Origin of the sequence: Blautia sp. Marseille-P3201T, from assembly GCF_900120295.1 — a bacterium.
Classification (GTDB): Bacteria; Bacillota; Clostridia; order Lachnospirales; family Lachnospiraceae; genus Blautia.
Genome location: NZ_LT635468.1, coordinates 57,672 through 115,342, shown reverse-complemented (window position 1 = coordinate 115,342; position 57,671 = coordinate 57,672). Strand labels below are relative to the sequence as shown.

Here is a 57,671-nt window from a genome sequence, read left to right as displayed (position 1 = left end):
ATTGTGCAGAAGATTTAAATGTAGAGCTAAGCGCAAAAAATGTAGAATTTTCTTATTCTAATTATGTAGAACCTGAGGTTATGGTAATTGCAGATGCAGAGCAGATTAAGCGTGTTGTAAATAATATTGTAGGAAATTCCTTAAAATATACAGGAGAAGGAAATCAAAAACGGATTAATCTGCGTGTCAAGGATGTAGGAGATTTTATTCAGGTAGAAATTGAGGATAATGGTAAGGGAATAGCAGCAAAAGATCTGCCTAATATATTTGACAGATTTTACAGAACAGATGCTTCCAGAAATTCCTCCAAGGGAGGAAGCGGAATTGGTCTTTCAATTGTTAAAAAGATTATGGAAGACCATGGAGGTAAAGTCTGGGCAACAAGCAAAGAAAATATTGGAACAGTTATGTATTTTGTTCTAAGAAAATATCAGGAGGTACCGGTAAATGAGTAAGATTTTAATTGTAGAAGATGAAGAAGCAATTGCGGATTTAGAGAAAGATTATCTGGAGTTAAGCGGCTTTGAAGTGGAAATTGAAAATAGAGGGGATGTAGGATTAAAAAGAGCCTTAGAAGAGGATTATGATTTATTTATTTTAGATTTAATGCTTCCGGAAGTAGATGGCTTTGAAATATGCAGAGAAATCCGCAATCAGAAAAATACACCGATTATTATGGTTTCTGCTAAAAAAGATGATATTGATAAGATCAGAGGTCTGGGTTTAGGCGCAGACGATTATATGACAAAACCGTTTAGTCCCAGCGAGCTGGTAGCAAGGGTAAAAGCGCATCTTGCCAGATACGAACGATTAATTGGAACAGGAATTCAGGAAAATGACATCATTGAAATCCGTGGGTTGAAAATTGACAAGACAGCGAGACGTGTATGGGTAAATGGTGAGGAGAAGAATTTTACCACGAAAGAATTTGATCTTCTTACCTTTTTGGCACAAAATCCAAACAGAGTGTTTACGAAAGACGAGCTGTTTAAAGAAATTTGGGCAATGGAGTCCATTGGTGATATTGCAACGGTTACAGTGCATATTAAAAAAATTCGTGAGAAGATTGAATTTAATACAGCAAAACCTCAGTACATTGAAACAATTTGGGGGGTAGGATATCGGTTTAAAGTGTAAAGTTAGAAATGAGTATATTGAGGCTGTTTCATTAAGTACACATCGAGAATATTTATACATTTTACGAGCTTCTGCTTAATGTAACAGCCTCTTAAGATTTTAATTGTATTTTATTGTGTCAGAATATGAGTTTTTTTATTAATTGGATTTTTGATTTTTAATTGCTCTTTGTTGTTTGAAGATATCATATATGAAGTAGTTGCCCCGTTTAAAATGCTGATGGAAACATGAACAGGTACATCATTCTCGTCATATACAATTTTAAATATGTCAAATACAGGATCTCCCTCTTCACAATGAAGGTAAGCTGCTTCGTCTTTTTTTGCCTTTCGTACTTTGATTACTTTCTCGGAATTTACCATTTTTACATGATATATATTTTTTAAAATTTTATATACAGAAAAATTTCCGGTCAGATATTTCTGTATATCAGGATAACGGTCAGAAGGAAGATAGCAGGTATCTATAAAGATCATTGTATCATCATGTCCCATAACACGTTTAATTTCAATGATATCAGAAGTATCAGGAATGTTCAGGTATTCGCTGAATTCATCAGAAGTTTTTTTGAATTGAAGGGAAAGTAGTTCAGAAAATGCATTCTGGTTTCTTTCTTCTATTGCTTCATGAAAACCACCGATTTCATTTAACCTGATGCGTAAGGAAGGGTCCAGAACAAAAGTGCCTTTTCCTTGCTTTTTTACCAAAATATTTTTGTCACAAAGTTCTTTCACAGCTCGTCTGACGGTGATACGGCTGACATTATATGCGGCTTCCAGTTCTGCTTCTGTGGGAAGTTTATCACCGGCTTTATAAGTGCCATTTTTGATGTTTTCTATAATAGCATCCATAAGCTGTTGGTATAGTGGCTTGATTATATTTTGTTCTAACATATTTACTTTTAATCTCCAGTTATCTTATATTTTTATCATTTTCGGGGTTCTGTTATGATATTGCGCAATATAAGAGAAACCTGCTTCTTTCAGGCAGTCCAGTGCAATATCAAAATCTCTTTGCAAATCAGTTGCCCGATGGGCATCTGAACCTAAGGTGATAATTTCACCATGAAGCTTGGAATAGAGTTTTAATACCTCCAGTGACGGCATGCAGCCGATACCATAACGTACTCCGGATGTGTTAATTTCTATACCAATTCCATGAGAAATCGCTGTTTTTAATACCTTCTGTAAATAATCGTTTTCACAGGGGATATTTATGTGAATTCCCTGTCTGGCAGCGTATCGCTTAAATAAATCAAGATGTCCAAGACAGTCACATAAATGATTTTCGACTATTCCCAGAAGATTAGAAAAATAAGTATTACATAGCCGGTCAATATTTATTGTCTTATAATTATACATTGATAAATCTACGTTGTCAATTTTATGGCAGGAGCCAATAACATAGTCAAAAGGATATTTTTTTAAGAATTTTTTTGCTGTTTCCGGTTGAAGATGGGGTTGGCCAAATTCAATGCCAAACCCTACATGCACAGATGTAGGGTTTGATTGTTTTAGAAGGCAATATTTAGCATAATAGTTGTCCAGATATTCTTCGTGAAATTTTGGACTCTTATAAGAACCAGAAAAAAATTCAAAATGTTCAGTCAGCATTAATTCCGGAATGTTGTTTTCTTGGGCGGTACTTAGAATGTTGCTGTAACTTTCATGAGAGTCAGGGGAGACAGAGGAATGAATGTGATAATCTGGAATATTTTCTATCATTCTGTCATCGGGTGTGGATATCCAAATCCACCATGAATTCTGCATGTGGCAGCTGCTTTTGCAGCTGCAAAAGAAAGCGCTTCTTTCATATTTTTTGTATCCCCATAATTTGTAAGGAAACCAGCAATAAAGCTGTCTCCGGCTCCCATGGTGTCGATGACTTCTGTTTTTACAATTCCCTGTGTATAGAAATCCGCACCATCGTAAAATATAGAACCTTTTGACCCTCTTGTCACACCGCAAATTTTTGCTCCTTTGGATGCGGCAAGTTTTAAGAGATCCTGACATTCTTCTTCGCTTAAATCAGAACCAGAGAAGAATGCATAAGTCACATAAGGACAAACTCTTTCCAGATATTTCGTATCACGTTTATCAGAGAAGTCAAAGCTGACATCGCAAACCTGAGAAAGAGCAGCCAGTTCATATTCCATATTGGAATAACAGCTTGTGTGGCAGATATCAAAGTTTTTGATGATATCCAAGTCTTCTGATACCAGATGAATACTGAAAAGATGTTGGCAGCTATCTCTCTTTCCGGCAGCAAATACACGGTCTCCATCCTTTAAAAGAACTTTGGGCTGTGCAGAGTGTGCATAAACTTTTCTGGAACGGGAAACATCAATTCCTTCTTTTGAGAGACATTTTTGTATCCAGTCGGCATTCTCATCATTTCCGAAAATACCGATATAAGCTGTTTTTTCAGCACCATCTCTTTTACAGTTTACGACTACGTTAACAGCGTTTCCTCCTGGATAGTATACGTTGTCATCTACATAGCAATCTGTTACATTATCTCCTACAGCAATTAATTTCATGTTCATCCTCCTTTTCTATCAGCCTTTAATACTGCCGGCAGTCATTCCTCTGATAAAGCTTTTCTGCATAAAGATAAATAGAATAGCAATAGGGAGACAGGCAATAACCATACCGGCCATAACAACTCCCCAGTTCGTCATCAGACCATCGGAAAATACCATAAGTCCAACAGGGATAGTCTGCTTCTCAGAAGAATCTATAAACATAGTGGCAAAAATGAATTCATTCCAAGAATAATAAGCAGTCATAATGATTACTGTTGAAATAATAGGTTTTGACAATGGCAGATAAATTTTCTTGTAAATTTGAAAGAAAGTAGCTCCGTCAATAATAGCAGACTCTTCCAGTTCCTTTGGAATACTGATAAAGAAGGAACGTATGAGCATGACAGAGACAGGAAGTCTAAATGCGATATAGGGAAGAATTAACGCAAAATAGGTATCTTTCAATCCAAGATTTTTTAAAAGCATATAAAGTGGCAGTAAACAAACCTGTGGGGAGAGAAGAAGTCCACCCATAATCAACAGAAAACATAAATTTGCAAAGCGGCTTTTCATCTGGCAGATGCCGAAAGCTGCAAAGGTAGAAATCAATACAACACCAATAATAGTTCCCACACTGACAATCAGGGAGTTGACAAAATAATTAGAAATTCCCTTTTCCCAGGCAAGCTTATAGTTTTCAAATAACCATTCTTTTGGCAGTCCCCAGACATCTTTAAAAATACCATTGTAATCTTTAAAGGAGGACATGATAATCCAGAACATAGGGTAAATAATCAGAATAGCAAGGATAACCAGAATGATGAACCAGATATATTCTCCAATACCCCATCGTTGAAGTTTTGCTTTTTTCTTCATGTGTTATTCCTCCTTTCCGCCAATAGTAAAGAACTGAATGCTGGAAAGCACAGCAGTTATGACAAAGATTAAGATGGCAATGGTAGATGCATAGCCCATATCGTTTTTAACAACACCTGTTTGATACATATGTAAGGCGAGGGTCATTGTTGAAGTTCCTGGACCTCCTCCGGTTAAAATATAAGGCTCGTTAAATACAGTAAATGCACCCACAACGGTAATGACCATCGTAACAAAGAGCATTTGCTTTACCTGAGGAACGGTTATATTGAAAAACTGGCGGATTTTTCCGGCACCATCCATTTCAGCTGCTTCATACAAATCTCTTGGAATTTTCTGTATGGCAACAATGAACAGCATAGTGACATAGCCGGTACTTTGCCATTGAGAAACAGCGATTACAGCAAACATGGCAATTTTACTTTTTCCAAGCCATATTGTGGTTAAATTATCAAGCCCTATAAGTTCCAGAAAGCTGTTTAAAAGTCCCATTTGAGGGTTGTAGATAAATTCAAATAACAGACATACAACAGTCATGGAAAGCAAGGTTGGGATAAAAAAAGTGGTTCTGAAGAAAGGTGAAAATTTCTGAAACAATTTATCTTCCAGAACAGCAGCCAGAACCAGACCAAAGCCTACCTGAATGATAACAGAAATTACAGCGTATAATATATTATTTTTCAGACATGTAAGAATAATTTCGTCCGAAAAGAGTTTGCTAAAGTTAGCTAAGCCTACAAATTCTTTCGTTGTGGCAGACAGAGTAAAGGACTGTGTACTGTAAACCATGTTCATGATTAAAGGATAATATACAAAAATTCCTAAAATCAAAATGCACGGAAGAATATAAAGAAAGGCCTGTTTATTTTTCTTTCCTGCCATAACAATCCTCCTTGTTCAATATAGTTGTAAAAGGAACAGACGGTCGTAGAAGACCGTCTGCAAAAATTCCTATATATGGGACGACCTGGGTTAATTGGATTTTCCTTTTAGTTCAGCAGCAGCAGCCTGTACATCCTTCATAACTTCTTCAGGGGTCATATCATTAGTAGCAATTGCGGAAGCGCCTTGTCCGAATACGGTATAAATACTGGCATTACATGCATTATCAAACCATGGTGCCATCTGGCTGGCTGCATTAATAGTGTCTAATGCTTCAAGCTGTTCAGGAAGAGCATTTTCTTCTGTAAGAGCACCATTTACACTGGTTAAATCTCCGCCTACAGTGGAGAGCTGTACAGCTCCGCCTTCTGGACTTACCAGCCATTTCAGAAACTTAATACATTCTTCAGGATGTTCGGCTTTATTAGAAACCATAAATCCTTCCGGAGCACCTGTCAGAGCATTTGGATCGCCCTTTCCTTCTTCGAATGCAGGAAAATTAAAGAAACCATAATCAAAATTAATAGTATCTTTCATCAAAGAAATTTCAGCAAACTGGAGATACATAATTGGTGACTCTTCAGCAGCAAAATAAGTGTTACGTGCAGCTTCGTGATCAATAGCAGTACAGGTTTCACCCATGTATTCTGTGAGTTGTTTCCATTTATTTAATACTTCGATGTATGCAGGATCTGTAAATTCACCTGTAGCAGGATCATAGTCTTTTGCCAGAACCTCAGGGTCAACCATACGCTGGTTCATGGTTCCTAAATAATGGAGAATGGCCCAATTATCTTTTAATCCTTCTACGATTGGAGTTTCATATCCGGCATCTTTGAGTTTGTCAAGGACATCAATAAATTCATTCCAGGTTTTTGGGATTTCAATATTATTTTCTTCGAAAATCCGTTTGTTATAGAAGAAAACTTTTCCATCCTGAGACCAGGGAACAGCCATGATTTTTCCGTCAAAGGTAAAAGGTCCTTTACTAACATCAGCAATTGTGTCAGCCCATGCAGTGTCTTCTTCAAATACAGAGGTTAAATCCATAACATTTCCGGAATCAATCATTTCCTGGGCGAAGCTTCCTGACCAGGATGAAAAGATATCAGGTACCTCATCTGTAGAAACAATCATACGAATTTTTTCTTTATACTGGTCATTTAAGATACAATCCATGTTAATTTTTACATTTGGATTTTCTTCTTCATATTTTGCAATTAATTCTTTAAACATAGAGTTTTTCGGATCATTAGGCCAGCGATGGAAAAAATTGATTTCAATGGTATCTTCATCTTTCTTAGCTTCCTTAGACTCTTTGTCTGAACTTCCGCCACCACATGCTGCCATAGAAAGTACAGAGATTGTAGTGAGTGACAGGGCAATTATTTTCTTGAATTTCATTTTCTACCCCTCCTTTTCAAATTAATTAGTATTCCATTCTCCACATGTACCTGCGTACGCCTAAATCATGTCCTCGTTCATAAGCAATAGCATCAGCCATGGAACGTAACACAGCGCCTGCAAGGAGTGGAGCATAGTATTCACGAACAGATGGATCAATTCCACACCAGTCAAAGTCTTCGACATCAATTAAAGCGATGCGGTCAGAATATTTTTTACAGAAGTTGTAAGCTCTTTCATCCAGATAACGAGTAGAACCAGTTCCTTTAACAATAATGAATGGTACATCAAAATCTGTGATTTCGAAAGGTCCGTGGAAATATTCGCCGGAATGGATACAGCTTGCATTAATCCACTGCATTTCCATCATAAGACAGATTGCATAGGAATAGCATTCACCGTAGCAGGCGCCACTTCCCATAGTGTAGAGAAGTTTTTCTCTTTTATAGCTTTTTCCCCATTCTGTTGCAAAGTCAGCATACTGAGCTTTTACTTTTTCTGTTGCTTCCTGTAAGTGATCTAAAGCTTCCAGCCCTTTTACATATTTTTCATCAGGTTTTACTGTGTTTAAAATTTTAAAAATCAGAGAATAAAGGACTGCTTTATTTAAATCTGATGTATCGGCTTCTTTGCCCCAGTCGTAGAAAATAGGATACTCAGCAGCTTTCCATAATGGAGAATCCACCAAATGGGAAAGAGCGATAGTAACAGCTCCTTTTTCTCTTGCTACTTCAGCTGCTTTTACTGTTTCAGGTGTGTTGCCGGAATGTGAACAGGTAATAACAACAGAATTTTCATTTAAAGCCTTTGGCTCCATATGTACGAATTCATTAGAAGTGTAGATACTGGCTGGAATTTCAATTTCACGATCAAACATAAACTGAGCTGGCATCATAAAAGCCTGGGAACCACCGCATGCTACAAAGTAAAAATGGTTTACATTTTTGTTTGCTACGGCCTGAACTGCTGCATCGATTTGGGCGATAATTTCTTTTTTCATGATTTTAAATCCTCCTGTTTAATTCAAATTGTTAATATCGTTATATAACGTTATATATTGTAATCTATATATACAATAATACTTTAGAAATGTCAATAGAAAAATTAAAAAATGTCAGAAATGTAGATTTGACAGGGGGAAAATGTGCTACTATACTTTGTTTATGTATTGCAAAAATCAGAACGGATATGGAGATCAATATATGAATTACCTTGATATGGTGTTAGACCAATATAGTCGTACGGATTTTTATCCTTTTCATATGCCGGGACATAAGCGCCAGGTGCATACAGAATATTTAAGTAATCCTTACGCAGTAGATATTACGGAAATAACAGACTTTGATAATTTGCATCATGCTGAAGGAATTATAAAAGAAAATCAAGATATGGCGGCAGAGCTATATCATGCAGATAAAACGTGGTTTTTAATTAATGGCAGCACTGCCGGGATTTTAGCCGCAGTATCTGCCTGCACTTCCAGGGGAGGTAAACTTCTTATGGCGCGAAACTGCCATAAAGCAGTATATCATGCTGCTTATCTGCGAGGCTTGGAAACGTCATATATCTATCCTTCTTATGAGCCGGCTTGTGGATTAAACGGCAGGATTTCTCCAGATGATGTGGAGAAGGTATTGCAGGAGAATGCCGGTATAGAAGCAGTTATCATTACTTCTCCCAGTTATGATGGAGTAGTGTCAGATATAGAACAGATTGCGAAAATGGTTCATTCTTATGGAATTCCGTTGATTGTGGATGAGGCACATGGTGCTCACTTTGCTTTTGGTGAGTATTTTCCCACATCTGCTTTAGATCTGGGGGCAGATATCGTTATTCATAGTTTACATAAAACATTGCCGGCCATGACGCAGACGGCGCTTCTTCATAAAAAAGGGAATAGGGTATCTGGTGAAAGGCTGGAAGAATTCCTTGGTATATATGAAACCAGCAGCCCTTCTTATATTTTGATGGGAGGGATTTCTTATTGTCTGCGTTTTTTGAAAGAACAGGGAAAACAAAAATTTGAAATGTTTCAGGAAAATTTGAAGTGGGCAAGGGAAAAAATGAAAACGATGAAGGTCCTTCATCTTGTGGGGGAAGAACTGATTGAGGAAAATGATATTTTTGATTTGGATTATTCTAAAATGATTATTTCTACCGTAAATGCTGATATAAATGGTCCTCAGCTTCATGAAATTTTGAGGAAAAAATACCATCTTGAAATGGAAATGGAGGCAGAACAATATGTGCTGGCATTGACTAGTGTGATGGATAGCAGGGAAGGTTTTGACAGACTGGTAAAAGCATTGCTGGAAATAGATGAGAGCTTGCAAAATAAAAAAGAAAAAATGGAAAATTATATTTTCATTAATAGTGGTTGTACCGCAAAAAAACAACAGAAATGTACGATTTGGGAAGCAGTAGAGGGAGTCTGGGAAGCTGTTCCCTTAGAGGAAAGTCAGGGAAGAGTATCTGCAGAGTATGCATATTTGTACCCGCCCGGAATTCCACTTCTGGTACCGGGAGAAGAAATTTCCGAAGATTTTCTGATACAGGAGGAACGTTTGAAAAATCAAGGAATATACTTTCAGGGACTGAAGGATTATAGTCAGAAAAAAATACGCGTTTTAAAAAATTCTCAGGAATGGAGATAGAAAAAATGGGAAAGATTTTTTATATTATGGGAAAAAGTTCATCAGGAAAGGATACGATTTACAATCGCCTGCGCATAGATGAAGGGCTGAAACTTTCAAATTTAATTTTATATACGACCAGACCTATGCGAGAAGGAGAAATACAGGGGAGAGAGTATCACTTTGTTACAGATGAACGATTTTGCCAGTTAGAGAAAGAAGGCAAAGTAATAGAAGCAAGGACCTATCAGACTGTGTATGGGCCATGGACATATTTTACTGCAGATGACGGACAGATGAAAGATACAGAGAAAAGCTATTTGGGAATTGGGACACTGGAGTCCTATGTTCAACTGAAAAACTATTATGGGGAGAGTAGAATTTGCCCTGTTTATATAGAAGTTGAAGATGGGGAACGTTTAAAAAGAGCAATTGCCAGAGAAGAACAGCAGAAAACACCGAAATATGAAGAAATGTGCAGGAGATTTCTGGCAGATGCACAGGATTTTTCAGAAGAAAAACTACAGGAAGCAGGCATTACGAAAAGATTTTGCAATATGGAGTTGGAAAATTGTATAAAAGAAATTAAAAACTATATACAGAAGTTGCAGTAGGGAAAAACTATGTGATATAATACTTAAATAAATTGCAAACCAAGTCAATAAGTTGGCTTAAGAGTGCAGGGATTGAGGTGAATTGCAATGCAAGAAGTAGAAAAAGTACTGGGACACGAAGAAGTAGTGAAACATTTAAAAAACGCAGCAGCAATGGATAAGGTTTCCCATTCCTATATTTTTGCAGGGGAAAAGGGAAGCGGGAAAAAGCTTCTGGCAAAGTTGTTTGCTATGACATTGCAGTGTGAGAAGCATGGGGATGAACCATGTCTGCAATGTAGTTCCTGTAAAAAGGCAATGAACCGGAATCATCCGGATATTATTTATATTAGTCATGAGAAGCCGAATTCCATAGGAATTGAGGATATCAGAGAACAGTTGATTTCTGATGTTTCCATTAAACCATACACAGGACCATACAAAATTTATATTGTAGATGAAGCAGAAAAAATGACAGTACAGGCACAGAACGCTCTGCTAAAAACTATAGAAGAGCCGCCGGCTTATGCAGTTATTTTGTTATTGGTGAATAACGGAAGTACTTTACTTCCTACTATTGCATCAAGATGTGTGACATTGAATTTTAAGCCGGTCAGAGATGAAGTGATTAAGAAATATTTAATGGAGGAACTTCATGTACCGGATTATCAGGCTGAGGTCAGTGTCGCTTTTGCACAGGGAAATGTGGGAAAAGCAAAGCAGATCGCTACTGCAGAGGACTTTACAGAGATGATGGATGCAGCCTTTCGTATTCTGAAACGAGGTCAGGACATGGAAGTTTACGAAATGGTAGATGCCATTAAATTGTTGTCTGAGCAAAAACATACCATATATGAATATCTGGATTTGTATCTGGTATGGTTTAGAGATGTGCTGATGTTTAAGGCTACCAGACAGATTGACGGTCTGGTATTTCGTCAAGAATATAATGATATTAAAAGCCGTGCAGACAGAAGTTCTTATGAAGGGCTGGAAAAGATTATTCAGGCAATTGAAACAGCGAAGGCTCGTCTGCAGGCAAATGTAAATTTTGATTTAACCATGGAACTTTTGTTCCTTACAATCAGGGAGAACTAGTTATGACAAAGGTAATTGGAGTAAGATTTCGAAATGTGGGGAAAATTTATTATTTTTCACCGCAAGACTTAGAGATAAAAGCAGGAGAGCATGTTATTGTAGAAACTGCAAGAGGTGTAGAATACGGAAGTGTTGTGCTGCCGCCCAGAGAAGTTCCGGATGAAAAAGTGGTACAGCCTTTAAAAGAGGTTATCCGCATTGCCACTCCTCAGGATGATAAGAAGGAGGAGTCTAACAGAAAAAGAGAGAAGGAAGCATTCCAGATTTGCCTGAAGAAAATCAGAGAGCACAATCTGGAAATGAAGCTGATTGATGTAGAGTATACATTTGATAATAATAAAATTTTGTTTTACTTTACAGCAGACGGACGTATTGATTTCCGTGAATTGGTAAAGGATTTGGCAGCAATCTTTAAGACAAGAATAGAACTTCGTCAGATTGGAGTAAGAGATGAAACAAAGATTTTAGGAGGTATTGGCATTTGCGGCAGACCGCTATGCTGCCATACTTATCTGTCAGAGTTTGTTCCGGTTTCCATTAAAATGGCGAAGGAGCAGAATTTATCATTAAATCCTACGAAGATTTCAGGCGTTTGCGGAAGACTGATGTGCTGTCTGAAAAATGAGGAAGAGACTTACGAGGAGTTAAACCGTAAGCTTCCAAATCCGGGGGATAAGGTGACAACACCGGAAGGTTTGAAAGGTGAGGTGCAAAGTGTTAACGTACTTCGTCAGTACGTCAAGGTGATTGTAGATGTAGATGATGAGAAAGAAATCAGAGAGTATCAGGCATCAGAACTTAAATTTAAAGCGCGTCAGAAGCGGGAAAAAATCAAATTAACAGAAGAAGAAATGAAAGCATTAAAAGAACTGGAAAGAGATAAATAAAGAGGACATTCACAATTATGGAGAAGATACTTCAAGAAGGAGAACGGCTGGATGACCTCCAAAATGGATATAGTTTGATACAAAATCCTCAGCAGTTTTGCTTTGGAATTGATGCAGTGCTTCTCTCCTGGTTTGCCCAGGTAAAGCAAGGAGAGCGAGTATTGGATATGGGGACGGGTACAGGTATCGTCCCCATTTTACTGAAAGCAAGATATCCAAAGGGAGAGCATTTTACAGGGCTTGAGATACAGGAGGAGAGTGCGGACAGAGCAAGGCGGAGCATTGTGTATAACCATCTGGAGCAGGATATAACGATTACTACAGGGGATATTAAAGAGTCCGCTTCTATTTATGGAGGGGCTTTTTTTGACGTTGTTACCACAAATCCCCCATATATGATTGGGCATCATGGACTTACGGGCAGTAATAAGGCTAAAATAATTGCAAGACATGAAACATTGTGTAATTTAGAGGATATTATCTCTCAAGCAGCAAAAGTCTTAAAGCCCAAAGGGAGATTTTATATGGTGCATAGACCATTTCGTCTGGCAGAAATTATGTCTGTTATGGTAAAGTATCATCTTGAACCTAAAAGAATGAGACTGGTATATCCTTTTGTGGATAAAGAGCCGAATATGGTATTGATTGAAGGGTTACGAGGGGGAAAATCCCGTATGATTGTGGAAAAACCTCTGATTGTATATGAAAAACCGGGAATTTATACGGAGGAAATACAGAAGATTTATGGGCAGGAGGTGACGGAATGAGTGGAAAATTATATTTATGTGCCACACCGATTGGAAATCTGGAAGACATTACATATAGAGTGCTGCGAACCTTAAAAGAGGTGGATTTGATTGCAGCGGAGGATACCAGAAACAGTATTAAATTATTAAATCACTTTGAGATTAAGACGCCTATGACAAGTTATCACGAATACAATAAATTCGACAAGGGCAGATATTTAGTGGAGCAGCTTTTGGAGGGCAAAAATATTGCGCTGATTACTGATGCCGGAACACCTGGGATTTCTGACCCGGGGGAAGAATTGGTGGCAATGTGCTGCGAGGCAGGAATAGAGGTTACATCTCTTCCGGGAGCAGTAGCTTGTATTACTGCATTGACTCTGTCAGGACTTCCCACAAGGCGTTTTGCTTTTGAGGCTTTTCTGCCTTCTGATAAAAAAGAGAGATCCTGTATTTTACAGGAATTGAAAAATGAAACTAGGACAATTATTGTATATGAGGCGCCTCACAGACTGGTAAAAACTCTGGAGGAGCTTTACGATGCGCTGGGAGACAGGAAAATTTCTCTATGCCGTGAACTTACAAAAAAACATGAAACAGTTTTACGGGATACTTTATCCCGGGCAATTGTATGGTATAAAGAAAATCCTCCAAAAGGAGAATGTGTTATGGTTCTGGAAGGGCGTTCCAGAGAGGAGCTGATTTTAGAAGAGCGTCAGAAATGGGAGAATATGTCTTTAGAGGAACATCTGGCCATTTATGAAGGGGAAGGAATGAACCATAAGGATGCCATGAAACAGGTGGCAAAGGACAGGGGAATTCGTAAACGTGATGTATATCAGGCACTTTTAAATCAGGATTAATAAGAAACAAAGCACTGAGGAAAGAGATATGAAGAGAGAAGAACGAAAGAAAAAATTACGTCTGAAGCTGATTATAACTACCGATATTATTCTTCTGGCTATTTTAGGTGGAACACTTGTTGCAAAAGGTTTGAATAAACCGAAAACAGAAAAGCCACAGCCTGAAACAAAAACAGAAAAATTACAGTCTGAGACAAAAACAGAAAAGAAGACACCTGAAGTGCAGGAAACTACTATTACAATCAGTGCAGCAGGGGATTGTACTTTAGGAACAGATGAAGGATTTAATTACAGCAGAAGTTTTAAAGGGAAGTATGATGCGGTGCAGGATCCGTCATATTTTCTTCAGAATGTACAGCCTGTTTTTGCTCAGGATGATTTGACTATTGTGAACATGGAAGGAACCTTAACAGAAGAGACTACCAGAGAACCAAAGCAGTTTGCCTTTAAAGGAGATGCTGAATATGCAAAAATTCTTACCTCAGGAGCTGTAGAAGCAGCAAATCTGGCAAATAATCACAGTTTTGATTATGGTGAAAAAAGTCATGAGGATACAATAGCAGCTCTTGATGCAGAAGAAATTCAATCTTTCGGGTACGAGCGGACTGCCCTTATGGATATAAAAGGCGTGAAAGTAGGGCTGGCAGGAGTTTATGAGCTGGCAGAGCATATAGAGTGTAAACAGGATATGCTGGATAATATAGCTTCTTTAAAAGAACAGGGAGCACAGATTATTATAGTAAGCTTTCACTGGGGGCAGGAAAAAGAGAATGTTCCAAACGATGTTCAGGTTGAACTTGCCCATACGGCTATTGATAACGGAGCAGATTTAGTTTTAGGTCATCATCCGCATGTGTTACAGGGGATTGAGGAATATAAAGGCAAGGATATTGTATACAGTCTGGGAAATTTCTGCTTCGGGGGAAATTCAGCACCAAGTGATATGGATACTATGATTTTCCAGCAGACTTTTACGGTTAAAGATGGAAAATTGCAGGAAGACAATGTAACCAATATTCTTCCGTGTAAAATTTCTTCGGCCTATCAGGAAGGGTATAATAATTATCAGCCTGTTTTAGCAGAAGGTGAACAGAAAGAAAAGATTTTTCAGAGACTTTCTGAGTATAGTGAAAAGGCACAAGAGGCGGGAGACCGTCTTGCACAGGAAACTTCTTCTGAAGATAAAAAAGACAGTGAATAAGGTGCTTATTTTTTACATATCTTAAAGAAAAAGTGTGTTTGGAGGATGTATGCTGGACATTCTTTGGGGTATGATGCTTCTTGTTGGGATTTTGTATGGAGCTGCTACAGGAAATATGAGTAAAGTAACAGATGCGGCACTTTCTTCTGCCAAGGAAGCGGTATCTTTGTGTATAGCAATGGCGGGGATTGTGGCAATGTGGGTAGGAATTATGGAAATTGCCAGAGCTTCCGGACTGGTAGATCGAATGACAAGAGCTATGAAACCTGTTCTTCGTTTTTTATTTCCTCAAATTCCTATGGAGCATAAGGCAATGGAGTTTATTTCTTCAAATATGATTGCTAATTTTTTAGGACTTGGGTGGGCAGCCACACCTTTTGGGTTAAAAGCAATGGAGGAATTAAGCAGGTTGGAAGATGACAGAAGGCAGGGAAAAGCTTTGGGAATTGTCAGGAAGAAGGGTATTGCAAGTAATGAAATGTGTACTTTTTTGATTTTAAATATTTCTTCTTTGCAGCTAATACCGGTGAATATTATTGCTTACCGAAGTCAGTATGGAAGTGTCAATCCAACGGCGATTGTAGGACCGGGGATTGTGGCAACTGCAGTAAGTACCATAGTAGCGATTTTGTTTTGCAAGATAATGGATTGTGATAAATGGAAGCGGGGAGTATAGACTCTCTGCTCAGACTGTAGACAACTATTTTGGAGGTTAGTTGTCTACAGTCTGAAACCTATCGAATTCGATAGGTTTAAAGCAGAGTCAGGAGAAAATGCGTTTACCTTGACACCACAGCAATGGATAAAGGCGACAGATGCAATTGGTATTGTGTCAAAATCAGGGCGATACGGAGGCACTTATGCTCATACTGATATTGCTTTTGAATTTGCTTCGTGGATTTCACCAGAATTTAAACTTTATATTATTAAAGATTATCAGCGGTTAAAGAAAGCAGAAGCAGAACGGCTTGCGATTGGCTGGGACGTAAAAAGAGAGCTATCAAAAATTAATTATCGTATTCATACGGATGCAGTAAAAGAATTTTTGATTACGCCTACTTTATCTTCGCAGGAAATGGCTTATACATATGCATCTGAAGCAGATATTCTTAATATGGCATTGTTTGGAAAGACAGCGGCACAGTGGAGACAAGAAAAGGGCATTAGTGGAGGTGCATGCAATATCAGAGATTTTGCTTCAGCGGAGGAGTTGGTAGTTCTTATCAATCTGGAAGATACGAATGCTGATTTGATAAGACAGAAAGTACCGAAACTCGACAGGTTAAAAATTTTAAGAGAAAAGGCATATAGACAACTTGAAATTTTGAAAAATAATCAGGAAAGAATAGAGTATTTAAAGCAGAATTTAGTTGAAAATTTAGATAAAAAAGTAGTTGACAAGTAACTGCAAATATGTTACCTTATCAAAGGAATAGCTGCCGAAGACAGCAGGTGCCGCAAGGCATAAGGATAAAAACGCCTGCCGAGGAAACATTCATTCTTTATAGATAAGATTGATTTTGAACCTCTTTGTCTTGTGCAAAGAGGTTTTCTTAATTTTGAGCAGCGCAGCCTAAAAAAACAAGGAGGTGCACTAATTCATGGCAAAAGTAGAACTTAAAAAACCTGTCGTAGAAGAGATTTCCAACAGCATTAAAGATGCAGCAGCTGTAGTTTTAGTAAACTACAAAGGTATCAATGTTGAACAGGATACACAGATGCGTAAGGAATTAAGAGAAGCTGGAGTTGTTTACAAAGTTTACAAAAACACAATGATGAACTTTGCATTCAAAGGAACAGCTTGTGAAGATTTATGCCAGCATTTAGAAGGAACAAATGCTTTAGCTGTATGTGCAGAAGACGCAACAGCACCAGCAAGAATCCTTGCTAAATACGCAAAAACAGTTCCAACACTGGAATTAGTAGCAGGTGTTGTAGAAAACGCTTACTACGATAAGGCAGGAATCGAAGCACTTTCCCAGGTTCCTTCAAGAGAAGAACTTCTTGGAAAATTGCTTGGAAGTATCCAGTCACCTATTACAAACTTCGCTCGTGTGCTTAATCAGATTGCTGAACAGCAGGCTTAATAAGCAGTTTGTATGAAAAGCCTATAAGGCAGAGAAAAATAATTTATAAATGAAAAATTGGAGGTAAATAATAATGGCAAAATTAACAACAGCTGAATTTATTGAAGCTATCAAAGAATTATCCGTATTAGAATTAAACGAATTAGTAAAAGCTTGTGAAGAAGAATTTGGTGTATCTGCAGCAGCAGGTGTTGTAGTTGCAGCAGCAGGCGGTGCAGCAGAAGCAGCAGAAGAAAAAGATGAGTTCGATGTAGAATTAACAGAAGTTGGACCAAACAAAGTTAAAGTTATCAAAGTTGTTCGTGAAGCAACAGGTTTAGGATTAAAAGAAGCTAAAGAAGTTGTAGACGGAGCTCCTAAAGTATTAAAAGAAGGTGCATCTAAAGCAGAAGCTGAAGAAATCAAAACAAAACTTGAAGCAGAAGGTGCTAAAGTTACTCTTAAATAATTTGAATGAATTATTTAACCCCATTGTCTTAAGGACAATGGGGTTTTGTTTTATTATTGTGTAGGAAATTGCGTCCTATTTCCGGATACATAAATTCCTGTACCCTTCTGTAACAGTCTTCGTTTCCGGTATAATAAAAGATATCATTCAAGCGAAATACGGCTTTCGGCCCCGGAGACATAATAATAGTTCCATTTCGTTTTATTGCAATGACAGTGGCGAAAGTTTCCTGCCAAAAATTAACTTCTGCAATGGATTTGTTTAAATAAGGTGTTTCTTCTGAAATAATTAATTCGTGTGGAATAAATGGGTTCGTTGCCCTGTAACATTCTATTTGCTCAATCAGTTCTGTTAAATGTTTCTGCAATTCTTTATTTTCCTGTTTTTGACGTTCCACGCTATCCATAATTTTACTTTTTAGTGAATAGATGGACTGTGTTTGCTGATGCTGAGACAGGAAATTTTTGGCGTTTAATATAGATTTAATTATTACGCCGCTGTTTTTTTCTACTTCTACAATATCCCAGTCTGCCAACACACAGACTGCACGCCGGGCAGTTTCTGATGAAACATTATATCTGCTTCCGATAGAGGAGCGGGCATAAATTTTCTCGCCCTCTTTGTAAGTCCCTTCGACTATCTGATATGCAATGTCTGCTGCTATTTGCTCATATTTTGGTATATTTCCTGTTTTTTCTTTTTTTCCTTCCATGATTTTTCCTCTTTTTGTTTCTGTGGTTGATATATGTACATTTTAACCTATTCTTTTTATTTTTGCAAAACACATCTTGCAAAAGTGACAACTTAGAAGTATAATAAAGTTGTCAAATGTAGAAAGGTAGAGTTTTAGCAGAAGAAAGTGGGTGTTGGTTATGAAGAAAAAGGGATTGGGAAAATTAGATGCAATCACTCTTGCGTTTGGAGCTATGATTGGCTGGGGCTGGGTGGTAATGTCCGGTGAGTGGATTACAAAGGCCGGCACCTTTGGCGCTGTTTTAGCTTTTATTTTAGGCGGTATTATGGTTTTATTTGTAGGAAAGGTCTACGCAGAACTTACTTCAGCCATGCCTAGAAATGGAGGATGTCAGGAATTTTCTAAACGTGCATTTGGAAAGAAAACGTCCTTTATCTGCACATGGAGCATGATTTTAGGATATATTGCTGTAATTGCCTTTGAGGCAGTTGCTTTTCCAAGTGTTTTGCAGTATCTTTTCCCCGGCTATGTGAAAGGGTATATGTATACAGTAAACGGTTCTGATATTTATGCCACATGGGTACTGGCAGGAGTTATCAGCTCTTTGTCTGTGGCAGCAGTGAATTATTTTGGGACGAAAAATGCAGCATTGCTTCAGACTGTATGTACTTTCATTATTGCAGCTGTAGGGTTGGCATTAATGGGTGGCTCAGCAGTAAATGGCAGTATGGCAAACATTGATGCTCCTGTTGTAAACGGAGCTGCCGGAATTATTACGGTGGCAGTTATGACGCCATTTATGCTGATGGGATTTGATGTTATTCCACAGGCAGCAGGAGAAATGAATATTCCTTATAAGAAGATAGGAAAACTTTTGGTTTTGTCCGTTGTAATGGCAATCTTCTGGTATGCGATGATTATTTTTGGGGTTTCCCTTTCTATGACAAGCAGTGAACTTGCTGTATCAGGAATGGCATCTGCTGATGCTATGCAGAAAGCTTATATGGGCAGCGCTATTGCTTCTAAGGTTCTAATTCTGGGTGGTATTTGCGGAATTATTACCAGTTGGAATTCTTTTTATGTAGGATGCAGTCATGCGATTTGTGCGATGGCAGAAGAAGGAATGCTTCCGTTATTTCTGGCTAAGAAACATAAAAAGTATGGAACACCGGTGAATGCTATTTTATTAATTGCCGCAGTGACTTCGCTTGCGCCGTTTTTAGGCGAAAATATGCTTACCTGGTTATCTAATGCAGGAGCTTTTGCTATTGTAATTGCTTATTTCATTGTATCTGCGTCTTTCCTTAAACTGAGAAAGAAAGAGCCTTATATGGCAAGACCATATAAAGTAAAATATGGTGTGTTTACCGGTATTGCAGCAGAAGCATCTTGTGGAATTATGTTGTTAATGTATGTGCCGGGTGCTCCGGCAGCGATGTCTGTTTATGAATGGAGTATTGTTTTGATGTGGATGGCACTGGGAGTTGTCTTTTATATGGCGGCTGTGAAAAAGCAGAAAGAGGGAGTGGTATATCGTACAAAGCGTTTGATGGTGAAGCAGGCGGTGTTTATGGGAATGAAATAAAAAGAAAAAAACTATTGACAAATATAAGGAATTAGCATAAACTAACTTTAGTAAGTTGCAAATAACTCAAAAGAATGGAGCGTGTCAATAGTATGAATTTATCAGAAGCTCAAGAAGGTAAAGAATATATTGTAAAGGGCATTGTCACAGAAGACGAGGAACTGGATGCGTTCTTGTTTTCTCTGGGGTGTTACAGCGGTGAGCCTGTTACGGTGATTTCTCATCGAAAAGGAGGCTGTGTGGTTTCTTTAAAAGATGCCAGATATAACATGGATACAGATTTAGCTCAGGCTATTTTAGTATAGTGGAGGTTGTACTGCGGTGGGTTGCTGCCTGCCGTAGCACAATTTTTTCAAAAGAATAAGTTAGTTAAAACTAATTAAAAGGAGAGAAAGATTATGAGAATTGCATTGGCGGGAAATCCTAACAGTGGAAAAACTACCATGTATAATGCCCTAACAGGGAGAAATGAACGTATTGGGAACTGGGCTGGTGTTACAGTGGAGAAAAAGGAAAGTCCGATTAGAAAGGGGTATGCGGATGGAGAGGCAGAAGTGCTTGCAGTGGATTTGCCAGGGGCATATTCAATGTCTCCTTTTACCTCGGAAGAAAGTATTACCAGCAGTTATGTAAAGAATGAAAATCCTGATGTGCTTATTAATATTGTAGATGCCACAAATCTAAGCAGAAGTCTGTTTTTTACCACACAGCTTTTAGAGCTGGGAATTCCTGTGGTAGTTGCTTTGAATAAAAGCGATATTACACAGAAGAAAAAGACAGAGATTGATGTTAATCTTTTATCTGAGAAATTAGGGTGTCCGGTTATTCAGACAGTATCCACATCAACAGGACATGAGGGATTAAAACAGGTGGTAAGTAAAGCTATATCTTTAAAAGGATACAAGCAAAAGGCGCCTTACGTTCAGGAAGATATTGATTTCCAAAATAAAGCGGAAGTGGAAATGGCAGACAGAAAGCGTTTTGTCTTTGTGAATAATATTGTAAAAGAAGTGGAAAAAAGAAAAGTCTTTACAAGGGATAAAAACAAACAAGACAAAATTGATGCCGTTCTTACAAATAAGTTTGTGGGAATTCCTATTTTCGCAGCTGTTATGTTTTTTGTGTTTTATATTTCTCAGTCTACAGTGGGAACCTGGATTGCTGACTGGCTGGTGGGCCGGATAGAAGTTTTCCAAGGATGGGTTGCAGGATTGGCAGAGAATGCAAATCCATTCTTGCAGGCGCTTTTAGTAGATGGTATGATTGGTGGAGTGGGTGCTGTGGTAGGTTTCTTGCCTCTGGTAATGGTTATGTATTTCCTCATTGCTCTTTTGGAGGACTGCGGATATATGGCACGAGCTACTGTAGTTCTGGATCCGATTTTTAAGAGAGTTGGTCTTTCCGGAAAATCAGTTATTCCTATGGTGATCGGTACAGGATGTGCAATTCCGGGGATTATGTCCTGTAGGACCATTCGCAATGAAAGAGAACGAAGAGCTACAGCTATGTTAACACCATTTATGCCCTGCGGAGCAAAGCTTCCGGTTATTGCATTGTTTGCGGGAGCGTTTTTTGCAGATGCGGCATGGGTGGGACCGATGATGTATCTGGTAGGGATTGTGTTGATTTTCTTAGGTGCATTGCTGGTAAAAGGCGTTACAGGATATAAATTTAGAAAATCTTTCTTTATTATAGAGCTTCCGGAATATAAAGTTCCGAGTCTGAAAAGAGCAACGCTTTCCATGTTGTCCCGTGGTAAAGCGTACATTGTAAAAGCGGGAACAATTATTCTGGTGTGTAATACGGCGGTACAGATTATGCAGAGTTTTAACTGGCAGTTTCAGGTGGTAGAAGAGGGTATGGAAAACACCTCTATTCTGGCATCCATTGCATCTCCTTTTGCAATGCTTTTAATTCCTTTGGGATTTGGTGTATGGCAGCTGGCAGCAGCGGCTATTACAGGGTTTATTGCAAAGGAAAATGTAGTTGGCACATTGGCGGTTGTCTATGGGCTTACTAATTTTATTGATACAGAAGAATTGGCATTGGTTGGAAGCGGAAATGAAGTAGCGGCTGTTATGGGATTGACGAAGACAGCAGCGCTTGCTTATCTGATGTTTAATCTTTTTACACCGCCTTGTTTTGCAGCTCTTGGAGCGATGAATTCAGAAATGCAGGATAAGAAATGGCTGTGGGGCGGCATTGCTTTGCAGTTGGGTACAGGTTATACGATTGCATTTCTGGTATATCAAATTGGAACGCTGATTACAACAGGCGCGTTGGGAAGCGGTTTTGCACCGGGATTAACTGCAGTTGCGCTGATGGCAGGTATTTTGGTTATTTTGACAAGAAAGACACAGAAAGAATTTGGTGCAAAATATAAATTGCATGCATAAGAATAAATAAAAATCAGAAGGGAGAATGTGTATGGCGAATTTACTGGTGGTTGGAATTTTATTTTTGGCAGTAGGCGCTGCAGTTTCTTATATTGTAAAAGCAAAGAAAAGTGGTACGAAGTGTATTGGGTGTCCGTCAGGAGGCTGCTGTTCGAAAAAGAGCGGCTGCCATACAGAAGGCGGCTGTGGGTGTCATGGCACAGAAAAATAAAATCTAAAAATATAAAAAGTCTGCGTCTGGTGAAAAGATGCAGACTTTTTTTCGCAGCCGATTACGCTGAATGGTTTGTTGCATTGGAAAAGTAACAGTTCAGCTATATCAGCTCGAATTGGTGGTTTCACCACCTATACGCTGCAATGCAGCGCAAATTCTCGCTTATGGCAGAGCGCCATATACAAATCCAACAAAATTGTCTTGTTGCAAGCAAGCTTGTCAATCCATTTTTGTGGATTTGTGCATGGCTGAACTGTTACGAAAAAAAATAAGGAAAGCTATTGACATGGTTGACAAAAGGTGATATAGTGAGAAATGCACTATTATGGCAAGTTATGCCTAGGAGTCTATAAAAAAGAGACTCCTGCATTAATTTAAATTAAAACATACAAGGGGTGAAACGTCAATGGAGAAAAACAGAATCCGTTCCGTAACTAATGGTAAGGCCATGAGAATGTCATACCAGCGCCAGAAAGAGGTACTGGAGATGCCGAACCTCATTGAGGTTCAGAAAGACTCTTACCAGTGGTTTCTGGACGAAGGCTTAAATGAAGTTTTTGAAGATATCTCTCCAATCGCAGACTATAGCGGTAAATTAAGCTTGGAATTTGTTGGCTTTACTTTATGCGAAGATGAAAAGAAATATACCATCGAGCAGTGTAAAGAAAGAGATGCAACATACGCTGCACCTTTAAAGGTAAAGGTAAGATTACACAACAAAGAAAACGGCGAAATTACCACACATGAAATTTTCATGGGTGATTTGCCACTTATGACAGCAACTGGTACGTTTGTAATTAACGGTGCTGAACGTGTTATCGTCAGCCAGTTAGTACGTTCACCAGGTATTTATTATGCAATTGCACACGATAAACTGGGTAAAACCCTGTATTCCTCTACAGTTATCCCGAACAGAGGTGCTTGGCTGGAATACGAAACAGACTCCAATGACGTATTCTATGTACGTGTAGACAGAACAAGAAAAGTCCCTATTACAGTTTTGATTCGTGCTTTAGGAATTGGTACGAATGCAGAAATTATAGATTTGTTCGGTGAAGAACCAAAGATTTTAGCCAGCTTTACAAAAGATACTTCCGAAAGCTATCAGGAAGGTCTGCTGGAATTATACAAGAAAATCCGTCCGGGCGAACCTCTGGCAGTAGAAAGCGCAGAGAGCCTGATTACAAGTATGTTCTTTGATGCTCGCCGTTACGATTTGGCAAAAGTAGGACGTTACAAATTCAATAAGAAACTTCTCCTTCGTAACCGTATTGCGGGCCACATGCTGGCAGAAGAAGTTGTTGATGTGACAACCGGCGAAATTATTGCCGAAGCAGGTACTGTTGTGAGTCAGGAACTGGCTGATACAATTCAGAATGCAGCTGTTCCTTATGTGTGGATCCAGGGTGAAGAGCGTAATATCAAAGTATTGTCCAGTATGGCAGTGGATATAAGAAATTATATTGACTTAAGCGAAGAAGAATTAAAAGAGCTGGGCGTTACAGAATTAGTTTATTATCCTGTGCTTGCAAAAATCTTAGAAGAAAACGAAGAACTGGAAGATATCAAGGATGCAATTAAGAGAGAAATCCACGAACTTATTCCAAAACATATTACAAAAGAAGATATTTTAGCTTCTATTAACTACAATATGCATCTGGAATATGGTCTTGGAACAGATGATGATATCGACCATTTAGGTAACAGACGTATCAGAGCAGTTGGTGAACTTTTACAGAATCAGTACAGAATTGGTCTTTCCAGATTGGAAAGAGTGGTGCGTGAAAGAATGACAACTCAGGACTTAGATGGAATTTCACCACAGTCCCTGATTAATATTAAACCGGTAACAGCGGCAGTGAAAGAATTCTTTGGTTCTTCCCAGCTGTCTCAGTTCATGGATCAGAACAACCCATTAGGTGAGCTGACACATAAGAGACGTTTATCCGCATTAGGACCTGGTGGTCTGTCACGAGACAGAGCCGGATTTGAGGTTCGAGATGTTCACTATTCCCATTACGGAAGAATGTGTCCAATTGAAACTCCTGAAGGTCCAAACATCGGTTTGATCAACTCTCTTGCATCTTATGCAAGAATTAATGAGTATGGTTTTGTAGAAGCGCCATACAGAAAAATTGACAGAACTGATCCGAAAAATCCACGAGTAACAGACGAAGTTGTTTACATGACAGCGGATGAAGAAGATATTTATCATGTTGCTCAGGCCAACGAGCCGCTGGATGAAGAAGGTCATTTCATTCATAAAAATGTATCCGGTCGTTACAGAGAAGAAACACAGGAATATGAACGTCAGATGTTCGAGTACATGGACGTATCACCTAAGATGGTGTTCTCCGTTGCTACTGCATTAATTCCTTTCCTTCAGAACGACGATGCTAACCGTGCGCTGATGGGATCTAACATGCAGCGTCAGGCCGTACCGCTTCTTACAACAGAAGCTCCTGTAGTTGGTACAGGTATGGAAGCAAAAGCAGCTGTAGACTCCGGTGTTTGTGTTGTTGCAAAAAAAGCCGGTACTATAGAATGTGCTGCTTCTAAAGAAATTATTATGAAAAATGATGATGGAACGAAAGATGTTTATCATCTGACAAAATTCATGAGAAGTAACCAGAGCAACTGCTACAACCAGAGACCGATTGTTGTAAAAGGTGAACATGTAGAAGCAGGTCAGGTTATTGCTGATGGTCCATCAACATCTAACGGAGAATTAGCCCTTGGTAAGAACCCTCTTATCGGATTTATGACATGGGAAGGTTATAACTACGAGGATGCTGTTCTTTTAAGTGAAAGACTGGTTATGGACGATGTTTATACATCCGTTCATATTGAAGAATATGAAGCTGAAGCCAGAGATACAAAATTAGGACCTGAAGAAATTACAAGAGATGTACCTGGTGTAGGTGATGACGCACTGAAAGACCTTGATGAAAGAGGTATTATCCGTATCGGTGCTGAAGTAAGAGCCGGAGATATTCTGGTTGGTAAAGTTACTCCAAAAGGAGAAACAGAACTGACTGCAGAAGAAAGACTTCTTCGTGCAATCTTTGGTGAAAAAGCAAGAGAAGTTCGTGATACTTCCCTGAAAGTTCCTCATGGTGAATACGGTATCGTAGTAGATGCAAAAGTGTTCACAAGAGAAAACGGTGATGAATTATCTCCTGGTGTAAATCAGGCAGTTCGCATTTATATTGCACAGAAGAGAAAGATTTCTGTTGGTGATAAAATGGCTGGTCGTCATGGTAACAAGGGTGTTGTTTCCCGTGTACTCCCTGTAGAAGATATGCCATTCCTTCCAAACGGACGTCCTCTGGACATCGTATTGAACCCGCTTGGCGTACCTTCTCGTATGAATATCGGACAGGTTCTTGAAATCCATTTAAGTCTTGCTGCAAAAGCATTAGGATTTAATATTGCAACACCTGTTTTCGATGGTGCAAACGAAAATGATATTCAGGATACACTGGAATTAGCCAATGATTATGTAAACACAGAAGACTTTGAAGAATTCCGTGCAAAATATGAAGATACGTTAAGACCTGAAGTAATGCAGTTCTTAGACGAAAACAAAGCGCATAGAGAGCTTTGGAAAGGTGTTCCTCTTTCAAGAGATGGAAAAGTAAGACTGCGTGACGGACGTACAGGTGAATACTTCGACAGCCCTGTAACAATCGGACACATGCATTACCTGAAATTGCATCATCTGGTAGATGATAAAATCCATGCACGTTCCACTGGTCCATACTCCTTAGTAACACAGCAGCCACTGGGTGGTAAAGCTCAGTTCGGCGGTCAGCGTTTCGGAGAGATGGAAGTTTGGGCACTGGAAGCTTACGGTGCATCTTACACATTGCAGGAAATCCTGACAGTAAAATCTGATGATGTTATCGGACGTGTTAAAACTTACGAAGCAATTATTAAGGGCGACAATATTCCTGAACCGGGTATTCCGGAATCCTTCAAGGTACTCTTGAAAGAATTACAGTCCTTAGGACTTGATGTAAGAGTTCTTAGAGAAGATATGACAGAAGTTGAAATTATGGAGAACATTGATTATGGTGACACAGATATGCGTTCCATTATCGAAGGGGACTCCAGAGGCAATGACAATGAGGACTACGGAAGCCACGGATTTTCCAAACAGGAATTTGAAGGCGAAGAATTAGTAGATGTGGAAGAAGACACAGACGAAGATGTTTTCTTAGACTTAGATGAAGATGCTCTTGATGAGTAATTAGGAAAGGAGTCCACAATGCCGGAAACAGCAAACAAAGAGGTATATCAGCCGATGACCTTTGATGCCATCAAAATCGGACTGGCATCTCCGGAGAAAATCCGCGAATGGTCTCATGGTGAGGTGAAAAAACCGGAAACCATCAATTATAGAACATTAAAACCGGAAAAAGACGGTCTTTTCTGCGAAAGAATTTTCGGACCAAGTAAAGACTGGGAATGTCACTGCGGTAAATATAAGAAAATCCGTTATAAAGGCGTTATCTGTGACAGATGTGGTGTTGAAGTAACAAAAGCATCTGTTCGTAGAGAACGTATGGGACATATTGAACTTGCCGCACCGGTTTCTCATATCTGGTATTTTAAGGGTATTCCTTCCAGAATGGGACTTATTCTTGACCTGTCTCCAAGAACTCTGGAAAAGGTATTGTATTTTGCAAACTACATCGTTTTAGATGCAGGAACAACAGATTTACAGTACAAACAGGTTCTGACAGAAAAAGAATATCAGGATGCAAGAGAAAAATACGGTGACAGTTTTAGAGTTGGTATGGGTGCAGAAGCTATTCAGGAGCTTCTGGCATCTATCGACTTAGAGAGAGAGTCTAAAGAGTTAAAAGCCGGTTTAAAAGACTCTACAGGACAGAAACGTGCACGTATTGTAAAACGTCTGGAAGTTGTTGAAGCTTTCAGAGAGTCAGGAAACAGACCGGAATGGATGATTATGACAGTTGTTCCTGTTATTCCGCCGGATTTACGTCCAATGGTACAGTTGGATGGAGGTCGTTTCGCAACATCTGACTTAAATGATTTGTATAGAAGAATTATCAATAGAAATAACCGTCTGAAAAGACTGTTAGAGCTGGGCGCACCGGATATCATTGTTCGTAATGAAAAGAGAATGCTGCAGGAAGCAGTTGATGCTCTCATTGATAACGGACGCCGTGGCCGTCCTGTAACAGGACCTGGTAACAGAGCTTTAAAATCCCTTTCTGATATGCTGAAAGGTAAATCAGGACGTTTCCGTCAGAACCTGTTAGGTAAACGTGTTGACTACTCAGGACGTTCTGTTATCGTTGTTGGACCTGAACTTAAAATTTATCAGTGTGGTCTTCCAAAAGAAATGGCAATCGAACTGTTCAAGCCATTTGTTATGAAAGAACTGGTAAGTAATGGTACAGCTCACAACATTAAAAATGCAAAGAAAATGGTTGAAAAGCTTGAGCCGGCAGTTTGGGATGTATTGGAAGATGTCATTAAAGAACATCCGGTTATGCTGAACCGAGCACCTACTCTGCATAGATTAGGTATTCAGGCGTTCGAGCCAATCTTAGTTGAAGGTAAAGCGATTAAGCTGCATCCATTGGTATGTACAGCGTTTAATGCGGACTTTGACGGTGACCAGATGGCTGTTCACCTTCCATTATCCGTAGAAGCTCAGGCAGAGTGTCGTTTCCTTCTGCTTTCACCAAATAACCTTCTGAAACCATCTGATGGTGGCCCTGTTGCCGTTCCTTCTCAGGATATGGTTCTCGGTATTTACTACTTAACACAGGAAAGACCGGGATATAAGGGTGAAGGTAAAGTATTTAAAGATTTAAATGAAGCAATTCTTGCTTATGAAAATCAGGCAATTACTTTACAGACAAAGATTTTCGTTTATGTTGAAAAACAGACAGCAGACGGAAATGTTTTAAGAGGAAAAGTAGAGTCCACATTGGGACGTCTGTTATTTAACGAAATTCTTCCACAGGATTTAGGATTTGTAGACAGAACAATTCCTGGAAATGAACTTCTTCCGGAAGTAGATTTCCTTGTAGGAAAGAAACAGTTAAAACAGATTTTGGAAAAAGTTATCAATACACATGGAGCTACAAAGACAGCAGAAGTGCTGGATGCAATTAAGGCAATGGGATACAAATATTCCACAAGAGCTGCCATGACTGTTTCCATTTCTGATATGACAGTGCCTCCACAGAAACCGGAAATGATTAAACAGGCACAGGATACCGTAGACTTGATTACAAAGAACTTCAAACGTGGTCTTATTACTGAGGAAGAACGTTACAAAGAAGTTGTTGATACATGGAAAAAGACTGACGATGCTTTGACAAAAGCACTGCTTACAGGTCTTGACAAATACAACAATATCTTTATGATGGCTGACTCCGGTGCCCGTGGTTCTGATAAGCAGATTAAACAGCTTGCCGGTATGCGTGGTTTGATGGCGGATACAACAGGTCATACAATCGAGTTGCCTATCAAGTCCAACTTCCGTGAAGGTCTTGATGTATTGGAATACTTTATGTCTGCCCATGGTGCTCGTAAAGGTCTGTCCGATACAGCGCTGCGTACAGCTGACTCCGGTTACCTGACAAGACGTCTTGTTGACGTATCACAGGAACTGATTGTACGTGAAGTAGACTGTTGCGAAGGCAAAGGCGAAATTCCGGGAATGTGGGTAAAAGCTTTTGTTGACGGAAAAGAGGAAATCGAAAGTCTTCAGGAACGTATTACAGGACGTTTCTCCTGTGAGACAATTAAAGATAAAGATGGAAATGTAATCGTTAAAGCGAACCACATGATTACACCAAAACGTGCTGCTCGTGTAGTGAATGAAGGTGTAAATGCAGAAGGTAAGCCTTACGATGCAGTTAAAATCCGTACAATTCTTACCTGTAAATGTCACATTGGTGTCTGTGCAAAATGTTACGGTGCTAACATGGCAACAGGTGAACCTGTACAGGTTGGAGAAACTGTTGGTATTATTGCTGCTCAGTCTATCGGTGAACCAGGTACACAGCTTACTATGCGTACTTTCCATACCGGTGGTGTTGCCGGCGGCGATATCACACAGGGTCTTCCTCGTGTCGAAGAGCTTTTTGAAGCAAGAAAACCAAAAGGTCTTGCAATCATTACTGAAATTAAGGGTGTTGCTACTCTTAAAGATACAAAGAAAAAACGTGAAATCATTGTAACAGACAATGAAAGCGGAGAAAGTAAGACATACTTAATCCCTTACGGCTCTCGTATTAAAGTTCAGGACGGAGATTATCTGGAAGCCGGAGATGAGCTGACAGAAGGTTCTGTAAATCCACATGATATCCTTAGAATTAAGGGTGTTCGTGCGGTACAGGATTACATGATCCGTGAAGTTCAGAGAGTATACCGCCTGCAGGGTGTAGAAATCAATGATAAGCACGTTGAGGTTATTGTTCGTCAGATGCTGAAGAAAATCCGCATTGAGAACAATGGTGATACAGAATTCCTTCCGGGAACACTGGTTGACGTTCTTGACTTTGAAGAAGAGAACGAAAAACTCATCAAAGAAGGAAAAGAACCGGCAGACGGAAAACAGGTTATGCTGGGTATTACAAAAGCTTCTCTGGCAACAAACTCCTTCTTATCAGCAGCTTCCTTCCAGGAAACAACGAAGGTTCTGACAGAAGCGGCAATTAAAGGAAAAGTTGATCCACTTATCGGTCTGAAAGAAAACGTTATTATTGGTAAGTTAATTCCTGCCGGAACAGGTATGAAGAAATATGCCAATATTAAACTGGATACAGACGGAGAAGAGGAAGAATTAGAAGACGAATTTTTCGAAGAAGAAGAAATCGTTGAAGAAACAGAAGCAGTAGAAGAAATGGAAACTGAGGAAGCAGAAGACGCTGACGAAGTGGAAGAAGAAATTACTGAAGAAGAATAAATAGAAAAGGTGGTGTCTGGATTTTCAGACACCGCCTTTTTAGATATTAGAGATATAAAAATGTTTGATTGCATAAGCGGCAGCTCCCAAGGCTCCGGCGTATGTATCATAGTCTAAAATCTGAACAGTCTGGTCAGAAGGATCATCTACAAATAAGAGTTGTTGTGTGATATAGTCCATCAGCTCTTCTTTTATTTCTGTATTTGAAAAAAGATTGCCGTGGAGATAAATTTTATCCGGATTAGTAATAATTGCCAAGTTTGATACAGTAATGCCCAGATATTTTAAAGCAGTAGAAATATAGTTACCAACTAAAGTATCTCCCAGAGAAAAGGCATTGGAGATATCCTCGACTGTCAAATCATCGGCACAGGGCTTGAGAGAAGGCAAAATTGTGTCTGCATTACTTTCATACAACAGGCGACAATATTTTAAAAGCCATGTTTCGCTGCAATAAGTCTGAAGGCATCCATATTTTCCACATTCACATTTTTTTCCGTTTGGATTTACAATAGTATGTCCGATTTCGCCGGCATAATAATTTGTCCCTTGAAAAAGCTTTGAGTTTTCTATGAGAGCACAAAACATACCTGCCCCTACATGGAAGTAGGCAAAGGTATCAGGGGAAGAAGCATCAAATAAATATCTTCCAAATGCCATACAGCGAACATTATTTTCGCAGATAATAGGTATATTCAGCCGTTTTCTCAGAACTTCTCCGCTAAATTGCGGACAAAGAGAAGAATTCGTGATGACTTTATCCTGATGAATATCCATGTGTCCGGGAACTGCAATTCCAATTCCGATTACAGAGGAAGCGAAAGAAGGGTTTTCTTCTAAAATAGCTTTTACTTTTTCTGTGATAAAATCAGTGATATTTCCGTTATCCGTTTCTTTGGCAGAAAAAGAAGACTGTAATACCGCAACACCCCGTAAATTACATACTGAAAAACGGATATGTCGGGAAGTGAACTCAACTCCTATGGCGTATACTCGGTCAGGGACGATATCTAATAAAATTTTTCTTCTTCCGGGGGAACAATCTGTGGTGTTATCCTCTGCACCGACTTCCTGTATAATTCCTTCCTGAATAAAATTTCCGGAAATAGAAGTTACCGTTGCCGGAGTAATCTGGGTTTCTTTTGCAATAGTAGAGCGAGCAACCGGCGCGTTGCGAAAGATATATTCCAGAATGGTACTTCTGTTTTCTTGATTGGTCATAAACCATTAACCTCCTATTACAGGGAAACCGGTATATTTGGTGGAAACCTCTATAACACGATAAACGTCAAGTGCCTTCTGGAAGTCAAGCTCGTGCGAACAAATAAAATCATGAAAATCTTTCCATGCTTTTTGCGTATTTTCCTGTTCCCCTCCTGATAAATAATAAAGCGCATTTGCTAATAGTATACAATACTCATTATGGTAGTCAAGATGTTTACAGAAAATCTCATTTACATCGGACTTTGGAGAGTCGGAAGAATTTTTTCGAATTTCTTTAAAGTTCAGAAGCACTTCTTTTAGTTTTAACATATTTTCCTGTACGGTTTCGTTCTTGCGAGAACCTTTTCCGTTAAAGTAATCACAGTTACAAAGTTCAGAAACCTGACTTAAATATTTATAGTAAGTTTTCCAGTCTTCGCCGTACGCAGCGGTGAAATATTCTTCTGCCAGTTCTTCAAAAGTCTGCGTTGTTCCAAAAAGACATTTACCCATTACATAGTTAGGAAGTCCGTTGGGTAAAAATGCCCGAAGTTCCTGACAACTGATATAGCCGTCTAAATGGAGCTCTTTTAAGCATTTGATATCATCATATATGATTTTGGAAATATGTACATATCCCATATCTCCGTAGTGTGCCCGTCCCAAAGGATAATCGTAGTCAAAACATTCCCCTTCAAATACTTTCTGCCATTGATTTAAAAAGGACAGATTTTCTTCCAGATTAACAGGAAGAGTAATTTTATTGCGTACATACGGAGGAGGAGCAGGAAGCTCTTTTGGTATATTATAAGATTTCATAAAAGTACGACTGATTGGCGCAAACATCATAACAAAACGGTCTGGATTTGCAAGGCGTTCTGTCTGAGGCGCCCAAAGCAGTTCTTCGTAGATTAAAAACACGATTTTTGTTTTCAGTTCTTTTTCAGTAAGAAGCGTGTCAATTCTATTTAATATACGCACATACAAATCGGTAGGTATGAATTTCCGGCAGTTTTCACATTCACAATGATTATTGGCTTCATCTGCAAGCCAGATATGCAGATAATCTACTTCAGGATGTTTTTCGGCATAAGATACTGCTTTTGCAGCAAAGCGTTCCACTACATCAGGATTTGAATAACACAGGTTTGTGTTAATAGGAATACCGCCAAAGAAACCTCTCTTTCCGTTTACTAATGCAGTAAGAGGAAGTTGAGACTCATCCAAAGTATTGTCTGTTACCACCCAACCTAAAGTATTCTGATTTAAAACAGAACAAGTCCAACCGTGACCTACCCGATGATGCTCTAAACTGCGTTTTTGCAATTCCTCATCTATAAGCAGAGAAATTTCGGCTGCTTTTTCTAATGAAAAATCCTCGGCAGGGAGCATAGGGTTGTTTTTGTGAATGTACCATAAATTTAAAAAAGCATAGGGAAGCTCAAATTGTAGGAAAAAGGTGTTAAAGCCCAGCTTTGGAAGCCAGTCAATAAATTCAAAAATATTTTCCGGACAATCTGCTCCTTCGATACATACACCACGATACTTGTTTTCTGCTTTTTCGTGACAGGAAATATCAAACTCTTCTATAGAAGAAAGCTTTGGAATGTACTCATAATCTTTTCCGGGTCTTAAGAAACGACATCCCAAGAGCGTCAGATATTTATAAATACCCAGCAGGACTGAGCGAGAGTTACTCCCATAAATATGTCCTGTCCCTTTAGAAATTTCAATATGATATTCATCATCCGTATCAGAATGCTTTTGTGAGTCGGGGAAAAGCTCAAGTGTAATAGTAGAAGGATGATGCGCCGTGCTGTCGTTAACAAAAACAATTGAATTAGTTATTTTTGATAAATAATATTTTAACTCCGAAGCAGCGAAAGAAATAGTTTCTGACTCTTTTGAATATGCTAATCTGATATACATGGTATTTCCTCCGTTCAATTATTATTTAAAATAAAAAATTATAGATAAATTATATCGGAAAGAAATTGAAAAGTATATGTTGAAAATGCACATAAATAAAGGGTAATTATTGACTATAATTAACGAAATGTTTAAAATATATTGATTTATAGAAATAAATATAGTATATTATAACCAGAGAAAAACAGGTTTAATAATTTATATTAAATAATAAATACAGGAGGAAGACATGGAGGAAAAAACTACTTTGACAGAATTTCGGAAAATGAATTCTGTAAAGAAAAAAAGGATTGTGCGAAAGAATATGTGGTGCTGGGTTTTTATGCTGCCTACATTGCTCTTGTATATTCTTTTTCAGGGATATCCGATTATTACAAGCGCATGGTATTCCATGCTGGACTGGTCGGGCATGACCATGAATGCTACTTTTGTAGGATTACAAAACTTTAAGGAATTGTTGGCGGATCCCTTATTTCGAAACTCCGTTGCAAACAGCTTTAAGTATATGATATTCAGCGTGCCGATACAGTTGATTTTATCCTTGGTAATTGCCTACATACTTACAAGCATTATTAAAAAGGGCGCTACCGTATTTCGAACAATGTATTTTATTCCGGTTATTACAACTGCATCTATCGTAGGTATCATTATGATTTTCATTTTCGGAGGAACAGGGCCTATCAATCAGGTGCTTGCTCTTTTGGGAATAGATACCATTAACTTTTTGGGAGACGAAAAGACGGCGTTGTTTACCGTGGTGCTGATTGGAATATGGAAAGATTTGGGTACTTACATGATTTACTGGATTGCTGCTTTACAAAGCGTATCTCAGGATGTATATGAGGCAGCCAAAATTGACGGCGCAGGCAAATTCAGAACTTTTACCGATGTAGTATTCCCGTTAATCCTTCCTATCGGAGGCGTTATCACTGTACTTTGTGTCATCGGTTCTTTGAAGGTATTCGATATCGTTCAGACTATGACAAACGGCGGACCGTATTTCGCAACCGATGTGGTGGCAACTTTTGTATATCGTACTGCATACTCCAGTACAACAGGAAGCCCACGACTTGGCTATGCCAGTGCTGCGGCATTGTTGTTTGGTCTGATGGTAGTAACAATCGGTATTGTTCTTAATCTTGTAAAGAACTACTTTAATAAGAAGAGAAATGTGTGAGAAAGGAGAACGCTATGAAAAAAGTAGGAAAATCTATCATTTACATATTGCTTGCGGTAGTGGCGTTTATCTGGGTATATCCATTTATCTGGATGATTACAGCTTCCTTGAAAACACAGGATGAATTTTTTGCAAGCGGATTAAGCTTAATACCCAAAAGCTTAAATTTTGAAAACTATGTGAGGGCATGGAATAATGCCAACTTCGGCGTATACTTTAAAAACTCTATCATTGTAACTGTCAGCGTTGTAGTAATCGTATTGCTGGCTACATCAGCGGCAGGTTATGTTATGGGGCGTTACGCATTCGTCGGTAAAAAGCTGATTATGGGGATTTTTATGGCAAGTATCACAATCCCATTAGTATTTACAGTTATTCCTATTTATGAATTATTAAAAGAAATGGGATTAGAGTCCAATCTGTTAGGTTTAATTCTGGCAGAAGCCGGAGGAGGACATGTAATCTTCCTGATGCTGTTTTCCAGTTTTTACGGAGGTCTTCCCAAGGAGCTGGAAGAGGCGGCAACCATTGACGGAAGCGGATTTATGAAAACATACAGCAGCATTATGTTCCCTCTTGCAAAACCGATTATGGCTACGGTAGTGATTATGCAGTTTATCTGGACATGGAACTCTTTCCTGCTTCCATTGATTGTAACACTCAGTAAGCCGGAGCTTAGAACATTGGCGGTAGGACTTTATGCTTTAAGAGGTGAAAACGTAGTAGACTGGACAGGAATTGCAGCAGGTGCATGTATTGCAGTTCTTCCGATTATTATTATTTTTGTATGCTTACAGAAATATTTTGTAGACGGCGTAGCAGGTGCAGTTAAGAGCTGAGAAATTTTATTAAGTGAAAAAATCATTATGATTTAAAATAAGGAGGAAAAAAATGAAGAAGCGAATTGTAGCATTATTTATGGCAGGTCTTATGGTGGTTTCAGCAGCAGGATGCGGACCAAACGTAAGCGGAGAAAAGGAAACACAGAAAGAAGAAGCATCTACGGAGAAAAAGGACGAGGACAAAGGCGGAGAAAAAGTTCTTCAGGTCGTAGACATGAGTGACAGTACAAAAGCCAGAAGGGAAGAGTACAACAAAAAGTTTGAAGAAGAAAATAACTGTAAGGTAGAATACACCGTTCTTTCCGGTGACCAGTATCAGACAACTATCAACTCTGCTATTAAAGCAAATACAGCTCCTGACTTATTTGCTCTGCCAAGTGGCGTGAAGCTTTCCACAGCAGTAGAAGAAGGCTGGTACATGCCGATGAACGATTATGTGGAAGACGGATTTTTTGACACATTCTCAGAAGGTTCTTTAAATGAAGGCGTTACTACAATGGACGGACAGGTATACGTTTTACCGGAGTCTGCAAACATTGTAAATACTCTTGTTTTCTATAATGAAACAGTTCTGGAGGATGCAGGCGTAGATGTAAATAATCTTCCGAAGACATGGACAGAGTTTAGAGAAGTTTGTAAACAGGTAACAGAAGCAGGAAATGGTAAATACTACGGAATGATTGAAGGCGGAAAACAGGTAAACCGTTTGGAAATTGCAATCCGTGCATTATCCAACCTTGCAGGAAGCAAATCTAACGATATCGGTGTTATCAGCATGGTAGACGGAAAGAACGTTTTAGCTTCTGACGCAATGGTTCAGGCATTTGATTTTTACAGCGGATTAGTACAGGACGGAAGCTTCCATCCAGACTCAGCAAACCTTGCAGCTCCGGAAGCAAGAGCTTTATTTGCACAAAATCAGGCAGCATTTTTAATTCAGGGTTCATGGTGCATTTCTACATGGGAAAAAGAAAATCCGGACTTGAAATTTGGTGTTATGCCAATGCCTGAACCGGATGACGGAGCAAAAGGCGGTCTTCCATATATCGGAGCACAGCCATGGATGGGTATTTCTAAAAACTCTGACAATCCTGAACTGGCAGCAAAATATCTTCAGGGATTATATTCTGAAGAATATCAGTCAGGCGTAGTAGAAGACGGCGGTTTTGTATCAGCAGTTGAGGGTATCAATGAAAAATACATGAAAGACGGTATCATGAAAGAATACTATACAATCGCAAAAGAACAGGGTAAATTATGTCCGGATCCGATTGTAGCAAAAGCAGATGCAGCAAAGGTTTACGCAAATGTAACAGAAGTTTCACCAAACCTTGGTCAGATTGTACAGGGTGTGTTGACAGGAAAAACAGATTATAAAGAGTCTTTACAGACATTATCCGACAATACACAGAAAGCATGGGATGAAGCGATTGCAAAAGCACAGGAAGGCGGTGCTGACGTTTCAGCAGCAGATTTTGAATTTGCAAATTGGAACCCATTAGAAGATTATACGACAGAAAGTTATAACAATAGATAAACTCCTGTTTGGGCGGGGCATTTCCTTGGAAAAAGGGATGCCTCGTTTTTTGTGCGCAGAAAGGAAAAGTTTCTGTAAGAAATAGAAAAAATCCCTTGACACGGGAAAAGTTCATAGATATAATGAAAAAGCGTGCATAGGAAACGTAAATTTTTTTGTGCACAAAAAAGATTATTCACAGTGATGAATAACTGGCAGCCACTTATTTCTTTTATGAAAATAAAAGAATGTGCAAATTTTACAGGAGGTGAAAGGAATGCCAACATTTAACCAGTTAGTAAAAAAAGGACGTCAGACAACAGTTAAAAAATCTACTGCGCCTGCACTCCAGAAAAGCTACAACTCTTTACAGAAAAAGACATCTGATATGTCTTCTCCACAGAAGAGAGGTGTTTGTACAGCCGTTAAGACTGCTACACCTAAAAAACCTAACTCTGCTCTTAGAAAAATCGCCAGAGTTCGTCTTTCTAACGGAATTGAAGTAACAAGCTACATTCCGGGAGAAGGTCACAACTTACAGGAGCACAGCGTTGTTCTTATTAGAGGCGGTAGAGTAAAAGACTTACCAGGTACAAGATATCACATTGTTCGTGGTACGTTAGATACAGCAGGTGTTGCTAACAGACGTCAGGCTCGTTCTAAATACGGTGCTAAAAGACCAAAAAAATAAATAAAAATTAGTAACTTTTAAAAATCCAGAAATAGCAAAGCAAAATTTGTTATGATGAATTCATAGAAGTCACAAAGAACTATTAAATTGTACCGGGATTCCATAAGCCCAGTAGTGGCTGCGGGTTTAGATATAGGATTTACCGAGTGCGAACATACAGGATAGTTTGTGTGAGTACCTATGATTTAATCGGATATGATTAAGGAGGGAAGTAACGTGCCACGTAAAGGACATACTCAGAAAAGAGACGTTCTGGCTGATCCAATGTACAACAGCAAGGTAGTTACAAAACTTATCAACAGCATTATGTTAGATGGTAAGAAAGGTGTAGCTCAGAAAATTGTTTACGGTGCATTCGCCAGAGTGGAAGAAAAAGCTGGAAAACCAGCAATCGAAGTATTTGAAGAAGCAATGAACAATATCATGCCAGTATTAGAAGTTAAAGCTAGACGTATTGGTGGTGCAACATATCAGGTACCAATCGAGGTAAGAGCAGACAGACGTCAGGCATTAGCTCTTCGTTGGATTACATTGTACGCTCGTAAAAGAGGCGAAAAAACAATGGAAGAAAGACTGGCTAATGAGTTATTAGATGCTATGAACAACACAGGAGCATCTGTTAAGAAGAAAGAAGACATGCATAAGATGGCTGAAGCAAATAAAGCATTTGCTCACTATCGTTTCTAAGAGGAGGAAATCCAATTGGCTGGAAGAGAATATCCATTAGAGAGAACCAGAAACATCGGTATTATGGCTCATATTGATGCTGGTAAAACTACCACAACAGAGCGTATTCTGTACTATACCGGTGTAAACTATAAAATCGGTGATACTCATGAAGGTACTGCTACTATGGACTGGATGGAGCAGGAACAGGAAAGAGGTATCACAATTACTTCAGCCGCTACTACATGCCACTGGACTCTGCAGGAAAACTGCAAACCAAAAGCTGGTGCATTAGAGCATCGTATCAACATCATTGATACACCGGGACACGTTGACTTTACAGTAGAAGTAGAACGTTCTCTTCGTGTACTTGATGGTGCGGTAGGTGTATTCTGTGCTAAGGGCGGTGTTGAACCACAGTCTGAAAACGTATGGCGTCAGGCTGACACTTACAATGTACCTCGTATGGCTTTCATCAACAAGATGGACATCCTTGGTGCAGACTTCTACAACGCAGTAGAACAGATTAAAACAAGATTAGGTAAAAATGCTATCTGCATTCAGTTACCAATCGGTAAAGAAGACGAATTCAAAGGTATCGTTGACTTATTCGAAATGAAAGCCTACATCTACAATGATGATAAAGGCGATGACATTTCTATCGTAGATATTCCGGAAGATATGAAGGACGACGCAGAGCTGTATCGTACAGAGCTGGTTGAAAAAATCTGCGAATTAGACGATGACCTTATGATGGAATACTTAGAAGGAGAAGAACCTTCTAACGAAGCATTAAAAGCAGCTTTAAGAAAAGGTACATGTGAGTGTGCTGCTGTTCCTGTTTGCTGTGGTACAGCTTACAGAAACAAAGGTATTCAGAAGCTTCTTGATGCTATCATTGAGTTTATGCCATCTCCAGTAGATGTACCTGCTATTCAGGGTACAGACTTAGATGGAAACCCAATGGAAAAACATTCCTCAGATGATGAACCATTTGCAGCTCTTGCATTCAAAATCATGGTTGACCCATTTGTTGGTAAGCTTGCATTCTTCCGTGTATATTCAGGAACAGTAAACTCCGGTTCTTATGTTCTGAACTCTACAAAAGGAAAGAAAGAACGTGTTGGACGTATCCTTCAGATGCACGCTAACAAACGCCACGAATTAGATAAAGTATATGCCGGTGATATCGCAGCGGCTGTTGGTTTGAAATTCACAACAACAGGTGATACAATCTGTGACGAACAGCATCCGGTAATTCTGGAGTCCATGGAATTCCCAGAACCAGTTATCGAGCTGGCTATCGAGCCTAAGACAAAAGCTGGTCAGGGTAAATTAGGTGAGTCTTTAGCGAAACTTGCTGAAGAAGATCCAACATTCCGTGCACATACAGATAAAGAAACAGGACAGACAATCATCGCAGGTATGGGTGAGCTCCACCTTGAAATCATCGTAGACCGTCTGCTTCGTGAATTTAAAGTAGAAGCAAACGTAGGTGCTCCTCAGGTAGCTTACAAAGAAACATTTACAAAAGCCGTAGATGTTGACAGTAAATATGCAAAACAGTCTGGTGGTCGTGGTCAGTACGGTCACTGTAAAGTTAAATTCGAGCCAATGGATGCCAACGGAGAAGAACTGTTCAAGTTCGAGTCCACAGTAGTTGGTGGTGCTATTCCGAAAGAATACATCCCGGCTGTTGGCGAAGGTATCGAAGAAGCTATGAAGGCTGGTATTCTGGGTGGCTTCCCAGTAGTTGGCGTTTCTGCTAACGTATATGATGGTTCTTACCATGAAGTCGACTCTTCTGAAATGGCATTCCACATTGCAGGTTCTCTTGCATTTAAAGATGCTATGGCAAAAGCGTCACCGGTACTTCTTGAGCCAATCATGAGAGTTGAAGTTACAACTCCTGAAGATTACATGGGTGATGTTATCGGTGATATCAACTCCCGTCGTGGTCGTATCGAAGGTATGGATGATATCGGCGGAGGTAAAATGATCCGCGGATTTGTTCCTCTGGCTGAAATGTTCGGATACGCAACAGACTTACGTTCCAGAACACAGGGTCGTGGTAACTACTCCATGTTCTTTGAAAAATATGAACCAGTTCCAAAATCTGTACAGGAAAAGGTTCTGTCTGGAAAAGCAGACAAATAATTAAATAGTTAAATAAAACTTGCAAATATCCTTGATTTGCAATATAATCAAGGGTAGCAGGTTGACTATATCAACCGCCTCGTTATGAGGCAACAAAAATAAAAATGTATGCCCAAACGGGGCGCATGTTAAACAAGGAGGACATTCAAAATGGCTAAAGCTAAATTTGAAAGAAGCAAACCGCATTGTAACATTGGTACTATCGGACACGTTGACCATGGTAAAACAACTTTAACAGCTGCTATCACAAAAACTCTTGCAGCAAGAGTTGCTGGTAACACAGCTACAGATTTCGAAAATATCGATAAAGCTCCAGAAGAAAGAGAACGTGGTATCACAATCTCTACTTCTCACGTAGAATATGAAACAGAAAACCGTCACTACGCACACGTTGACTGCCCAGGACATGCTGACTACGTTAAAAACATGATCACAGGTGCAGCTCAGATGGACGGTGCTATCTTAGTAGTAGCTGCAACAGATGGTGTTATGGCTCAGACTAAAGAACATATCCTGTTATCTCGTCAGGTAGGTGTTCCTTACATCGTTGTATTCATGAACAAATGTGATATGGTTGACGATGAAGAATTACTTGAATTAGTAGACATGGAAATCCGTGAACTGTTAAACGAATATGATTTCCCAGGCGATGATACACCAATCATCCAGGGTTCTGCTTTAAAAGCTCTTGAAGATCCAAACGGACCTTGGGGAGACAAAATTATGGAATTAATGGCAGCTGTTGACAGCTGGATTCCAGATCCACAGCGTGACACAGATAAAGACTTCATCATGCCAGTAGAAGACGTATTCTCTATCACAGGTCGTGGTACAGTTGCAACAGGTAGAGTAGAAGCTGGTACACTTCATATATCTGACGAAGTTGAAATCGTTGGTCTTAAAGAAGAAACACGTAAAGTAGTTGTAACAGGTATCGAAATGTTCCGTAAACTGTTAGACGAAGCTCAGGCTGGTGATAACATCGGTGCACTTCTTCGTGGTGTTCAGAGAAACGAAATCGAAAGAGGACAGGTTCTCGCTAAACCAGGCAGCATCACATGCCATACAAAATTCACAGCTCAGGTTTACGTTTTAACAAAAGATGAAGGTGGTCGTCATACTCCATTCTTCAACAACTACCGTCCACAGTTCTACTTCAGAACAACAGACGTTACAGGTGTTTGTATGTTACCAGAAGGTACAGAAATGTGCATGCCTGGTGATAACGTAGAAATGACAATCGAACTGATCCACCCAATCGCTATGGCTCAGGGTCTTACATTCGCTATCCGTGAAGGTGGACGTACTGTAGGATCAGGCCGTGTTGCTTCTATCATCGAGTAATCACTGATTAGCAGATAAAATTATATATATCGTTATCGTAAGATAACATTGTGTCCAAACGTAAGATACCCGTAGAACTTCGGTTCTACGGGTTTTTCTGTTGCCTGGAAATGTACAAAAGAGTGGAAAAGAATAACGAACAGTATAGAAAAACGGTTGCCGGGAGATTATCCTGACAACCGCTTGTGATAACAGAATGATAACAAAATATATAAATTCTGGCTTTTTAATACCAGGCAGACATTCCTTCTTTTAAAATTTTCCCGGAATTATAACTTTCTATGATTTTACTGATAGCATGATCTGCAAAAAAAGTTTTTGTAAGCGCAGTTGTTGCTGAAGGCCATTCTTCTTCGGTTAAAAGTGGAAGTCCTTCTTCTTTTCTCGTTTCATTAATAGAATTTCTGAGTTCATTTTGCTCATCTTCAGTAACAATATGGGAAAAATCATCATGTGCCATTTTCTGAATTTCTACAGTTTCATTTAATTTGTCAATTAGTATAATTCCATACATTTCATCTTCATTACCATTTGGAAAATACCAATAAGTAAGATATTGATCAGTTTCTTCAATTAATCTAAAAGTAACCATTTCGTCACACTTTCTATATATACTAAAATTAAGTTAGATCATAAACTCTGACAGTATTGCCCTCAGTGCCTTTTTTGATGATAGTATGACAACCTATCGTAGTTCCCATAGCACGCAGTTTCCATTCTTCTTGGGTAGCGTCCAGCTTATCCAGTTCTGCCTGTCTTTTATCTTCATCTTTAATAGCTAATATTTCAGCTTTTTCCTTTTCATAGACATTTTTAAATTGACACCATTTCCTGAAAAAGTCCTGCATTGTAGGATTATCGAATGTCAGTGAAACCTTCTGATCAGGTGTCTCAGCAAGTGAGAGGTTCACTGAATCATCAATAGAAAACAGCAGGGAGAGCACATCTCCGACTGTTTCAATATTAAAATCCAGAAAAACACTTACATTTAATCCCAGAGCAGTTGCTATCTTTTCTAACTGATCCGGTTTTGGATTCCGAATTCCCAGTTCATATTTTCTGATCGTTCCTACGTTAATGCCGGACAGCTCGGCTAACTGTATCTGACTGTATCCTCTAAATTCCCGGTATGCCCGGATTTTTTTACCTACCATAATGCTGCCTCCTTAATAATATTTGTGATTCTATTCTAGCACAAAAGTGAATGATACAAAAGAGTGAGATTTAACAAATTGCCGATACGCAAGCAATAGGTATGGAATGAAAAAAATAAATTCGCAAATGCTTATTGACAAATTCACAAAAGTGAATTATTATAAGAGAACAACAAAAGAGTCACAAAAGTGACTGGAAAGGAGGACGATATGAGAACTAATTATATGATGACCGTTGATGATGTCATGGAAGAATTAGGTGTGAAACGCAGTAAAGCTTATTCTATTCTGAAACAGCTCAATGATGAACTGGTAAAGGAAGGATATGTGGCAGTTCGTGGAAAGATTCCACGTCCCTACTGGGAAACAAAATTTTACGGATGCACTCAGAGAGCAGTGTGAAGGAGGTTTTTAGATGTCAGCTTACAAGGACAAAACACAGGGAACCTGGTATGTGAGCTTCCGCTATATTGACTGGACAGGTAAGAAAACGCAGAAGCTGAAAAGAGGGTTCAAGACAAAGAAAGAAGCATTGAATTATGAAAAGGAATTCATAAGAAAGACTGCGGCGGATATGAAAATGGAGATAAACAGTTTTATTCAAGTATATTTTGAAGATAAAAAGAATGAACTGAAAGAAAATTCAATCCGTAATAAGCAGCACATGATGAACAAGCACATTGTTCCATATTTTGGAACAAGAAAAATGAATGAGATCACACCGGCAGAAATTATCCAGTGGCAGAACACCATTCAGGAAAAAGGGTACAGCAAGACTTATGAGCGTATGATCCAGAATCAGTTAAATGCACTGTTTAATCATGCACAGAAAATTTACAATCTGAAGGAAAATCCATGTAAGAAAGTAAAAAAGATGGGGAAATCGGATGCAAATAAGCTGGAGTTCTGGACGAAAGCAGAATATGACAGATTTATCGCCGGGATTGAGCCGGGGAGTGAAGATTATCTGATATTTGAAATTCTGTTCTGGACAGGAATCAGGGAAGGAGAGCTTCTGGCATTGAGTCTTTCGGATTTTGATATGAGTGGAAATCTCCTGCATATCAATAAGACCTATAACCGGATCAAGAAAAGAGATGTGATTGATACTCCAAAAACAGAAAATTCGATCCGTACTATTGATATTCCCAATTTTCTTAAGGAAGAGGTACAGGAGTATGCAAAGAAGCATTATGGATTTCCGGAAGATCAGCGGTTGTTCCCGATTGTGGCGAGAACATTGCAGAAACGTCTCAAGAAATATGAAGCACTGACCGGTGTAAAACCAATCAGAGTGCACGATATCCGTCACAGCCATGTGGCATATCTGATCTACCAGGGCGTAGAACCACTGATTATCAAGGAAAGGCTGGGGCACAAAGATATTCAGATGACATTGAACACTTATGGGCATCTGTACCCGTCACAGCAGAAAAAAGTTGCTGAGATGCTGGACAATAAACGTTAATACGGAGGAAAAGAAGCAAATGAAAACAAAGAAAGTAGTCGGAAAAATATTTGATGCAATTAACTACAGCAAGAAGCTGAAAATAACTTCCATTTTACCGGATCGGGATTCAGATTATGTGATTCTTCTTGAATTAGAGGACGGAAGCAAATTTGAAATCATTATTATTCCTACAAGGAGATTTGTGTAAGGAGCAAAAGCTATGACTACTGACAGACAAAAAGAAAAAGCCCAGATAAAATATCTGAGCAAGTTCTCTGATAATCAGATTCACTGATATACCATCTTGGCAGATTAAGTATATCACGAATTGAAAGATACAACAATTCCCGAATATCTGTTCATCAGAGACTTGCCCGGAGGGGCAGGAGGTAGAAGTGACATTATTTGAACAGGTAAAAGGATGTGTGACAGCGAGACAGGCTGCGGTGCATTATGGGATTAAAGTAAAAAGAAATGGAATGGCATGTTGTCCGTTTCATAAAGACCGGCATCCAAGTATGAAGGCAGATAAAATATATCATTGCTTTGCATGTGGAGTGGGTGGCGATGCAATAGATTTTACAGCAAGGTTATTTGGAATATCACAGTATGAAGCTGCGAAAAAGCTGGTAGAAGATTTTGGACTGGATATTAAAGTTGAAAACAGAAGTAAATATGAAAGGACGCCCCGAAACAGGGCTATCTTAAAACAAAAGCAGTCGAAAGTTATGATGATCAGAGAAAAACTGGAACAGTGGTTGAAACATGCAACAGACGTGCTGATCAGATATCTGAAATGGATTCAGTTCTGGAAAGAGTTTTACAAACCAGAACCAGAAGAAGAGTGGCATGAATTATTTACGGAGGCATTGGCAAATGAAAGAAAGATAAATGACTATCTGGACGTGCTGATGTTTGGAACAGGAGAAGAAATTGTAGAATTTTTCAAAATGAAGAGAAGGGAGGTTGAAAAAATTGAAGAAAGAATTAACGAATATCAGCGAGAAGTCCTTGATGGAATTAGAAGATATTGTGAACGAGGAGATGCTTACAACAGAAGATGTCAATAATATGCTAGAGCATACGGATAAGGGAAGAACAAAGCAGACAATCAGAAACTGTGTAACGGTACTTCAAAATGATCCGGTACTGAAAAAAGCGATTAAACGAAATGAGCTTTCCGGAAGAATGGACATTGTAAAAGAGGTGCCATGGGAGCGGAGGAATAACAGTCCTACGGTTACAGATACTGATGAAAATAATCTGAAGATGTATCTGGAAGAAAATTATGAACTAACAAGTGAGCGTGTGATCAAAGCAGGAATAGATATTGTTTCCAATGAAAATAAATATCACCCAATCAGAGATTATCTGGAGAGTCTGGTCTGGGACGGAATTCCAAGAATAGAAAATATGCTTCCGCATTTCCTGGGAGCAGAAAAGAGCAAATACACAAACGGAGTAATGAAAATGCACATGCTGGCAGCGATTTCAAGAATTTATGAACCAGGAATAAAATATGACATTATGCTGTGCCTGGTTGGAAGTCAGGGAGCCGGAAAGTCTACGTTTTTCAAATATCTGGCGATAAAAGAAGAATGGTTCAGCGACAATCTGGATCATCTGGACGATGAAAATATTTACAGAAAACTGCAGAACCACTGGATTATCGAAATGGGAGAAATGAAGGCAACTATCACAGCAAAGAATATTGAACAGATAAAATCGTTTCTGAGCAGACAGAAAGAAACTTATAAAGTGCCTTATGAAGTTCACCCGGAAGACAGACCGAGACAGTGTGTATTTTGCGGAACATCAAATGATCTGAATTTTCTTCCTCTGGACAGAACCGGAAACAGACGATTTGCTCCGGTGATGACAGATATGTCGAAAGCAGAAGTTCATATTCTGGACAATGAGGCAGAGAGCAAAGCCTATATCGAACAGGCCTGGGCGGAAGCAATGGTGCTGTATCGACAGGGAAATGTGTTCTTAGGATTCACAAAGGAAATTGAAGAAGAGGCAAAGCGTCTGCAGAAGGAATTCATGCCGGAAGATACCAATGCCGGAATCATACAGGCATTTCTTGATGATTACGATGACGATTATGTATGTACCAGAATTCTGTTCGATGATGCATTACATCGAACTGGAGAAATGAAACAGTGGGAAGGCAAAGAGATTGCAAATATTATGAACAATGCGATTGAAGGCTGGAAACCACATGGTACACATCGGTTCGGAAAGGAGTATGGAATACAGCGTTCATGGAAACGGATGGAAGATTCTGTGAAGAAAGATAAAGACGGATTTATGGAAGTGCCGGAACAGTTAGAAATACCGTTTGAGTAAAGATTATTGTAAACGATGTAAACGGAACTTGAAGGAAAAACTTAAAAAGTTAACTTTTAAAATCTTTTGAGTCCCGTTTACAAATTCCGTTTACAGACTGGAAAGGAGCAGAAAATGATGAAACAGGGAAGATTAGGATATAACAGCAGCAATGGAAGATATGGATTATTATCATCAGACTTATGGATTGATACAGGATTTCACTGTGGAGAAGGACTGGAAGTGCTGGTAGGTGATGAATGGGTACAGACCAGAATGGAGATGAATCTGGCAAGAGAATGGTATCTGGTGGGGACATCTTATTGTGGAGATCTGGAATATGTGCAGGCAAGGATACCTGGATAAATAGGTCTATGATCCGCTTCGGCTGGTGTAAAGCAGACGTCCACCGGACGTTATGCCCCCGGCAGGGCGCAAGGGGACTTTTGATGGACGGTACGGCTGTCGAAAGTGCTTTTGCGTTACTTTTGACAAAAGTAACAAAACCGCCGTATCCGGCGAAAGTTTCTTAAATATCGCCATGTCTGGCGTAAATAAAAATTATGTGCCATATCTGGCACTCAAACAGAAAAGAGGTGAAAAAATTTATGATGAAACGGACAATCAGTGGCATGATCGGAGCCGGTTCACTGGCTCATAACAGACGGGATTTTGTAGCAGAGAATGTAGATCCGGACAGAGTACAATTGAATATTTGTTACCAGAATGAAAATCTGAAAGAAGTTTATAAGGAACTATTTGACGATGCTACGGAGAGATACAATGTCGGGAAAAGAAAGGACCGGCAAATTGCAAATTATTATGAAAAAATCCGACAGGGCAAACAGGAGAAGCTGTTCCATGAAGTAATATTCCAGATTGGTAATCGTGAGGATATGGCAGTGGGAACGTTAGAAGGAAATCTGGCTGTAAAGGTACTGGACGAATATGTGAAAGACTTCCAGAAACGGAATCCGACACTTCGGGTATTTAGCTGCTATCTGCATCAGGACGAAGCTACTCCGCATCTGCATATTGACTTTGTTCCTTATGTGACTAACTGGAAGGGAAAAGGAATGGATACCAGAGTTTCACTGAAGCAGGCATTGAAAAGTCTTGGATTTCAAGGTGGAAATAAGCATGATACAGAACTGAATCAGTGGATAAATCATGAAAAGGAAGTGCTGGCTGAAATTGCAAAACAGCATGGAATTGAGTGGGAACAGAAAGGCACACATGAAGAACATCTGGATGTTTACAATTTCAAGAAAAAAGAACGCAAAAAGGAAGTGCAGGAACTGGAGCAGGAAAAAAAAATCTGACAGTGGAGAATAAGGGACTGACTTCTCAGGTTGCAGAAGCAAGAGCAGACATTAAGCTGCTGGAAGAAGAAAAAATTCAGTTCCAGAAAGATAAAGAAACAGCGGAAAAACGTGCGAAGAAAGCAGAAACAGAATTGAAAAAACTGGAGGACAGAAGAGAATTCCTGCAACCGGTGATGGATAATGTCAGCAAGGAAATAAAAGAGTATGGAATGATTAAAACATTTCTTCCGGAAGCTACAGCATTGGAACGTGCGGTAACTTACCGGGATAAGAAAATAAAACCATTATTCATTGAAATGAAAAACAAAATCGGTGCGATGGCTGCACTGGTGAAAGAACTCACAAGAGAAAGAGATAGTTGGAAAAGTAAGTTTCAGAAGAAAAAGCAAGAGCATGAAAAAACAAAAAAGGAACTGGCAGAAGTTCAGAAAGATTATCAGAAATTGTCTGGTGAGAAAGAAATACTGCAGGGAATTGCAGACAGGTATAACCGACTTTTACGCATGTTGGGGAAAGATATGGTAGAACGACTGGTGCAGGACGATATCCGGATGCAGACGGAATTTGAAGCGAAAAAACAGAAAGAGCAGATGCCGAAAAAAATAGGTGACCGTATACAATGGGCAAGAGAACGAAGTGAAGAACACAATGCAAAAATTAAGAAGAATAAAGCAAAGTACAGAGGAATGGAGTTGTAAGAATATGAAGAAACAGATTTATGATGAAAAGAACGGACTGAACTACACACTGCATGGAGATTATTATCTGCCAGATTTGGAAATCAATGAGGAAGAACCTACATATGGGAAGTATGGAATAATGCGAAAACAGTTTCTGAAGGAGCACCGGAGTGCAAGGTATCAGTATTTGGTACTGACCGGGAAATTGACGGAACATCTGAATCAGGTTGATAAAGAAGTAAGAGAAAAAGTTGAGATGTTGGTAGAACAGATGGCTGAACAGTGGGGAGTGACGGAAGAACTAAAGAGGCAGAAACAGATGGAATGGGTGAGGAGGATGAATAATATTAAGAATATTGCAGAAGAAAGTGTTATGAAAATTATATATTCATAGTAGTGGATAATCAATAAAAGGGAAAAAGCAAACGAAAGTATGTTCGTATTTTCGCTTGCTTTTTAAATTGCATTAGAGTATAATAGGGAAAAAACAGGTATAAATATATTCCCAGGAGTGATGAGAATGAGACAGGTACATATAAGAGTAGACGATGAGTTATATAATGAATTGAATTCTTATTCAGAAAAGAATGAACTGAGTATGCAGGACTGTGTTAGAGAAGCAGTAGCATATTATATGAGTGATGTAAAAAAGAAGAAGAATACAGGAAAAGAGAAAAAATTTACATTTATTGATCTTTTTGCCGGGATTGGTGGTATGCGTATTGCATTTGACCGGGCCGGCGGTCAATGTGTTTATTCGAGTGAATGGAACAAATACAGTCAGCAGACCTATTTTGCAAATTTTGGAGAACAGCCGGAAGGGGATATTACAAAAGTTAATGCTGCAGATATTCCGGATCATGACATTCTGGTTGCCGGATTTCCGTGTCAGCCTTTTTCAATAGCCGGGGTATCAAAGAAAAACAGTATGGGAAGAGCTACTGGATTTGAGGATAAAACACAGGGCACATTGTTTTTTGATGTCTGCAGGATATTGAAAGAAAAAAGACCAAAAGCATTTATGCTTGAAAATGTTAAAAATTTATGCAGCCATGATAAAGGAAGAACTTTTCAGGTAATCAGAGAGTCACTGGAAGAGTTGGACTATGAAATTTTCTATAAAGTTCTGGATGGACAGAATTATGTTCCTCAGCACAGAGAGAGAATATTAATTGTAGGATTTGACAGAGAACGCTATGGAGATAAAATTGATTTTGAGTTTAATCTTACACCACATGTTCCAAAACCTGTTATGAGAGATATTCTTGATGAAGAGGTTGCAGATAAATACACATTGTCTGATAAATTGTGGACATATCTGCAGAATTACGCAGCAAAGCATCGGGCAGCCGGTAATGGGTTTGGATATGGAATAGCACCTTTGGATGGAGTGTCCCGGACATTGAGTGCTAGGTATTACAAAGATGGATCGGAAGTGCTTATTGCACAGGAAGGAAAGAATCCGAGAAGGTTGACTCCGAGAGAATGTGCAAGATTGCAGGGATTCCCGGATACATTTAAGATTCCTGTTTCGGATACACAGGCATATAAGCAATTTGGAAACTCTGTAGTCGTTCCATTAATGGGAGAAGTTGCAAAACTGATAGTTAACAACATTGAAACAATGGATAATGAGAAAGAACAGGATATACAGAGGAAGGTGATTTAAATGTCAGTAGGCTATGCGGAAATTGCGATAACATCAGTGTTAAACAGTGAAAAAAGCTTTTGCAAATTTCTTTCGGCAAATGATACAGGTGCGACCGGTGCTCATCAGTCGGGAATCCTGATTTCAAAAACTGCGATGGAAATGTTGTTCTCCAGAGAACAGCTTGAACAGGAGGGAATACCTAAAAGGACTGTAAAAATAAAATGGCAGAATGATTTTGAAACGGAAAGCTGTTTTACTTATTATGCAAGTAAAAACGAACTTAGAATAACAAGATTTGGACGAGGATTTCCGTTCCTGCATATAAATCAGACAGGTTCGTTGTTTGTTTTTACAAAACAGGCAGAAGAAAACTACAGTGGATATTTCTTGGATACAGAAGAGGAAATTGAGGAATTTCTTAATGCGTTTGGCATCAGTCCGACAGAAACAAACAGTTTGATAAATGTTGAAAATGTCCGGGCAGAAGCACAGGAACAAATAGCAATTCAGGAATTTATAGCAAATCTTGAGGTGGATTTTCCAACGTCAGAAGAAATGTCAGCTACTGCAAGATATATACAGGACAGAGCTTATGATCATATTGAATATATACAGACAAATCCGGACAGGAAAATAATTGACTGGACTAATATGGAGTATACGCTGTTTCGTGCTCTGGAGTATGCAAGATATGGAGACATTATAACTAAGGGATTTTCAGATGTGGATGAATTTGTAAAAGTTGCAAATATGGTCTTGAACAGAAGAAAGAGCAGAGCAGGAAAAAGTCTTGAACATCATCTTGCTGCGATATTTGATGGAAATGCCATTCAGTATTCAGCTCAGGCGGTGACAGAAGGAAACAAGAAACCAGATTTTATATTTCCTTCAGGAGAGGCATACCATAACAGCAGTTTTGATATTCAGAAACTGGTAACGCTTGCAGCTAAAACTACATGTAAAGATCGTTGGAGACAGGTCTTGAATGAGGCGAACAGATTAAAAGATTCACCCAAATATCTTTGTACGTTACAACAGGGAATCTCAGGAGCACAGATGGATGAGATGCAGGCTGAAAATGTAGTATTAGTAGTTCCGGAACCATATATTGTATCTTATCCGAAAGACAGACGGGACAGAATCTGGACCATTGCACGTTTTGTGAAGTATATACAGGAAATCGAGGGATAATATGGACATCAAGAGTCCAGAAGAACGTAGCAAAAATATGGCAGCGATACATTCCAAGAATACGAAGCCGGAAATATATCTGAGAAAATTATTGTTTGCCAGAGGTTACAGATATGGCGTGAATTCAAAAAGTGTGCCGGGGCATCCGGATATATACATGAGAAAATACAATACAGCAATTTTTGTACATGGGTGTTTCTGGCACAGGCACGAGGGATGCAAATATGCTTACATGCCAAAATCAAGGGTAGAATTCTGGCAGAAAAAGTTTGACGCAAATATAAAGAGGGATGAATATGTTCGAAAAGAATTGATGCGTAAAAAAGTCAAAGTAGTAATTGTGTGGGAATGCACAATAAAGAAAATGAAAAAAGATGAAGAATTCCGAGAAGATAAATTGCATCAACTGGAGGATTATTTGCAGAATGAACAATATAGCTTGGAGATTTGAAAAAAAAATTCAGTGATTAGTGTAACTTGTTTTAATCGGAAAAGAATGATATACTGATAATTATCAGCACTCAACAAAAGAGAGTGCTAAGGAAGGAGCGCGGAAAATGAGTTTGCAGACATATTTTAAAGAATTTAACAAAGTAATAAAAATGGATTATGACGTTAAAAGTGAACTGAAAGAAAAAAGAGATATTTTATTAGGTATATTAAGAAATGATGACGATATGCCTGCATTTGATGAGTACAATCAGGGAAGTTATAGTATGCATCTGGGGGTTGAACCACTGGATAAAGAATATGATATAGATGTAGGTTTACGTTTTCATGTTAATCGTGATGATTATGAACCAATGGACCTGAAAGAGAAAATAAGAGATCTGTTAAAAAATCATACTGAGTACGGCGCAAAAATAAAAAAACCATGTGTGACAGTAACATACAAGAAAGATGGCGAAGCTGCATATCATGTGGATTTAGTTACTTACGTTTATGAAGACAAAGATGATTCTGACAGTCAGTTATATCTTGCACGTGGAAAAAACAGGGATTCAGAAGAAACATGCTGGGAGAAATCTGATCCGGTCGGGCTTGTAGAATATGTTAATGATAAATATAAAGGTGATGATAACAAAGAAGATCGCGAACAATTTCGCAGAGTAGTAAGATATATAAAACGTTGGAAAAATAAGAAATTCAGTAGTTCGGGAAATGCAGAACCACCAAGCATAGCAATTACGTTAATTGCTGTAGATCATTTTGAAGCTTCAAAAAAATATGATTATATAGAAGAAAAATATTGTTATGATGATTTACAGGCTGTGATTAGTTTTGCAAAAGAAATTCAAAAGCTGTTTGTGTTTAAAGAAGTGAATGAAAATGGACGATTAATATATACTATAGAATACAATTTGCCTTCTTCATTGAACTTTGAATCCGATGTTAATCTCTTCAGAAAGATGTCAGATAATTATATGACAGATTTTAAAGAAAAGATTGATGATTTGGTTGATGATCTGGAAGCTGTAAAAAGTGAAACAGATGAAGTGGAACAGTGTAAGATGCTGAGTAAAATTTTTGGAGATGATTTCCCGATTCCGGAAAAGAAAAATGCAGCCAAAAAACAAATGAATTTTATACCTTCAACAAGTGCATCAGGAGTAGATTAAGATGTTTTCACCAGAAGAACTCAAACGAATCTTACAGGAAAGTGATGTTATAAAAAATGTAAGCATTATAAAAGAGGCTAAATTATTTGAAAATGTCTATCAGACAGTTTTGCAGGGAGAACTGGTAATAAATGAAAGAGAATCGTTTGTTGTATATATAGCAGTTCCGGAAAAATGGTATAGAGATTTAGTGGATATATATGTTGCAGATTATAATGAACTTGTTTATATGCCGCATATAGATAATAAAGGAAAACTGTGTTTGTTTGAAACGGAAGGTATTTTGATAGATCAGAATTTACTTGGAATTATGATGCAATCATTATTGCGTGCACAGACAATTTTAAAACAAGGTTTTTCTGGAGAAAATAAAAACGATTTTATAAATGAATTTGAATTATACTGGGCTCAACTGAAAGATTGCAGAATTGCACATTTGGCAGTGGAAACAGATAGAAAAAATCGTATCGTAAAAGGGGGCATTAAAAAAAGTTCCAAAAGGAAAAAAGAAAAACAGATAGAGTATATAAAGAGATGCAAAAAAGCACCGATTTATATTGGAGAAAATGTTGAAAGTTTAAAACGTTGGAATCTGGAAAAAACGCCGGTCATGAATATAGCATATTTTGTAATATATTCTGAAAAATATATTTTTCCACCGGACATAAGAAAAAAACTGTCGATAGATTATTTGAATGCTCTTTTACATTTTGTGCCGGAGGGAGAACTTGCTTCAATTATGCCACGTTCTCGACAAGATAGAATTGTTGTGTTTGAAATTCATCAGCCATCAGGACAGACACATCTTGTAGGAATGTATATAAAAGGTGGCATGTTAAAAGAGACTTCTCTGGAAAAAGTAGAAGAACTGCAGCCGTTGCTTATGGAAAGAGCTGATAAAAAGTTTTTGATGAAGCGTGTAACAGAACAGGACAGCGAAAACTATAAAAACAGAATACTTATAATAGGCTGCGGTTCGATTGGTGGACATGTTATATGCGAGCTCGCAAAAGCAGGATATGAGGATCTTACTATTGTTGATTATGAGAAGTTGACGGAAGAAAATATATTCAGGCATGTGTTGGGAATGGAATATGTTAATCGTTACAAGTGCGAAGCTTTGAACACATATATACAAAAAAATATTCCGGAAGTAAAGATAACGACGTTGGCGGAAAGAATTGAAGATGCAATTACAGAAGAAGATATTAATTTTGAAGACTATAATCTGATTATCTCAGCGGCAGGAAATCATAATTTAAATCGTTGGATTAATTCATGGATACAAAATAACAAAATCAAAGTGCCGGTTGTTTATTTGTGGAATGAAGTATATGGTATTGGAAATCATGCTGCATATATAAAATATGGAAATTGTGGATGTTATGAGTGTTTTTTTGACCGGGATGAAGAAACAGGAGAACTATATGACAAAACATCGTACTGCATGAGGGGACAGATTATAACGGAAAGTGCGGGAGGGTGTGGAAAGACTTACGTGCCATATGGAAATTTGGTTTCACTAAAAACAATGTTACTTTGTTTAAAGATGGTCAAAAATATTTTTGAAGAAAACCTCGATGACAATTTACTGATATCTTTAAAAGGAGATAGTGACTATCTGGAAAAACATAATCTGGAAACATCTGGCCGATATTTGCGACAACAGGAACAGATTAAAATATTGACTGGTAAGCAATTTGTAAATATTAATTGTGGTGTATGTAATGATTGTAACGGAAAGTAAAAACAGAAAAATAAAGATATGCGATCAAATATTGGAAGAAATATATAGTCAGATCCAGAAGAATGATTATGATCCAGAGAAAGGTGGAATTATAGTCGGACGGGAAAATCTGAATAATGAAAATATAATTCTTGAGTATATATCTAAACCATTAAAAAATGATATATGTACCAGAACCAGATATACCAGAAAAGATGAAGGGCATTTAAAATATTTTGAAAAATTGTATAATGAAAATAATGGTGTGTATGCATATTGGGGGGAATGGCATACACATCCGGAAGATATACCACATTATTCAATTATAGATTTAAAAAATTGGAAACGTATTGGTAAAGAAGATCCTAAAGGGGTACAATATCATATCATTGCCGGATGTAAAGCATTCAGCATATGGAGAATGCAAAAAGGAAAGCTTTGCCCGAAAAAAATATGTGAGGTAAAATGGAATGAAATCAATTTATGAAAGGATAAAAAATAATATCAGACCAATATTACAACTTCTGTTGCTTGTTGGTGTGTTCTTTGCTCCGAGAATATTTAAAATTACAGAGTTAATAAAGACCCCGCCTAAGCTGGAAGCGTCACAAAAAATATGTGATTATATTTTTTACTTTGCCTGGAAAGGTGGAGATTGGGCAATTGGTGTTTTCTTTTTAATAGTAGTATTGTTTATAATTAGAAAGTGGAATAAAACATATATGTTTAATAGAGGAAACTATTATAAACAGTACAGATATGGGTGGTATCGGATATGTTCAAAGATATTGGGGTACTCGGAATGTAACCTTATTCAGGTGCCGATATATATGCAATTTAAACTGGTGCTGAATGATACGTTCGATAAATATAATTGCGGAGAGTTTGATAAAAAAGAAAATGATACCATTTCAGTAAGTAAATCAAATTTTTCGCATGAAACAGATGAAGTGAATGTAATGATTTCTGATACATATCCTCTTTCATTGAGCCAATTACCGGAAATAAAGAAAAATATACCGACATTATTAATATCGCGTAATAATACTAATGATGTTAACAGATATGATAGTCCTGAATTAGTAAGGTGCGTTGTTAATGAAGTCAGGAGCTTAAATAATAATATAAAAAAAGTAAATGTTTATGCCACAACTAATCCATTAAATACAAAGAATATTGCCAGCAGTGCTTTTAAACTTGGAGGAAGAGATAATTTTAATGAAGTAAGAGTTTTCCAGCAAGAAAGGGATGGAATAAGAAAATTTAATAATAAGGGAATTGTCGTTTATAAAAGATAAGTCAGTGATAACACCATGATAACAAAATCCCCAAAAACCACACGGATACAGTGGAAAATCCGGACTTTCCCCCACAAATCACACGAAAAATCATCATTTGCACACCGCAATACGCCAGTCTGATATCGTGAAGGTGGACGTACTGTAGGATCAGGTCGTGTTGCTTCTATCATCGAGTAGGCATTGAACACTTAATGAGTGCATAGCACGAATTTAGTGAGAAAGCCGTTCTTTGAGCAGGGCGAAAAGAACTACCTTAGTTAATTAGAATAAAATATAGAGTATCGAAAGATACATTGTGTCCAAGCGTAAGATACCCCGGAACCGTAAGGTTTCCGGGGTTTTTCTGTTGGGGAGAAAAAGGTGAAATGAAAGAGAAAATGGGGAAAAGGAATTGCGAACATAAAAATAGAACCACAAGCCGATTTGTAAAAAATGGGAGTGTGGTTCTATTTTGGCTCTAAAAATTTAGAGATTGTATAAAATAAGAGAAGTTGAAAAAGTCTGTGGAAATTCCTGCTATAATGTGCTACAATACTTCCAAAGCATTATATTTTCGATAGTCTAATATATCTGTTGCGGTATCAAACCGTGTCTGAAAATCTAACAGCATATCAAGGAAAATCTCAATGCTTTTATTCACAGTAAAAAGGAAAAGTGCAGAGAGATTTTAAGCATGTGCTGTAAAGGATAATACAGACATATCAGAAATGATTAGGAATAAGTGATTTCAGAAAGTCTCCTGCAAATACAAAAAGGAGGCAGTGATTTTATGAAAACATTAAACAGTATTCCGAACAGAACATACAAAGCGACTATCTTTGCTATGCTGTTTGAAGACAAGGAGCATTTATTGGAGCTTTATAATGCAGTTAGCGGTAAACATTATACTAATCCGGAAATGTTGGAGATTAATACATTGGAGAATGCTATCTATATGGCTATAAGGAATGATATTTCTTTTCTTATAGATGCCAGACTATCTCTATATGAGCATCAGTCTACATACAGTCCAAATTTACCTCTTCGATTTCTGCTTTATATTTCCGCACTATATTCGTCTATGACGAAAGACGCTAATTTATATGGAACAAAAGCCATAGAGCTGCCACCGCCACGTTTTGTGATTTTTTATAATGGGAAGGACGAGCAGCCGGACAGGCAGATATTGAAATTATCTGATTTGTATACCATAAACGAGGAATGTAGTTTAGAATTGGAAGCAGTAATGCTGAATGTAAATAGCGGACATAATAAGGAACTGATGGAGATGAGCCATACTCTGTGGGAATATGCAGAATATACGGCAAGAGTGCGGGAATATACAGAAACGATGGAACTGGAAGAAGCAGTTGAGAGAGCCATAGAGGAGTGTATTCAGGAAGGAATTCTCAAAGAATTTCTGGAAAAAAATCGAGCGGAGGCAAAGAATATGAGCATATTTGAATATGATCAGGAAAGGCATATAAAGCAAGAGCGGGAAGAGGCTTGGGAAG

55 protein-coding genes and 1 other annotated feature (2 of these 56 cut by a window edge) are annotated in these 57,671 nt (G+C 38.5%); of the genes, 43 read left to right on the top strand and 12 right to left on the bottom strand.

Going from position 1 to position 57,671, the window contains the following annotated elements; all coding sequences use genetic code 11:
* On the top strand, nt 1-455 hold the end of the coding sequence (locus BQ7352_RS03580; RefSeq protein WP_072447480.1) for a sensor histidine kinase. 1,042 nt of this gene lie to the left of the window's left edge; 455 of the gene's 1,497 nt are visible here — the last part of the coding sequence; its start codon lies off the left edge, out of view; it ends in the stop codon at nt 453-455.
* Nucleotides 448-1,137: a response regulator transcription factor gene (locus BQ7352_RS03575; protein ID WP_003022191.1), complete on the top strand. Its 690-nt coding sequence runs from the start codon at nt 448-450 to the stop codon at nt 1,135-1,137. Before BQ7352_RS03580 ends, BQ7352_RS03575 begins: the two co-directional genes overlap by 8 nt.
* Before the next feature lie 110 nt (nt 1,138-1,247).
* On the opposite strand, the gene BQ7352_RS03570 is transcribed toward BQ7352_RS03575, so the two are convergent.
* The 7 genes from BQ7352_RS03570 to BQ7352_RS03540 form a co-directional block, all read right to left on the bottom strand.
* Entirely contained in the window at nt 1,248-2,030 is a 783-nt protein-coding gene (locus BQ7352_RS03570; RefSeq protein WP_072447053.1) for a GntR family transcriptional regulator, read from the bottom strand.
* A 24-nt stretch (nt 2,031-2,054) separates the two neighbouring features.
* Entirely contained in the window at nt 2,055-2,906 is an 852-nt protein-coding gene (locus tag BQ7352_RS03565; protein WP_083429838.1) for a histidinol-phosphatase HisJ family protein, read from the bottom strand.
* Nucleotides 2,858-3,676 carry a PfkB family carbohydrate kinase gene (locus tag BQ7352_RS03560; RefSeq protein WP_072447051.1) on the bottom strand — a complete coding sequence of 273 codons (819 nt, stop codon included), beginning with the start codon at nt 3,674-3,676 and terminating at the stop codon, nt 2,858-2,860. The genes BQ7352_RS03565 and BQ7352_RS03560 overlap by 49 nt, the downstream gene beginning before the upstream one ends.
* 18 nt (nt 3,677-3,694) lie before the next feature.
* Nucleotides 3,695-4,537 carry a carbohydrate ABC transporter permease gene (locus tag BQ7352_RS03555; RefSeq protein ID WP_072447048.1) on the bottom strand — a complete coding sequence of 281 codons (843 nt, stop codon included), beginning with the start codon at nt 4,535-4,537 and terminating at the stop codon, nt 3,695-3,697.
* 3 nt (nt 4,538-4,540) lie between these two features.
* Nucleotides 4,541-5,419, bottom strand: a complete 879-nt coding sequence (locus BQ7352_RS03550; RefSeq protein WP_072447046.1) for a carbohydrate ABC transporter permease — start codon at nt 5,417-5,419, stop codon at nt 4,541-4,543.
* 90 nt (nt 5,420-5,509) lie between these two features.
* A complete protein-coding gene (locus tag BQ7352_RS03545; RefSeq protein ID WP_072447044.1) occupies nt 5,510-6,823 on the bottom strand; it encodes an ABC transporter substrate-binding protein in 1,314 nt (437 codons plus the stop codon).
* Between the two features lie 25 nt (nt 6,824-6,848).
* Nucleotides 6,849-7,823, bottom strand: a complete 975-nt coding sequence (locus BQ7352_RS03540; protein ID WP_072447041.1) for an SIS domain-containing protein — start codon at nt 7,821-7,823, stop codon at nt 6,849-6,851.
* A gap of 202 nt (nt 7,824-8,025) precedes the next feature.
* On the opposite strand from BQ7352_RS03540, the gene BQ7352_RS03535 reads away from it, so the two are divergent.
* The 11 genes from BQ7352_RS03535 to rplL all read left to right on the top strand — a co-directional run bounded on the left by BQ7352_RS03535 (nt 8,026) and on the right by rplL (nt 17,379).
* The gene (locus BQ7352_RS03535) at nt 8,026-9,477 is read left to right on the top strand and encodes an aminotransferase class I/II-fold pyridoxal phosphate-dependent enzyme (RefSeq protein ID WP_072447478.1); all 1,452 of its coding nucleotides are present in this window, start codon (nt 8,026-8,028) and stop codon (nt 9,475-9,477) included.
* 5 nt (nt 9,478-9,482) lie between these two features.
* Nucleotides 9,483-10,070, top strand: coding sequence for a guanylate kinase (locus tag BQ7352_RS03530; protein WP_072447039.1), 588 nt, complete (start codon nt 9,483-9,485; stop codon nt 10,068-10,070).
* An 87-nt stretch (nt 10,071-10,157) separates the two neighbouring features.
* The gene (gene holB, locus BQ7352_RS03525) at nt 10,158-11,147 is read left to right on the top strand and encodes a DNA polymerase III subunit delta' (protein ID WP_072447038.1); all 990 of its coding nucleotides are present in this window, start codon (nt 10,158-10,160) and stop codon (nt 11,145-11,147) included.
* Nucleotides 11,148-11,149: 2 nt separating this feature from the next.
* The gene (locus tag BQ7352_RS03520; protein ID WP_072447036.1) at nt 11,150-12,034 is read left to right on the top strand and encodes a PSP1 domain-containing protein; all 885 of its coding nucleotides are present in this window, start codon (nt 11,150-11,152) and stop codon (nt 12,032-12,034) included.
* 17 nt (nt 12,035-12,051) lie between these two features.
* Nucleotides 12,052-12,801, top strand: a complete 750-nt coding sequence (locus tag BQ7352_RS03515) for a tRNA1(Val) (adenine(37)-N6)-methyltransferase (protein WP_072447033.1) — start codon at nt 12,052-12,054, stop codon at nt 12,799-12,801.
* Nucleotides 12,798-13,643: a 16S rRNA (cytidine(1402)-2'-O)-methyltransferase gene (gene rsmI, locus BQ7352_RS03510; RefSeq protein ID WP_072447031.1), complete on the top strand. Its 846-nt coding sequence runs from the start codon at nt 12,798-12,800 to the stop codon at nt 13,641-13,643. The genes BQ7352_RS03515 and rsmI overlap by 4 nt, the downstream gene beginning before the upstream one ends.
* Before the next feature lie 28 nt (nt 13,644-13,671).
* Nucleotides 13,672-14,844, top strand: coding sequence for a CapA family protein (locus BQ7352_RS03505; protein WP_072447029.1), 1,173 nt, complete (start codon nt 13,672-13,674; stop codon nt 14,842-14,844).
* 49 nt (nt 14,845-14,893) lie between these two features.
* Nucleotides 14,894-15,520 (top strand): nucleoside recognition domain-containing protein, encoded by a 627-nt coding sequence (locus tag BQ7352_RS03500; RefSeq protein ID WP_072447027.1) that lies wholly within the window; start codon nt 14,894-14,896, stop codon nt 15,518-15,520.
* A gap of 108 nt (nt 15,521-15,628) precedes the next feature.
* Complete coding sequence (locus tag BQ7352_RS03495) at nt 15,629-16,249, top strand: KilA-N domain-containing protein (protein WP_330390359.1); 621 nt, start codon at nt 15,629-15,631, stop codon at nt 16,247-16,249.
* A 16-nt stretch (nt 16,250-16,265) separates the two neighbouring features.
* Nucleotides 16,266-16,407 (top strand) — a sequence feature (ribosomal protein L10 leader region).
* Between the two features lie 38 nt (nt 16,408-16,445).
* The gene (gene rplJ, locus BQ7352_RS03490; RefSeq protein ID WP_072447025.1) at nt 16,446-16,931 is read left to right on the top strand and encodes a 50S ribosomal protein L10; all 486 of its coding nucleotides are present in this window, start codon (nt 16,446-16,448) and stop codon (nt 16,929-16,931) included.
* A gap of 73 nt (nt 16,932-17,004) precedes the next feature.
* The gene (gene rplL, locus BQ7352_RS03485; RefSeq protein WP_003022211.1) at nt 17,005-17,379 is read left to right on the top strand and encodes a 50S ribosomal protein L7/L12; all 375 of its coding nucleotides are present in this window, start codon (nt 17,005-17,007) and stop codon (nt 17,377-17,379) included.
* A 28-nt stretch (nt 17,380-17,407) separates the two neighbouring features.
* On the opposite strand, the gene BQ7352_RS03480 is transcribed toward rplL, so the two are convergent.
* Nucleotides 17,408-18,091, bottom strand: a complete 684-nt coding sequence (locus BQ7352_RS03480; RefSeq protein WP_072447024.1) for a GntR family transcriptional regulator — start codon at nt 18,089-18,091, stop codon at nt 17,408-17,410.
* Nucleotides 18,092-18,251: 160 nt separating this feature from the next.
* On the opposite strand from BQ7352_RS03480, the gene BQ7352_RS03475 reads away from it, so the two are divergent.
* The 6 genes from BQ7352_RS03475 to rpoC all read left to right on the top strand — a co-directional run bounded on the left by BQ7352_RS03475 (nt 18,252) and on the right by rpoC (nt 30,225).
* Nucleotides 18,252-19,658, top strand: a complete 1,407-nt coding sequence (locus tag BQ7352_RS03475) for an APC family permease (RefSeq protein WP_072447476.1) — start codon at nt 18,252-18,254, stop codon at nt 19,656-19,658.
* Between the two features lie 92 nt (nt 19,659-19,750).
* Entirely contained in the window at nt 19,751-19,963 is a 213-nt protein-coding gene (locus BQ7352_RS03470) for a FeoA family protein (RefSeq protein ID WP_072447022.1), read from the top strand.
* Nucleotides 19,964-20,056: 93 nt separating this feature from the next.
* The gene (feoB, locus tag BQ7352_RS03465; protein WP_072447020.1) at nt 20,057-22,054 is read left to right on the top strand and encodes a ferrous iron transporter B; all 1,998 of its coding nucleotides are present in this window, start codon (nt 20,057-20,059) and stop codon (nt 22,052-22,054) included.
* Between the two features lie 31 nt (nt 22,055-22,085).
* On the top strand, nt 22,086-22,265 hold the full coding sequence (locus BQ7352_RS03460) for a FeoB-associated Cys-rich membrane protein (protein WP_072447018.1): 180 nt from the start codon (nt 22,086-22,088) through the stop codon (nt 22,263-22,265).
* Nucleotides 22,266-22,674: 409 nt separating this feature from the next.
* Nucleotides 22,675-26,520, top strand: a complete 3,846-nt coding sequence (rpoB, locus tag BQ7352_RS03455) for a DNA-directed RNA polymerase subunit beta (RefSeq protein WP_072447016.1) — start codon at nt 22,675-22,677, stop codon at nt 26,518-26,520.
* Nucleotides 26,521-26,538: 18 nt separating this feature from the next.
* A complete protein-coding gene (gene rpoC, locus BQ7352_RS03450; protein WP_072447014.1) occupies nt 26,539-30,225 on the top strand; it encodes a DNA-directed RNA polymerase subunit beta' in 3,687 nt (1,228 codons plus the stop codon).
* 39 nt (nt 30,226-30,264) lie between these two features.
* Here the strand turns inward: rpoC and BQ7352_RS03445 are convergent, their stop codons facing one another.
* On the bottom strand, nt 30,265-31,446 hold the full coding sequence (locus BQ7352_RS03445; RefSeq protein ID WP_072447012.1) for an ROK family protein: 1,182 nt from the start codon (nt 31,444-31,446) through the stop codon (nt 30,265-30,267).
* Between the two features lie 6 nt (nt 31,447-31,452).
* Nucleotides 31,453-33,357, bottom strand: a complete 1,905-nt coding sequence (locus BQ7352_RS03440; protein ID WP_072447009.1) for a DUF4838 domain-containing protein — start codon at nt 33,355-33,357, stop codon at nt 31,453-31,455.
* A 229-nt stretch (nt 33,358-33,586) separates the two neighbouring features.
* Between BQ7352_RS03440 and BQ7352_RS03435 the strand changes: the two genes are divergently transcribed.
* The 7 genes from BQ7352_RS03435 (at nt 33,587) to tuf (ending at nt 41,750) form a co-directional block, all read left to right on the top strand.
* A complete protein-coding gene (locus tag BQ7352_RS03435) occupies nt 33,587-34,534 on the top strand; it encodes a carbohydrate ABC transporter permease (protein ID WP_072447007.1) in 948 nt (315 codons plus the stop codon).
* A gap of 14 nt (nt 34,535-34,548) precedes the next feature.
* Nucleotides 34,549-35,373, top strand: a complete 825-nt coding sequence (locus tag BQ7352_RS03430; RefSeq protein WP_072447005.1) for a carbohydrate ABC transporter permease — start codon at nt 34,549-34,551, stop codon at nt 35,371-35,373.
* A gap of 52 nt (nt 35,374-35,425) precedes the next feature.
* The gene (locus BQ7352_RS03425) at nt 35,426-36,913 is read left to right on the top strand and encodes an ABC transporter substrate-binding protein (RefSeq protein ID WP_072447003.1); all 1,488 of its coding nucleotides are present in this window, start codon (nt 35,426-35,428) and stop codon (nt 36,911-36,913) included.
* A gap of 256 nt (nt 36,914-37,169) precedes the next feature.
* Nucleotides 37,170-37,583 (top strand): 30S ribosomal protein S12, encoded by a 414-nt coding sequence (rpsL, locus tag BQ7352_RS03420; RefSeq protein WP_022239256.1) that lies wholly within the window; start codon nt 37,170-37,172, stop codon nt 37,581-37,583.
* Nucleotides 37,584-37,799: 216 nt separating this feature from the next.
* Nucleotides 37,800-38,270, top strand: coding sequence for a 30S ribosomal protein S7 (rpsG, locus tag BQ7352_RS03415; protein WP_009246897.1), 471 nt, complete (start codon nt 37,800-37,802; stop codon nt 38,268-38,270).
* Nucleotides 38,271-38,285: 15 nt separating this feature from the next.
* On the top strand, nt 38,286-40,406 hold the full coding sequence (fusA, locus tag BQ7352_RS03410; RefSeq protein WP_072447000.1) for an elongation factor G: 2,121 nt from the start codon (nt 38,286-38,288) through the stop codon (nt 40,404-40,406).
* 150 nt (nt 40,407-40,556) lie between these two features.
* Nucleotides 40,557-41,750, top strand: a complete 1,194-nt coding sequence (gene tuf, locus BQ7352_RS03405) for an elongation factor Tu (protein WP_072446998.1) — start codon at nt 40,557-40,559, stop codon at nt 41,748-41,750.
* Between the two features lie 226 nt (nt 41,751-41,976).
* Here tuf and BQ7352_RS03400 read toward each other — a convergent pair whose 3' ends face one another.
* Together BQ7352_RS03400 and BQ7352_RS03395 are read right to left on the bottom strand one after the other, a co-directional pair.
* The gene (locus BQ7352_RS03400; RefSeq protein ID WP_072446996.1) at nt 41,977-42,342 is read right to left on the bottom strand and encodes a hypothetical protein; all 366 of its coding nucleotides are present in this window, start codon (nt 42,340-42,342) and stop codon (nt 41,977-41,979) included.
* Nucleotides 42,343-42,370: 28 nt separating this feature from the next.
* Complete coding sequence (locus BQ7352_RS03395) at nt 42,371-42,904, bottom strand: helix-turn-helix domain-containing protein (protein ID WP_072446993.1); 534 nt, start codon at nt 42,902-42,904, stop codon at nt 42,371-42,373.
* Nucleotides 42,905-43,114: 210 nt separating this feature from the next.
* Here BQ7352_RS03395 and BQ7352_RS03390 point away from each other — a divergent pair, with 210 nt between their 5' ends.
* The 17 genes from BQ7352_RS03390 to BQ7352_RS03320 form a co-directional block, all read left to right on the top strand.
* Nucleotides 43,115-43,306: a helix-turn-helix domain-containing protein gene (locus tag BQ7352_RS03390; protein WP_072446991.1), complete on the top strand. Its 192-nt coding sequence runs from the start codon at nt 43,115-43,117 to the stop codon at nt 43,304-43,306.
* Between the two features lie 13 nt (nt 43,307-43,319).
* Entirely contained in the window at nt 43,320-44,372 is a 1,053-nt protein-coding gene (locus tag BQ7352_RS03385; RefSeq protein ID WP_072446989.1) for a site-specific integrase, read from the top strand.
* A gap of 19 nt (nt 44,373-44,391) precedes the next feature.
* Nucleotides 44,392-44,562: a hypothetical protein gene (locus tag BQ7352_RS14595; RefSeq protein ID WP_200791362.1), complete on the top strand. Its 171-nt coding sequence runs from the start codon at nt 44,392-44,394 to the stop codon at nt 44,560-44,562.
* A gap of 187 nt (nt 44,563-44,749) precedes the next feature.
* Entirely contained in the window at nt 44,750-45,424 is a 675-nt protein-coding gene (locus BQ7352_RS03380) for a CHC2 zinc finger domain-containing protein (RefSeq protein WP_072446987.1), read from the top strand.
* A complete protein-coding gene (locus BQ7352_RS03375) occupies nt 45,369-46,706 on the top strand; it encodes a virulence-associated E family protein (protein ID WP_072446985.1) in 1,338 nt (445 codons plus the stop codon). Before BQ7352_RS03380 ends, BQ7352_RS03375 begins: the two co-directional genes overlap by 56 nt.
* Nucleotides 46,707-46,823: 117 nt before the next feature.
* The gene (locus BQ7352_RS03370; protein ID WP_072446982.1) at nt 46,824-47,051 is read left to right on the top strand and encodes a DUF5348 domain-containing protein; all 228 of its coding nucleotides are present in this window, start codon (nt 46,824-46,826) and stop codon (nt 47,049-47,051) included.
* A 242-nt stretch (nt 47,052-47,293) separates the two neighbouring features.
* Nucleotides 47,294-48,007 (top strand): plasmid recombination protein, encoded by a 714-nt coding sequence (locus BQ7352_RS14725; protein WP_242948513.1) that lies wholly within the window; start codon nt 47,294-47,296, stop codon nt 48,005-48,007.
* A gap of 2 nt (nt 48,008-48,009) precedes the next feature.
* The gene (locus BQ7352_RS14720; RefSeq protein WP_242948512.1) at nt 48,010-48,708 is read left to right on the top strand and encodes a hypothetical protein; all 699 of its coding nucleotides are present in this window, start codon (nt 48,010-48,012) and stop codon (nt 48,706-48,708) included.
* A 4-nt stretch (nt 48,709-48,712) separates the two neighbouring features.
* Nucleotides 48,713-49,084 carry a TnpV protein gene (locus BQ7352_RS03360; protein ID WP_072446980.1) on the top strand — a complete coding sequence of 124 codons (372 nt, stop codon included), beginning with the start codon at nt 48,713-48,715 and terminating at the stop codon, nt 49,082-49,084.
* Between the two features lie 126 nt (nt 49,085-49,210).
* Nucleotides 49,211-50,359, top strand: coding sequence for a DNA (cytosine-5-)-methyltransferase (gene dcm / locus BQ7352_RS03355; RefSeq protein ID WP_072446978.1), 1,149 nt, complete (start codon nt 49,211-49,213; stop codon nt 50,357-50,359).
* Nucleotides 50,360-51,532, top strand: coding sequence for a type II restriction endonuclease (locus BQ7352_RS03350; protein ID WP_072446976.1), 1,173 nt, complete (start codon nt 50,360-50,362; stop codon nt 51,530-51,532).
* 1 nt (nt 51,533) lies between these two features.
* Nucleotides 51,534-51,983, top strand: a complete 450-nt coding sequence (locus tag BQ7352_RS03345; RefSeq protein ID WP_072446974.1) for a very short patch repair endonuclease — start codon at nt 51,534-51,536, stop codon at nt 51,981-51,983.
* 106 nt (nt 51,984-52,089) lie between these two features.
* Complete coding sequence (locus BQ7352_RS03340) at nt 52,090-53,151, top strand: nucleotidyltransferase domain-containing protein (RefSeq protein ID WP_072446972.1); 1,062 nt, start codon at nt 52,090-52,092, stop codon at nt 53,149-53,151.
* A gap of 1 nt (nt 53,152) precedes the next feature.
* Nucleotides 53,153-54,898 carry a ThiF family adenylyltransferase gene (locus BQ7352_RS03335; protein WP_072446970.1) on the top strand — a complete coding sequence of 582 codons (1,746 nt, stop codon included), beginning with the start codon at nt 53,153-53,155 and terminating at the stop codon, nt 54,896-54,898.
* Nucleotides 54,899-54,929: 31 nt separating this feature from the next.
* Nucleotides 54,930-55,364, top strand: a complete 435-nt coding sequence (locus tag BQ7352_RS03330; protein ID WP_159430626.1) for a Mov34/MPN/PAD-1 family protein — start codon at nt 54,930-54,932, stop codon at nt 55,362-55,364.
* Entirely contained in the window at nt 55,348-56,175 is an 828-nt protein-coding gene (locus tag BQ7352_RS03325; protein WP_072446966.1) for a hypothetical protein, read from the top strand. Before BQ7352_RS03330 ends, BQ7352_RS03325 begins: the two co-directional genes overlap by 17 nt.
* Nucleotides 56,176-56,947: 772 nt before the next feature.
* On the top strand, nt 56,948-57,671 hold the 5' portion of the coding sequence (locus tag BQ7352_RS03320; protein ID WP_072446963.1) for an RpnC/YadD family protein. The gene runs 146 nt beyond the window's last position; only the first 724 of its 870 coding nucleotides appear in the window; its start codon is at nt 56,948-56,950; its stop codon lies off the right edge, out of view.

Excerpts from the sequence above, each read along its gene's own strand:
- BQ7352_RS03460 (WP_072447018.1), top strand. The coding sequence starts at position 22,086 with ATGGCGAATTTACTGGTGGTTGGAATTTTATTTTTGGCAGTAGGCGCT.
- BQ7352_RS03565 (WP_083429838.1), bottom strand. The coding sequence starts at position 2,906 with ATGCAGAATTCATGGTGGATTTGGATATCCACACCCGATGACAGAATG.
- BQ7352_RS03530 (WP_072447039.1), top strand. The coding sequence starts at position 9,483 with ATGGGAAAGATTTTTTATATTATGGGAAAAAGTTCATCAGGAAAGGAT.
- BQ7352_RS03395 (WP_072446993.1), bottom strand. The coding sequence starts at position 42,904 with ATGGTAGGTAAAAAAATCCGGGCATACCGGGAATTTAGAGGATACAGT.
- BQ7352_RS03325 (WP_072446966.1), top strand. The coding sequence starts at position 55,348 with ATGAAATCAATTTATGAAAGGATAAAAAATAATATCAGACCAATATTA.
- BQ7352_RS03505 (WP_072447029.1), top strand. The coding sequence starts at position 13,672 with ATGAAGAGAGAAGAACGAAAGAAAAAATTACGTCTGAAGCTGATTATA.
- rpoC (WP_072447014.1), top strand. The coding sequence starts at position 26,539 with ATGCCGGAAACAGCAAACAAAGAGGTATATCAGCCGATGACCTTTGAT.
- BQ7352_RS03445 (WP_072447012.1), bottom strand. The coding sequence starts at position 31,446 with ATGACCAATCAAGAAAACAGAAGTACCATTCTGGAATATATCTTTCGC.
- BQ7352_RS03430 (WP_072447005.1), top strand. The coding sequence starts at position 34,549 with ATGAAAAAAGTAGGAAAATCTATCATTTACATATTGCTTGCGGTAGTG.
- BQ7352_RS03345 (WP_072446974.1), top strand. The coding sequence starts at position 51,534 with ATGGACATCAAGAGTCCAGAAGAACGTAGCAAAAATATGGCAGCGATA.
- rpoB (WP_072447016.1), top strand. The coding sequence starts at position 22,675 with ATGGAGAAAAACAGAATCCGTTCCGTAACTAATGGTAAGGCCATGAGA.
- BQ7352_RS03435 (WP_072447007.1), top strand. The coding sequence starts at position 33,587 with ATGGAGGAAAAAACTACTTTGACAGAATTTCGGAAAATGAATTCTGTA.
- feoB (WP_072447020.1), top strand. The coding sequence starts at position 20,057 with ATGAGAATTGCATTGGCGGGAAATCCTAACAGTGGAAAAACTACCATG.
- holB (WP_072447038.1), top strand. The coding sequence starts at position 10,158 with ATGCAAGAAGTAGAAAAAGTACTGGGACACGAAGAAGTAGTGAAACAT.
- rplL (WP_003022211.1), top strand. The coding sequence starts at position 17,005 with ATGGCAAAATTAACAACAGCTGAATTTATTGAAGCTATCAAAGAATTA.
- rplJ (WP_072447025.1), top strand. The coding sequence starts at position 16,446 with ATGGCAAAAGTAGAACTTAAAAAACCTGTCGTAGAAGAGATTTCCAAC.
- BQ7352_RS03350 (WP_072446976.1), top strand. The coding sequence starts at position 50,360 with ATGTCAGTAGGCTATGCGGAAATTGCGATAACATCAGTGTTAAACAGT.
- BQ7352_RS03375 (WP_072446985.1), top strand. The coding sequence starts at position 45,369 with ATGGAATTAGAAGATATTGTGAACGAGGAGATGCTTACAACAGAAGAT.
- BQ7352_RS03335 (WP_072446970.1), top strand. The coding sequence starts at position 53,153 with ATGTTTTCACCAGAAGAACTCAAACGAATCTTACAGGAAAGTGATGTT.
- BQ7352_RS03440 (WP_072447009.1), bottom strand. The coding sequence starts at position 33,357 with ATGTATATCAGATTAGCATATTCAAAAGAGTCAGAAACTATTTCTTTC.
- BQ7352_RS03515 (WP_072447033.1), top strand. The coding sequence starts at position 12,052 with ATGGAGAAGATACTTCAAGAAGGAGAACGGCTGGATGACCTCCAAAAT.
- rpsL (WP_022239256.1), top strand. The coding sequence starts at position 37,170 with ATGCCAACATTTAACCAGTTAGTAAAAAAAGGACGTCAGACAACAGTT.
- rsmI (WP_072447031.1), top strand. The coding sequence starts at position 12,798 with ATGAGTGGAAAATTATATTTATGTGCCACACCGATTGGAAATCTGGAA.
- BQ7352_RS03570 (WP_072447053.1), bottom strand. The coding sequence starts at position 2,030 with ATGTTAGAACAAAATATAATCAAGCCACTATACCAACAGCTTATGGAT.
- BQ7352_RS14725 (WP_242948513.1), top strand. The coding sequence starts at position 47,294 with ATGATGAAACGGACAATCAGTGGCATGATCGGAGCCGGTTCACTGGCT.
- BQ7352_RS03340 (WP_072446972.1), top strand. The coding sequence starts at position 52,090 with ATGAGTTTGCAGACATATTTTAAAGAATTTAACAAAGTAATAAAAATG.
- BQ7352_RS03550 (WP_072447046.1), bottom strand. The coding sequence starts at position 5,419 with ATGGCAGGAAAGAAAAATAAACAGGCCTTTCTTTATATTCTTCCGTGC.
- BQ7352_RS03520 (WP_072447036.1), top strand. The coding sequence starts at position 11,150 with ATGACAAAGGTAATTGGAGTAAGATTTCGAAATGTGGGGAAAATTTAT.
- BQ7352_RS03470 (WP_072447022.1), top strand. The coding sequence starts at position 19,751 with ATGAATTTATCAGAAGCTCAAGAAGGTAAAGAATATATTGTAAAGGGC.
- dcm (WP_072446978.1), top strand. The coding sequence starts at position 49,211 with ATGAGACAGGTACATATAAGAGTAGACGATGAGTTATATAATGAATTG.
- BQ7352_RS14595 (WP_200791362.1), top strand. The coding sequence starts at position 44,392 with ATGAAAACAAAGAAAGTAGTCGGAAAAATATTTGATGCAATTAACTAC.
- BQ7352_RS03475 (WP_072447476.1), top strand. The coding sequence starts at position 18,252 with ATGAAGAAAAAGGGATTGGGAAAATTAGATGCAATCACTCTTGCGTTT.
- BQ7352_RS03390 (WP_072446991.1), top strand. The coding sequence starts at position 43,115 with ATGAGAACTAATTATATGATGACCGTTGATGATGTCATGGAAGAATTA.
- BQ7352_RS03540 (WP_072447041.1), bottom strand. The coding sequence starts at position 7,823 with ATGAAAAAAGAAATTATCGCCCAAATCGATGCAGCAGTTCAGGCCGTA.
- BQ7352_RS03500 (WP_072447027.1), top strand. The coding sequence starts at position 14,894 with ATGCTGGACATTCTTTGGGGTATGATGCTTCTTGTTGGGATTTTGTAT.
- BQ7352_RS03480 (WP_072447024.1), bottom strand. The coding sequence starts at position 18,091 with ATGGAAGGAAAAAAAGAAAAAACAGGAAATATACCAAAATATGAGCAA.
- BQ7352_RS03545 (WP_072447044.1), bottom strand. The coding sequence starts at position 6,823 with ATGAAATTCAAGAAAATAATTGCCCTGTCACTCACTACAATCTCTGTA.
- BQ7352_RS03555 (WP_072447048.1), bottom strand. The coding sequence starts at position 4,537 with ATGAAGAAAAAAGCAAAACTTCAACGATGGGGTATTGGAGAATATATC.
- BQ7352_RS03535 (WP_072447478.1), top strand. The coding sequence starts at position 8,026 with ATGAATTACCTTGATATGGTGTTAGACCAATATAGTCGTACGGATTTT.
- BQ7352_RS03560 (WP_072447051.1), bottom strand. The coding sequence starts at position 3,676 with ATGAAATTAATTGCTGTAGGAGATAATGTAACAGATTGCTATGTAGAT.
- BQ7352_RS03385 (WP_072446989.1), top strand. The coding sequence starts at position 43,320 with ATGTCAGCTTACAAGGACAAAACACAGGGAACCTGGTATGTGAGCTTC.
- BQ7352_RS03360 (WP_072446980.1), top strand. The coding sequence starts at position 48,713 with ATGAAGAAACAGATTTATGATGAAAAGAACGGACTGAACTACACACTG.
- BQ7352_RS03370 (WP_072446982.1), top strand. The coding sequence starts at position 46,824 with ATGAAACAGGGAAGATTAGGATATAACAGCAGCAATGGAAGATATGGA.
- BQ7352_RS03575 (WP_003022191.1), top strand. The coding sequence starts at position 448 with ATGAGTAAGATTTTAATTGTAGAAGATGAAGAAGCAATTGCGGATTTA.
- tuf (WP_072446998.1), top strand. The coding sequence starts at position 40,557 with ATGGCTAAAGCTAAATTTGAAAGAAGCAAACCGCATTGTAACATTGGT.
- BQ7352_RS03400 (WP_072446996.1), bottom strand. The coding sequence starts at position 42,342 with ATGGTTACTTTTAGATTAATTGAAGAAACTGATCAATATCTTACTTAT.
- BQ7352_RS03425 (WP_072447003.1), top strand. The coding sequence starts at position 35,426 with ATGAAGAAGCGAATTGTAGCATTATTTATGGCAGGTCTTATGGTGGTT.